This is a genomic window from Rhodococcus sp. MPR-R1B (assembly GCF_058793255.1).
Genome location: NZ_JBXAFO010000006.1, coordinates 229,232 through 286,902, shown reverse-complemented (window position 1 = coordinate 286,902; position 57,671 = coordinate 229,232). Strand labels below are relative to the sequence as shown.

Annotated in this window: 52 protein-coding genes (1 of these 52 cut by a window edge); 27 read left to right on the top strand and 25 right to left on the bottom strand. The window is 63.3% G+C overall.

Annotated features, from left to right (window positions below; genetic code table 11):
* The 4 genes from AC1Q61_RS11735 to AC1Q61_RS11720 form a co-directional block, all read left to right on the top strand.
* Positions 1-729, top strand: partial view of a carbon-nitrogen hydrolase family protein gene (locus AC1Q61_RS11735; RefSeq protein WP_050656184.1) — the 3' portion only. The gene continues 99 nt to the left of window position 1, outside the view; 729 of the gene's 828 nt are visible here — the last part of the coding sequence; the start codon falls outside the window, past its left edge; it ends in the stop codon at positions 727-729.
* A gap of 55 nt (positions 730-784) precedes the next feature.
* A complete protein-coding gene (locus AC1Q61_RS11730; RefSeq protein WP_030536915.1) occupies positions 785-1,411 on the top strand; it encodes a phosphoribosyltransferase in 627 nt (208 codons plus the stop codon).
* Positions 1,412-1,537: 126 nt separating this feature from the next.
* Positions 1,538-2,236 (top strand): DUF8548 family protein, encoded by a 699-nt coding sequence (locus AC1Q61_RS11725; protein WP_030536916.1) that lies wholly within the window; start codon positions 1,538-1,540, stop codon positions 2,234-2,236.
* 139 nt (positions 2,237-2,375) lie between these two features.
* Complete coding sequence (locus tag AC1Q61_RS11720; RefSeq protein WP_042450345.1) at positions 2,376-4,163, top strand: AMP-dependent synthetase/ligase; 1,788 nt, start codon at positions 2,376-2,378, stop codon at positions 4,161-4,163.
* Positions 4,164-4,219: 56 nt separating this feature from the next.
* Here the strand turns inward: AC1Q61_RS11720 and AC1Q61_RS11715 are convergent, their stop codons facing one another.
* The 3 genes from AC1Q61_RS11715 to AC1Q61_RS11705 form a co-directional block, all read right to left on the bottom strand.
* The gene (locus AC1Q61_RS11715; RefSeq protein ID WP_492651267.1) at positions 4,220-5,206 is read right to left on the bottom strand and encodes an NAD-dependent epimerase/dehydratase family protein; all 987 of its coding nucleotides are present in this window, start codon (positions 5,204-5,206) and stop codon (positions 4,220-4,222) included.
* An 87-nt stretch (positions 5,207-5,293) separates the two neighbouring features.
* A complete protein-coding gene (locus tag AC1Q61_RS11710; protein ID WP_215516012.1) occupies positions 5,294-6,664 on the bottom strand; it encodes an FAD-binding oxidoreductase in 1,371 nt (456 codons plus the stop codon).
* Complete coding sequence (locus tag AC1Q61_RS11705) at positions 6,661-7,362, bottom strand: FadR/GntR family transcriptional regulator (RefSeq protein WP_007736157.1); 702 nt, start codon at positions 7,360-7,362, stop codon at positions 6,661-6,663. The genes AC1Q61_RS11710 and AC1Q61_RS11705 overlap by 4 nt, the downstream gene beginning before the upstream one ends.
* A gap of 92 nt (positions 7,363-7,454) precedes the next feature.
* Between AC1Q61_RS11705 and AC1Q61_RS11700 the strand changes: the two genes are divergently transcribed.
* Positions 7,455-8,072 carry a cysteine hydrolase family protein gene (locus AC1Q61_RS11700; protein WP_030536921.1) on the top strand — a complete coding sequence of 206 codons (618 nt, stop codon included), beginning with the start codon at positions 7,455-7,457 and terminating at the stop codon, positions 8,070-8,072.
* Between the two features lie 5 nt (positions 8,073-8,077).
* Here AC1Q61_RS11700 and AC1Q61_RS11695 read toward each other — a convergent pair whose 3' ends face one another.
* Complete coding sequence (locus tag AC1Q61_RS11695; RefSeq protein WP_208690434.1) at positions 8,078-8,719, bottom strand: alpha/beta hydrolase; 642 nt, start codon at positions 8,717-8,719, stop codon at positions 8,078-8,080.
* An 83-nt stretch (positions 8,720-8,802) separates the two neighbouring features.
* Here AC1Q61_RS11695 and AC1Q61_RS11690 point away from each other — a divergent pair, with 83 nt between their 5' ends.
* Positions 8,803-12,246: a TM0106 family RecB-like putative nuclease gene (locus tag AC1Q61_RS11690; RefSeq protein ID WP_042923388.1), complete on the top strand. Its 3,444-nt coding sequence runs from the start codon at positions 8,803-8,805 to the stop codon at positions 12,244-12,246.
* A gap of 46 nt (positions 12,247-12,292) precedes the next feature.
* Here AC1Q61_RS11690 and AC1Q61_RS11685 read toward each other — a convergent pair whose 3' ends face one another.
* Both AC1Q61_RS11685 and AC1Q61_RS11680 read right to left on the bottom strand, forming a co-directional pair.
* Positions 12,293-13,468 (bottom strand): amino acid deaminase/aldolase, encoded by a 1,176-nt coding sequence (locus AC1Q61_RS11685; protein ID WP_003945107.1) that lies wholly within the window; start codon positions 13,466-13,468, stop codon positions 12,293-12,295.
* Between the two features lie 70 nt (positions 13,469-13,538).
* Positions 13,539-14,186 carry a TetR/AcrR family transcriptional regulator gene (locus AC1Q61_RS11680; RefSeq protein ID WP_020908434.1) on the bottom strand — a complete coding sequence of 216 codons (648 nt, stop codon included), beginning with the start codon at positions 14,184-14,186 and terminating at the stop codon, positions 13,539-13,541.
* Positions 14,187-14,264: 78 nt separating this feature from the next.
* Here AC1Q61_RS11680 and AC1Q61_RS11675 point away from each other — a divergent pair, with 78 nt between their 5' ends.
* The gene (locus tag AC1Q61_RS11675) at positions 14,265-15,578 is read left to right on the top strand and encodes a D-arabinono-1,4-lactone oxidase (protein ID WP_003945122.1); all 1,314 of its coding nucleotides are present in this window, start codon (positions 14,265-14,267) and stop codon (positions 15,576-15,578) included.
* A gap of 3 nt (positions 15,579-15,581) precedes the next feature.
* Here AC1Q61_RS11675 and AC1Q61_RS11670 read toward each other — a convergent pair whose 3' ends face one another.
* The 4 genes from AC1Q61_RS11670 to AC1Q61_RS11655 form a co-directional block, all read right to left on the bottom strand.
* On the bottom strand, positions 15,582-16,547 hold the full coding sequence (locus AC1Q61_RS11670; protein WP_003945144.1) for an adenosine deaminase: 966 nt from the start codon (positions 16,545-16,547) through the stop codon (positions 15,582-15,584).
* A 7-nt stretch (positions 16,548-16,554) separates the two neighbouring features.
* Entirely contained in the window at positions 16,555-17,316 is a 762-nt protein-coding gene (locus AC1Q61_RS11665) for a crotonase/enoyl-CoA hydratase family protein (RefSeq protein ID WP_003945127.1), read from the bottom strand.
* Between the two features lie 35 nt (positions 17,317-17,351).
* Positions 17,352-18,545, bottom strand: a complete 1,194-nt coding sequence (locus AC1Q61_RS11660; RefSeq protein WP_007736152.1) for a class I adenylate-forming enzyme family protein — start codon at positions 18,543-18,545, stop codon at positions 17,352-17,354.
* Between the two features lie 93 nt (positions 18,546-18,638).
* Positions 18,639-19,439 carry an enoyl-CoA hydratase/isomerase family protein gene (locus tag AC1Q61_RS11655; RefSeq protein ID WP_007736151.1) on the bottom strand — a complete coding sequence of 267 codons (801 nt, stop codon included), beginning with the start codon at positions 19,437-19,439 and terminating at the stop codon, positions 18,639-18,641.
* Here AC1Q61_RS11655 and AC1Q61_RS11650 point away from each other — a divergent pair.
* Complete coding sequence (locus tag AC1Q61_RS11650) at positions 19,438-20,838, top strand: FAD-binding oxidoreductase (RefSeq protein WP_215516013.1); 1,401 nt, start codon at positions 19,438-19,440, stop codon at positions 20,836-20,838. The genes AC1Q61_RS11655 and AC1Q61_RS11650 overlap by 2 nt on opposite strands.
* Here AC1Q61_RS11650 and AC1Q61_RS11645 read toward each other — a convergent pair.
* Complete coding sequence (locus AC1Q61_RS11645; RefSeq protein WP_003945132.1) at positions 20,798-22,282, bottom strand: DHA2 family efflux MFS transporter permease subunit; 1,485 nt, start codon at positions 22,280-22,282, stop codon at positions 20,798-20,800. The two genes, AC1Q61_RS11650 and AC1Q61_RS11645, sit on opposite strands and share 41 nt — an antisense overlap.
* Positions 22,283-22,284: 2 nt before the next feature.
* Positions 22,285-22,908 carry a PadR family transcriptional regulator gene (locus tag AC1Q61_RS11640; RefSeq protein WP_007736146.1) on the bottom strand — a complete coding sequence of 208 codons (624 nt, stop codon included), beginning with the start codon at positions 22,906-22,908 and terminating at the stop codon, positions 22,285-22,287.
* Between the two features lie 126 nt (positions 22,909-23,034).
* On the opposite strand from AC1Q61_RS11640, the gene AC1Q61_RS11635 reads away from it, so the two are divergent.
* Both AC1Q61_RS11635 and AC1Q61_RS11630 read left to right on the top strand, forming a co-directional pair.
* Positions 23,035-23,724, top strand: a complete 690-nt coding sequence (locus AC1Q61_RS11635; protein ID WP_007736143.1) for a GNAT family N-acetyltransferase — start codon at positions 23,035-23,037, stop codon at positions 23,722-23,724.
* A 23-nt stretch (positions 23,725-23,747) separates the two neighbouring features.
* Positions 23,748-24,782: a glutathione S-transferase family protein gene (locus AC1Q61_RS11630; RefSeq protein WP_042450363.1), complete on the top strand. Its 1,035-nt coding sequence runs from the start codon at positions 23,748-23,750 to the stop codon at positions 24,780-24,782.
* A gap of 11 nt (positions 24,783-24,793) precedes the next feature.
* Here AC1Q61_RS11630 and AC1Q61_RS11625 read toward each other — a convergent pair whose 3' ends face one another.
* On the bottom strand, positions 24,794-25,204 hold the full coding sequence (locus tag AC1Q61_RS11625) for a VOC family protein (RefSeq protein ID WP_042923384.1): 411 nt from the start codon (positions 25,202-25,204) through the stop codon (positions 24,794-24,796).
* A 154-nt stretch (positions 25,205-25,358) separates the two neighbouring features.
* Here AC1Q61_RS11625 and AC1Q61_RS11620 point away from each other — a divergent pair, with 154 nt between their 5' ends.
* From AC1Q61_RS11620 to AC1Q61_RS11600, 5 genes are all read left to right on the top strand, one after another.
* A complete protein-coding gene (locus tag AC1Q61_RS11620; RefSeq protein ID WP_003945111.1) occupies positions 25,359-26,108 on the top strand; it encodes a hypothetical protein in 750 nt (249 codons plus the stop codon).
* A gap of 68 nt (positions 26,109-26,176) precedes the next feature.
* Positions 26,177-27,178 carry an ABC transporter ATP-binding protein gene (locus AC1Q61_RS11615; protein WP_007736138.1) on the top strand — a complete coding sequence of 334 codons (1,002 nt, stop codon included), beginning with the start codon at positions 26,177-26,179 and terminating at the stop codon, positions 27,176-27,178.
* Positions 27,175-27,948 (top strand): ABC transporter permease, encoded by a 774-nt coding sequence (locus AC1Q61_RS11610; RefSeq protein WP_042923381.1) that lies wholly within the window; start codon positions 27,175-27,177, stop codon positions 27,946-27,948. Before AC1Q61_RS11615 ends, AC1Q61_RS11610 begins: the two co-directional genes overlap by 4 nt.
* Before the next feature lie 36 nt (positions 27,949-27,984).
* The gene (locus AC1Q61_RS11605; RefSeq protein ID WP_215516014.1) at positions 27,985-31,794 is read left to right on the top strand and encodes an ABC transporter ATP-binding protein; all 3,810 of its coding nucleotides are present in this window, start codon (positions 27,985-27,987) and stop codon (positions 31,792-31,794) included.
* A 175-nt stretch (positions 31,795-31,969) separates the two neighbouring features.
* Positions 31,970-35,731: a multifunctional oxoglutarate decarboxylase/oxoglutarate dehydrogenase thiamine pyrophosphate-binding subunit/dihydrolipoyllysine-residue succinyltransferase subunit gene (locus AC1Q61_RS11600; RefSeq protein WP_042450368.1), complete on the top strand. Its 3,762-nt coding sequence runs from the start codon at positions 31,970-31,972 to the stop codon at positions 35,729-35,731.
* 72 nt (positions 35,732-35,803) lie between these two features.
* Here AC1Q61_RS11600 and AC1Q61_RS11595 read toward each other — a convergent pair whose 3' ends face one another.
* Positions 35,804-36,433, bottom strand: coding sequence for a TetR/AcrR family transcriptional regulator (locus AC1Q61_RS11595; RefSeq protein WP_007736130.1), 630 nt, complete (start codon positions 36,431-36,433; stop codon positions 35,804-35,806).
* A gap of 71 nt (positions 36,434-36,504) precedes the next feature.
* Between AC1Q61_RS11595 and AC1Q61_RS11590 the strand changes: the two genes are divergently transcribed.
* From AC1Q61_RS11590 to AC1Q61_RS11580, 3 genes are all read left to right on the top strand, one after another.
* Positions 36,505-38,079 (top strand): flavin-containing monooxygenase, encoded by a 1,575-nt coding sequence (locus tag AC1Q61_RS11590; RefSeq protein WP_042450369.1) that lies wholly within the window; start codon positions 36,505-36,507, stop codon positions 38,077-38,079.
* Positions 38,076-38,906 (top strand): SDR family NAD(P)-dependent oxidoreductase, encoded by an 831-nt coding sequence (locus tag AC1Q61_RS11585; protein WP_042450371.1) that lies wholly within the window; start codon positions 38,076-38,078, stop codon positions 38,904-38,906. Before AC1Q61_RS11590 ends, AC1Q61_RS11585 begins: the two co-directional genes overlap by 4 nt.
* Before the next feature lie 63 nt (positions 38,907-38,969).
* Positions 38,970-39,911 (top strand): alpha/beta hydrolase fold domain-containing protein, encoded by a 942-nt coding sequence (locus tag AC1Q61_RS11580; protein WP_007736126.1) that lies wholly within the window; start codon positions 38,970-38,972, stop codon positions 39,909-39,911.
* Here the strand turns inward: AC1Q61_RS11580 and AC1Q61_RS11575 are convergent.
* Complete coding sequence (locus AC1Q61_RS11575; protein ID WP_042923402.1) at positions 39,905-40,789, bottom strand: ABC transporter substrate-binding protein; 885 nt, start codon at positions 40,787-40,789, stop codon at positions 39,905-39,907. The genes AC1Q61_RS11580 and AC1Q61_RS11575 overlap by 7 nt on opposite strands.
* 203 nt (positions 40,790-40,992) lie before the next feature.
* On the opposite strand from AC1Q61_RS11575, the gene AC1Q61_RS11570 reads away from it, so the two are divergent.
* Genes AC1Q61_RS11570 through AC1Q61_RS11555 form a run of 4 tightly spaced genes read left to right on the top strand, consistent with a single transcriptional unit; the run spans position 40,993 to position 44,455 of the window.
* A complete protein-coding gene (locus AC1Q61_RS11570; RefSeq protein WP_003945094.1) occupies positions 40,993-41,931 on the top strand; it encodes an ABC transporter substrate-binding protein in 939 nt (312 codons plus the stop codon).
* Between the two features lie 4 nt (positions 41,932-41,935).
* A complete protein-coding gene (locus tag AC1Q61_RS11565; protein WP_003945084.1) occupies positions 41,936-43,081 on the top strand; it encodes an ABC transporter ATP-binding protein in 1,146 nt (381 codons plus the stop codon).
* Between the two features lie 4 nt (positions 43,082-43,085).
* Complete coding sequence (locus tag AC1Q61_RS11560; RefSeq protein ID WP_007736121.1) at positions 43,086-43,769, top strand: ABC transporter permease; 684 nt, start codon at positions 43,086-43,088, stop codon at positions 43,767-43,769.
* A complete protein-coding gene (locus tag AC1Q61_RS11555; RefSeq protein ID WP_003945081.1) occupies positions 43,766-44,455 on the top strand; it encodes an ABC transporter permease in 690 nt (229 codons plus the stop codon). Before AC1Q61_RS11560 ends, AC1Q61_RS11555 begins: the two co-directional genes overlap by 4 nt.
* A 73-nt stretch (positions 44,456-44,528) precedes the next feature.
* Here the strand turns inward: AC1Q61_RS11555 and AC1Q61_RS11550 are convergent, their stop codons facing one another.
* From AC1Q61_RS11550 to AC1Q61_RS11535, 4 genes are all read right to left on the bottom strand, one after another.
* The gene (locus AC1Q61_RS11550) at positions 44,529-45,722 is read right to left on the bottom strand and encodes an NAD(P)-dependent malic enzyme (protein ID WP_003945072.1); all 1,194 of its coding nucleotides are present in this window, start codon (positions 45,720-45,722) and stop codon (positions 44,529-44,531) included.
* Between the two features lie 378 nt (positions 45,723-46,100).
* On the bottom strand, positions 46,101-46,511 hold the full coding sequence (locus AC1Q61_RS11545; RefSeq protein ID WP_042923379.1) for a hypothetical protein: 411 nt from the start codon (positions 46,509-46,511) through the stop codon (positions 46,101-46,103).
* 3 nt (positions 46,512-46,514) lie between these two features.
* The gene (locus tag AC1Q61_RS11540) at positions 46,515-47,129 is read right to left on the bottom strand and encodes a MarC family protein (RefSeq protein ID WP_164490628.1); all 615 of its coding nucleotides are present in this window, start codon (positions 47,127-47,129) and stop codon (positions 46,515-46,517) included.
* Positions 47,126-47,980 (bottom strand): PHP domain-containing protein, encoded by an 855-nt coding sequence (locus tag AC1Q61_RS11535; RefSeq protein WP_042923377.1) that lies wholly within the window; start codon positions 47,978-47,980, stop codon positions 47,126-47,128. Before AC1Q61_RS11535 ends, AC1Q61_RS11540 begins: the two co-directional genes overlap by 4 nt.
* A 169-nt stretch (positions 47,981-48,149) precedes the next feature.
* Between AC1Q61_RS11535 and AC1Q61_RS11530 the strand changes: the two genes are divergently transcribed.
* Together AC1Q61_RS11530 and AC1Q61_RS11525 are read left to right on the top strand one after the other, a co-directional pair.
* Positions 48,150-49,220, top strand: a complete 1,071-nt coding sequence (locus AC1Q61_RS11530) for a magnesium and cobalt transport protein CorA (protein ID WP_007736118.1) — start codon at positions 48,150-48,152, stop codon at positions 49,218-49,220.
* A gap of 134 nt (positions 49,221-49,354) precedes the next feature.
* The gene (locus AC1Q61_RS11525) at positions 49,355-49,801 is read left to right on the top strand and encodes an SRPBCC family protein (protein WP_007736117.1); all 447 of its coding nucleotides are present in this window, start codon (positions 49,355-49,357) and stop codon (positions 49,799-49,801) included.
* Between the two features lie 25 nt (positions 49,802-49,826).
* On the opposite strand, the gene AC1Q61_RS11520 is transcribed toward AC1Q61_RS11525, so the two are convergent.
* Positions 49,827-50,411, bottom strand: a complete 585-nt coding sequence (locus tag AC1Q61_RS11520) for a suppressor of fused domain protein (protein ID WP_007736116.1) — start codon at positions 50,409-50,411, stop codon at positions 49,827-49,829.
* A gap of 71 nt (positions 50,412-50,482) precedes the next feature.
* Here AC1Q61_RS11520 and AC1Q61_RS11515 point away from each other — a divergent pair, with 71 nt between their 5' ends.
* On the top strand, positions 50,483-51,181 hold the full coding sequence (locus tag AC1Q61_RS11515) for a metallophosphoesterase family protein (RefSeq protein ID WP_042923373.1): 699 nt from the start codon (positions 50,483-50,485) through the stop codon (positions 51,179-51,181).
* A complete protein-coding gene (locus AC1Q61_RS11510) occupies positions 51,171-52,034 on the top strand; it encodes a hypothetical protein (RefSeq protein WP_003945080.1) in 864 nt (287 codons plus the stop codon). The genes AC1Q61_RS11515 and AC1Q61_RS11510 overlap by 11 nt, the downstream gene beginning before the upstream one ends.
* Here AC1Q61_RS11510 and AC1Q61_RS11505 read toward each other — a convergent pair.
* Both AC1Q61_RS11505 and AC1Q61_RS11500 read right to left on the bottom strand, forming a co-directional pair.
* A complete protein-coding gene (locus AC1Q61_RS11505) occupies positions 52,027-53,133 on the bottom strand; it encodes a winged helix DNA-binding domain-containing protein (RefSeq protein WP_042923369.1) in 1,107 nt (368 codons plus the stop codon). The genes AC1Q61_RS11510 and AC1Q61_RS11505 overlap by 8 nt on opposite strands.
* A 10-nt stretch (positions 53,134-53,143) precedes the next feature.
* The gene (locus AC1Q61_RS11500) at positions 53,144-54,409 is read right to left on the bottom strand and encodes a sensor histidine kinase (protein ID WP_215516016.1); all 1,266 of its coding nucleotides are present in this window, start codon (positions 54,407-54,409) and stop codon (positions 53,144-53,146) included.
* A 126-nt stretch (positions 54,410-54,535) separates the two neighbouring features.
* On the opposite strand from AC1Q61_RS11500, the gene AC1Q61_RS11495 reads away from it, so the two are divergent.
* A complete protein-coding gene (locus AC1Q61_RS11495; protein WP_007736112.1) occupies positions 54,536-54,772 on the top strand; it encodes a hypothetical protein in 237 nt (78 codons plus the stop codon).
* Between the two features lie 3 nt (positions 54,773-54,775).
* Here the strand turns inward: AC1Q61_RS11495 and AC1Q61_RS11490 are convergent, their stop codons facing one another.
* From AC1Q61_RS11490 to AC1Q61_RS11480, 3 genes are read right to left on the bottom strand one after another with little or no spacing between them, the layout of a single operon-like run.
* Positions 54,776-55,945, bottom strand: a complete 1,170-nt coding sequence (locus tag AC1Q61_RS11490) for an ABC transporter ATP-binding protein (protein ID WP_003945069.1) — start codon at positions 55,943-55,945, stop codon at positions 54,776-54,778.
* 4 nt (positions 55,946-55,949) lie between these two features.
* Positions 55,950-56,780: a carbohydrate ABC transporter permease gene (locus AC1Q61_RS11485; RefSeq protein WP_003945075.1), complete on the bottom strand. Its 831-nt coding sequence runs from the start codon at positions 56,778-56,780 to the stop codon at positions 55,950-55,952.
* Between the two features lies 1 nt (position 56,781).
* Positions 56,782-57,663, bottom strand: a complete 882-nt coding sequence (locus tag AC1Q61_RS11480) for a carbohydrate ABC transporter permease (RefSeq protein WP_044480569.1) — start codon at positions 57,661-57,663, stop codon at positions 56,782-56,784.
* Between the last annotated feature and the right edge of the window lie 8 nt (positions 57,664-57,671).

The window sequence follows — 57,671 nt, the reverse complement described above, 5'->3', positions numbered from 1 at the left end:
TCACTGGCTTCCGATGCAGCAGCACGCGGCGCGAAAGTTGTCGTGGCGCCGGAATACTCGATGTTCACCGCACCGAAGACGGATGAGCGTTTGATCGAGTCCGCGGAGGACCTGGACGGCGAATTCGGTTCGGCGCTGGCGTCGGTCGCCGCGGAGTTCGGAATCTTCCTCGTGGCAGGAATGAACGAGCGGATCGACGACGTGAGCAGAATCTCCAACACCCTCGTCGCGATGGACCCGAACGGCGAACTGGTGGCGACCTACCGGAAACTGCATCTTTACGACGCTTTCGGTTACCAGGAGTCGGCCGTGATCCGCGCGGGCGAGATCACCGAACCGCAGACTTTCGGGTGCGACGGCCTGACCTTCGGCCTCCAGACCTGCTACGACCTGCGCTTCCCGGAAGTCACCCGGCGCATCGTCGACGTCGGCGCAGACATCTTGCTCCTGCCCGCCCAGTGGGTGCCGGGGCCGCTCAAGGAAGACCACTGGACCACTCTCGTGCGCGCCCGGGCCATCGAGAACACGATGTACATCGCAGCGGCAGATCAGAGCGCGCGCGGCGGCGCGGGTGCCAGCATGATCGTCGACCCGATGGGCGTCGTGATGTGTTCACTTGGCGAGCAGGTCGGGGTCGCCACCGCACTCGTTTCGGCTGCTCGCATCGCCGAGGTACGCGAGAAGAATCCCGCTCTCGCGCTGCGGAGGTTCACAGTCTCGTCGCGGTGACCTGCAGCGAGTAGCGTCGAACTGGTCGGGGTTCGAGCTTCTCGAGGACAACGCAGTGACCCAGTATCGGGATCGATCTTCCGCCGGCAGATTTCTGGCCGGGCGGCTCGAGACCTTGCGTATCGACAAGCCCGTCGTTCTCGGACTCCCGCGCGGCGGAGTTCCGGTCGCAGCCGAGGTGGCTGCGGCACTGAACGCTCCGCTCGACATCGTGGTGGTGCGCAAGCTCGGCAGTCCGTACAACCCGGAACTGGCGATGGGCGCCATCGGTGAGGGCGGCGTGCGGGTCCTCAACCACGACGTCATCGCAGCGGTTCGCGTCTCGAAAAGAGAACTCGTCGCCGTCGAACGCGACGAGCGAACCGAATTGGAACGGCGGGCGCATCTCCTGCGCGAGGGGCGGACCCCGGTTTCCCTCCACGGACGCACTGCGGTGATCGTCGACGACGGAATGGCTACGGGCGCGAGTGCCGCCGTTGCCTGCCGATGCGCGCGCACCGCGGGTGCTGCCGCCGTGATCGTCGCTGTCCCAGTAGCGTCCCCCGAAGCCATGAGAGTGATCGCGTGCTCCGCTGATCGGGTCGTCTGCCCCTTCGTTCCTGCCCTGTTAGGCGGCGTCGGTGCTGCATTCGAGGACTTTCATCAACTCAGCGACGACGAAGTGCTGTCCTTCCTCGCCTGAGTGCACACCTCTCCAGCCTGAGCACAGTCCAAGAGATCTCTGAGAATTTGTGATGTGTGCAACATTTCGCTCCTCGGTGCCGATAGCCCAAATGGAACAAAAAGAATTCGGCTTTCTGGAGGAACCGTGACCATCTCGACCGATACCGTCGACGCCGTCGCAGCTGCGTGCCGTGACCGCCTGGGCGACCCTTCCGCCTGGGTTGCGTCAGACGCTTATCGACAGAGCCTCGCCCTGTGCATCATCGAATCCGTTCAGTCCACGTCGGGTCACAGCGAAGTGACCGTCGTCGATCGCTACCTGGCGTACCGGAAAGCCCGCGAGGACAAACCCGTCACGGATGGCGCACGTGAACTACTCCGCACCTTCGAGGAAGCCGGCAGTTCGGACCAGTGGGCAGGCAAGATCGGCTCGTACAAGCGTCGCTACACGGCGACGGGTGTCCCGATCGAGGCACGGCACATCCAACAGGTCGCCGAGAAACTCCATCACTTGCGGATCAACAGCGTCGAGGACCTGCTGTCGGCCGCCGATTCCGACAACGCTCTCGAAGCCGTTCACCATGCCTGGGTGGACGCGTGCGGAGACGGTTCCGAAGTGACCTGGGCCCACCTGTTGATGTTGGCCGGAATTCCGCACACCGATCTGGGGACCGCTGCCGACACCTTCATCAGCGCGACACTCGGCACCACCGAGTTGCCGGGAGACACCTCGGAGATCCTTGCAGCTACTGCAGAGCAACTCGCAGTGGATCCGGACCGATTGGACTACGCAATTCGGCGGTGGCTGTCCGTGCACGGTCGCACGCTCCAACACGTCGCCTGAGTACCTGTAAACAGGCGGTCACACTAAACTGCAGGTCAGCGCCCGACCAGTTCTACCGAATAGTAACGACAGTGCAAAATGACGACTAATGTGATGCAATGCACATCAGAAATGTCAGTAGTCACTGGAGGGGTCAATAGTGCGCGAGTTCTCAGTTCCACAGTCGTTCTCAATTCCGGAGAACGTATCCATGGCCGACTCCGTGTTCCGTCACGCCGAAGAAGACCCCACATTCGTGCCGTTCAAGAGGCCGTCGAACGGTGGATGGGTCGACGTCACTGCAGCTGAATTCGCGAAGCAGGTCTCCGCAGTTGCCAAGGGCCTGATCGCTTCGGGCGTCGAGCTCGGCGACCGCGTCGCTATCCTGTCCGCGACTCGCTACGAGTGGGTCGTTCTCGACTACGCCATCTGGACTGCCGGCGGATGCACCGTCGCGATCTACGAGACCTCCTCCCCTGATCAGGCGCAGTGGATCCTCGAGGATTCAGCGACGACACTTCTGGTCGTCGAAACGGCCAAGCACGCGGAGACTCACAAGGAAGTCACCGACGGCGCAGAAGCCCTCCGCGAGGTTCTTGTCATCGAGTCGGGTGCGATCGACGAGCTGTCCAGTCGCGGTTCGGCAATCACCGACGAAGAACTGCACACTCGTCGTCACCAGGTCACCGCTGCCTCGCCCGCGACCCTGATCTACACCTCCGGAACCACCGGACGCCCCAAGGGTGTCCAGCTGACGCACTCCAACTTCTACGCCGAGTCCAACGCCTGCCGCCTGGCGATGCCGGAGTCCATGGTCCCCGGCAAGAAGACTCTGATGTTCCTGCCGCTTGCCCACGTATTCGCGCGGGCGATCTCCTTCGGCGCTTTCGACGCCAAGGTCACCGTCGCCCACACGTCGGACCTGACGACGCTGCTCGAGCAGTTCGCCGGCTTCAAGCCCAACTTCATCCTCTCGGTGCCCCGCGTGTTCGAGAAGGTGTACAACTCGGCTCGCCAGAAGGCAGTCGACGGCGGTAAGGGCAGCATCTTCGACAAGGCTGCTGCCACCGCCATCGAATACAGCGAATCCCTCGAAAAGGGTGGCCCCGGACTGGCACTCAAGCTCAAGCACGCGGTATTCGACAAGCTCGTCTACTCGAAGTTGCGCGCAGCTCTGGGTGGCGAGTGCGAGCGTGCAGTCTCCGGTGGCGCAGCCCTCGGCGCGCGCCTCGGCCACTACTTCCGCGGCGTCGGCATCCCGATCTACGAGGGCTACGGACTCACGGAGACCAGCGCCGCAATCACCGTCAACACCTCGAGCGCGCAGCGCGTCGGCACCGTCGGCAAGCCGATCAACGGCCATGCAGCACGGATCGCCGAGGACGGCGAACTCCTCCTGCAGGGCCCGGTCGTGTTCGCCGGCTACTGGCACAACGAGAAGGCCACTGCCGAATCCATCGTCGACGGCTGGTTCCACACCGGCGACCTCGGCTCGATCGACAACGAGGGCTACGTCTCCATCACCGGACGCAAGAAGGAAATCATCGTCACCGCGGGCGGCAAGAACGTCGCACCGGCAGGCCTCGAAGATTCCCTGCGTGCGCACGCTCTGATCAGCCAGTGCCTCGTCGTCGGCGACGGTCAGCCGTTCATCGGTGCACTGATCACCCTCGATCCGGAGACACTGCCCGGTTGGGTCGAGCGCAACGGCCTGCCCGCCGGCACCCCGATTGCCGATCTGGTGAAGAACGCCGACCTGATCGCCGAGATCGACTCGGCCGTTGCCGACGCGAACAAGAAGGTCTCCAACCCCGAGCAGATCAAGAAGTACACGATCCTCGAGGTCGACTTCACCCAGGAGACCGGTGAATTGACGCCGACGCTCAAGCTCAAGCGCAACATCATTCACGAAGCTCACAAGACCAAGATCAGCGACCTGTACGCCTGATCGATCGTCTTTCACGAGTCTGGCCCGGTTCGAATGCGAACCGGGCCAGACTCGTTTCACTGTCCGGCGGAGAGTAGTTCCTTTTCGATCTCGGATGGAAGGCCGTGCACCGCACGATCCTCCCGCTGAGTCGGCAGAGTTTCCCGCTGCATCCACTCCCAGGTATCGCGCACGGTGTCTTCGACGGGCCGGCACCGCAGCCCTGCTTGCCCCGCCTTGGCGGTGTCGGCTTCGAGGAAGCCCGCGAACTCACCCTCCTGCGGCACCCAACACGGAAGTTGTGTCCACGGCTGCGCTCCAGCGGCCGCCAGCCTGTCCTCGTCGATCCACACGAGTTCAGCGTCCGAACCGGTGGCAACCACGCACGCCTGGAGGAGTCCGGAGGTAGTGGTGTGGCCGGACGGGCTGATGACGTCGTATGCCCCGCTGATCCCGGCGGCCAGTCCGGACAGGACAAAGGTTGCGATGTCGCGGGCATCGACGTACTGCAACGGTCTGGCCGGCACTCCGGGAGCAACGACACGTCCGCCCGCCGCGATACGCTGCAGCCACCACGGCAACCGCCCGATGTCCTCGCGCGGGCCGAGGATCAACCCTGCCCTCGCGAGTAACGCGTCCGGGAAGGATTCCAGGACAGCGAGTTCGGCCCCGCGTTTGGCGGACGCGTAATCGCTGTAGTCATCGGAGGTCGCAGATGCGGCCACCACTGGCGAGGTCTCGTCTACGTGCAAGCCCCATTGGTAGACGGATCCACTGGAGATGTATGCGTACCGGTCGACGTGACCGAGTAAGACGCGCGCATTTTCCCCGATCACTCGGGGGCTACCCGACCAGGTGTCGACGACAAGATCCCATCGACGATCACCGAGCGCATCAACCATCGCACGCTGATCGGTGCGATCCGCGAACAGGACCTCCGCTGTAGGTGGTGGCGCTCCGGTGAGCCCACGATGGAGCACTGTCACCTCCCAGCCCCGGACCAAAGCGTCATCGACGAGAGCGTGGCCGAGGAACCGTGTTCCTCCGAGCATCAACAGCTTCATGAGGGCCATCGTCACTTGAAAAGCGTCGTGCGGCAACACGTTCGTCTGGTAGCGCAATTTCCGGCGACTGAGGCACGGACGAACCGCTCAGATACCTCGTCCGGGATTGAGAATGTTCTTCGGATCGAATGCGGCCTTGACTGCAAGCATCATTTCGCGTTCGGTCTGGCCGACCATGTCCGCCATGTACGGCGCTTTGAGAACCCCGATACCGTGTTCACCGCTGATCGTTCCGCCCAACGCCAGTGCGCCGGCAACGATGTCGTCGAAAGCTCCGCGCGCACGATCCTGCGCACCCGATTCGGCAGCGTCGAACACGATGGTCGGGTGGAGATTGCCGTCGGCGGCGTGACCGAAGGTTCCGATCGTGACGCCGTGGCGATCGGCCGCTTCACGAATGCATTCCAACATGGACGGCAACGCCGGCACCGGCACCGCGACGTCGTCGAGAAGTACCGTGCCCAACGCCTCGAGAGCCGGCAAGGCCATGCGGCGCGCGGCGGTGAACTCTTCACCTTCCACCGGATCGTCGGTGTGGAAAACCTCTCGGGCCCCGGCACTTTCGCACGCCGCGGCGCAGTCCGCTGCCTCGGCGGCCGCCGACCTACCGTCGCACTGGATGAGCAGCATCGCCCCGGCCGATTCGTCCAGCCCCATCTTGGTCAGCCGATTGACGGCGCCGATGGTGACGTCGTCCATCAACTCCATCTGACACGGTTCGGCCACTGCCGACACGGCGAGGACGGCATCGATCGCGGACTCCGCGGAATCGAAGAAGGCGACCACAGTGGTCGCGGCAGTGGGCGCCGTACGCAACCGCATCGTGGCTTCGACGATGACCGCGAGAGTGCCCTCCGACCCGACGAGCAGATGTGTCAGGTCCAGCCCCGCAACGTTTTTGCGCGTCAGTGCACCGGTACGGATCACACGCCCGTCGGCGAGTACCGCCGTCAGGGCCGCAACGTGATCACCGGTGACGCCGTACTTGGCGCAACAGATGCCGCCTGCATTTGTCGCCAGATTGCCGCCGATACTCGAGATGGACCGGCTTCCCGGATCCGGTACGTACCAAAGGCCCTGCTGTGCAGCAGCTTCCGCCAGGTCACCGTTGATCACTCCGGGCTCCACCGTGGCGGTGCGCGCGGCAGGATCGATCTCGAGAATGCGATCCATGCCCGCGACGCTCAGGACGATGCATCCGTCGAGCGCATTGGCAGCGCCGGCCAACCCGGTACCCGCCCCTCGTGTCACCACCGGAACGGCGAGTTCGTGGGCCACCGTCATGACCGCAACGACGTCGTCGACCGTCTTCGCCTTGACCAGCGCGGCGGGCCTTCCGGCTGCGGTGAGCAGTGATTGATCCCGGACGTACGCGCCCATTCGGTCGGGATCGGTTGTCGCCCTGTCCCCCACCGCTTTCTGCAAGCGTTCATCCAACAGATCGATACTCGTGGTCATTGTGTTCGTCCTTCGTAGAATCCGCGCACATGGCGCTCGACCAAAACGGCGGCCTCGTCAGCTGCGCCGCGCTCGATCGCGTCAGCGATACCCTCGTGCTCTGCCAACAGTGCGCCGAGCGTGGCCGCCGAGTTCTCGCGCGAGTCGAGTTCACTCAGCAGGTAGCCGGCGATGCTGTCGCGGAGAACCGTCATGACCAACCCGAACGCCTTGTTCCCGCCGGCTCCGGCCAGCGCAACGTGAAAGTCGACATCGGCGTCGTGGAATGCGACCGAGTCGTCGGCAAGGGTTGCGACGCGCATCCGCTCGATCGCATCCCGGGCGCCGTTCGGCACCGCGACGACAGTGCGCAGCGCAGCAGCTTCGAGCAGCACTCGCAATTCGACAAGATCGCCCAATGGAACTGCACCCACCTGCAACGCCGTGCTGAGAGCTGTGGCCGCGGAATCGGCCGTATGCTCGTGCGTCACCCGAGGCCTGGCAGTAGAAGTGGTGTCCGCGCCGGTCAACAATCCCTGCGCTTGCAGAACCCGAAGGGCCTCACGGACCGTCGATCGACCCACCGAGAACGTCTGTGCAAGTTCCTGTTCGGTGGGCAATGCCTCACCGACCGGGAGTGAACCGTCGAGAATGGCAGCGCGGATTCGTCCCGACACGGCAAGGCTGAGCGGCATGCGCGACAACGGAGTCGTATCCATGCCGCGACGCTACCACCCCTTGCCTGCTTGTCTGACAAACTGTTTAATTGAGGAGATTCGTGACCCGGACCACAACAGAGAAGGTGCCGACCATGACCGACAAGCTCGAATTGGATCCCGCGACCACCGCCGTCGTGCTCATCGAGTACCAGAACGACTTCACCACCGAAGGCGGTGTCCTCCACGAGGCCGTCGCACCAGTCATGGAATCGAACGGACTCCTCGCGAACACCGCCGCGCTGGTCGATGCGGCCCGGGCGGCGGGTGTCACCGTGATGCACGCACCGATCACCTTCGCCGAGGGGTACAACGAAATCACGTCGCATCCGTACGGAATCCTCAAGGGCGTCGTCGACGGAAAGGCCTTCGTGAAGGGTTCGTGGGGCGCCGCTATCGTCGACGACCTCACTCCGAAAGACGGCGACATCGTCATCGAGGGCAAGCGTGGACTCGACACTTTTGCCAGCACCAACCTCGATTTCATTCTGCGTAGCAAAGGAATTCGCACGATCCTTCTCGGCGGTTTCCTGACCAACTGCTGCGTCGAATCGACCATGCGCACCGGATACGAGAACGGCTACCGGGTCATCACACTCACCGATTGTGTAGCCGGAACTTCGGTCGCCGAACACGAGAACGCGATCACCTACGACTACCCGATGTTCTCGCATCCCGTCACGTCGAAAGAGGTGCTCGGCGCGCTCTCCTGAGAGGACTACCTGGAATGCGCGAGAAGGAATTCACGGCTGACGTTGGTGACACTGGCGTGAACCTTCTCGTGCAGCAGGTCGTGACCGGCGTCCTCGAACTCGCGCATCTCGACGTTGCGCAGCGTCCGCGCCCAGTCCCGGACGGGATCGACCGGGGCGATCCGGTCGTCGGTACCGTGAACGACCAGGACTGGGATGCCCGCGTCGGAGAGTTCCGCCCACCCGTGTTGCTCGACCGCACTGCGCGGAATGCCGCACAGCACTGCGGAGGCAAAATCGTGATCGCGATGAGCCAGCATCGTCAGCGCCGTCACCGCACCCAAGGAATGGCCCATCACCGCCTGCGGGACTTCGGGCAGTTCCGCCAAAGCGATGTCAGCGAGCGTTGCTGCGTCGGCGGCAAGATCGGAGAGCGGAGCCCCGACTCCCGGATCACCCTCCGACAAACCGTGCCCGGTGTGATCGATCGCCCACACGTCTATCCCCGACGCCGTCATTGCGCCCGCGAAGCGGTGATACTGGCCGCTGTGCTGACCGAGACCGTGCAGAAAGACCAGTGACACCGTGGGCACCGCGCCCCCTGCCGCCGGCCAATGCCGAAAGTGCACCTGACCGGTTCGTCCGTCGAAGAAAGGCATGATCGTCATTCTGCACGCCGCTACCGGTATCCGCGGCTCGTGGGCGATTACTGGTGGGTTGCCTTGTCGGTGAGCGATGGCACAATCGCCCTGTGTTCCTACTCGATGATCAGATCGTCTACAGCGCCAGCGACCTCTCGGCTGCGGCCTCGTGCGAGTTCGCACTGCTGCGGCAACTCGACGCCCGAACCGGTCTGATCGCGGCCGAGGCCGCCGAGGCGGATCCGATGCTCGAGCGGACGTCGAGCCTCGGCGACTCGCACGAGCGCGAACAGCTTCAGAAGTTCATCGATCAGCACGGAGACGGCGTCGTCGTCATGCCGCGACCGGAACACTCACGCGCAGGCCTGACCGCTGCCACGTTGGCCACCGTCGAGGCAGCACGATCGGGCGCGCCAGTCATTTATCAGGGAACCTTTTTCGACGGCCGTTTCCTCGGGTTCTGCGATTTCCTCGTCCGCGAAGGCGACACCTACGCGGTCTACGACAGCAAGCTCTCCCGGCACGCCAAGGTGTCGGCACTTCTACAACTCGCCGCATACGCGGATGCGTTGGAGCGCAATGCAATCGCCGCCTCCGATCAAGTTCATCTACTGCTAGGCGACGGCAGCACGTCGTCGCACGACATCGGAGACATCGCGCCGGTATTCGCGGCACGTAGAGCTGAACTCGAACGAGTCCTCGACGAGCACCGCGCCGAGGGGAAACCGACACAGTGGCTCGACGATCGGTACCTGCGTTGTGGTCGATGCGACACCTGCAGCGTCGAGGTCGAAAGCCATCGAGACCTGCTGCTGGTTGCGGGCGTCCGCGGCAATCAGCGTGAACAGCTGATCGTCTCGGGGATCACGACAATCGACGAACTCGCCGCGAGCACCGGCCCAGTCGAGGGCATCCGCCGGGAAACACTCGACAAACTCCGTGCACAGGCCGCGGTTCAACTACGCCAGGAACTGTCCGGCGACGCCGAATTCGAGGTCTACGAACCCTCGGCGCTCGGCGGACTCCCCATCCCCGACGACGGTGACATCTTCTTCGACTTCGAGGGCGATCCGCTCTGGGCCGAGGACGGGTCCACCGATTGGGGGTTGGAGTATCTGTTCGGTGTGGTCGAAGGGCCTGCGGACGACTACGTGTTCAAGCCGTTCTGGGCACACGATCGCGAGGGCGAGCGCCAGGCGCTCCTCGACTTCCTCGATTACGTCACCGCGCGTCGAGAAGCTCATCCAGGCATGCACATCTACCACTACGCCGCGTACGAGAAATCGGCGCTGTTGCGCTTGGCCGCACGTCACGGTGTCGGCGAGCAGACCGTGGACACGCTGCTCAGCGAGAACGTGCTCGTAGACCTGTACCCGATCGTCCGCGCGTGCCTGCGGATCGGACAACGCTCGTACAGCATCAAGAAACTCGAGCCGCTCTACATGGGTGAGCACGGCCGCGACGGCGACGTGACCAATGCCGCCGCTTCGGTCGTCGCCTATGCCGACTACTGCGAATTGCGCGACGGCGGACAAGCCGACCAGGCCCGGGAACTTCTTCAGGGTATCTCCGACTACAACGAGTACGACTGCGAATCAACCCTGCGCCTGCGTGATTGGCTTGCGGAGCGCGCCGCCGAACACGGCGTCGAACTTCGTGAGCCGACCGGGCAGATCAAGATTCCACTCGAGGAGCTCACCGAATCGGAGATCGCGCTCCGCGAATTCGCAGGACACAAGGCAGGTTCGACGCGTACCCCCGATCAGCAGGCAGCTGCTCTACTGGCCGCAGCGGTCGGATACCACAATCGCGAGCGGAAGCCGTACTGGTGGGCCCACTTCGACCGATTGGTCACACCGATCGAAGACCTGGTGGACATCCGCGACGTCATGGTGGTCGAGCAGTCCGAAATCGAAGCGGACTGGCACAAGAGCACCCCGCGGCAGAAGAAGTTTCGTCGCCACATCCAGTTGACCGGAAGTTTCGGCACCGGAACGTCTTTGAGCCCGGGCAGTGATCTTTTCGCGCTCTACGCAACCCCCTCCCCGGATGCCGTTGCAAGCGAGAACCCCACCCAACGCGGCACCAGCAGCGTCAAGGTCACCGCCGTGGTCAAGGCCGAAGGGCTCGACGTGGTCACCGTCGAAGAACTGCTCGGCGGTGACGAATACCTCGATACCCCAGTCGCGTTGGCACCTGGTCGTCCGATTCCCACGGGACGTATGGAGAAGTCGATCGCCGCTGCCGCAGCCGCCGCCAGCGAGATCCTGCCCGAACTGCCACCCGTCGCAGCGGTCGACATTCTCCGGCGCAGCACCCCGAGGACACGCTCGGGTTCACCGCTCCCTCCCGTCGGGACCGACAACAACTACGCGGAGGCCATCACCGCCGCACTTCTCGACCTCGACGATTCCTACGTGGCAGTACAGGGTCCCCCTGGTACGGGCAAGACCTACACGGGCGCTCGTGTCGTCAAGACACTGATCGAACAACATCAGTGGCGAATCGGAGTGGTGGCACAATCACATTCGGTGGTCGAGAACATGCTCGGCGGCATTCTGAAAGCCGGCGTGGACCCTGCACTGGTCGCGAAGAAGGGCAGCCGGAGCAAGACCGCAGAATGGCAGGACATCGCATCCGAAGAATATGCGGGATTCATCGCCGAGGCCGAAGGCGTCGGCTGTGTCATCGGCGGCACTGCGTGGGACTTCTCGAACACCGATCGTGTTCCAGCGGGCAGCTTGGACTTGCTCGTCGTGGACGAAGCAGGCCAATTCGCGCTGGCGAACACCATTGCCGTCGCGATTTCCGCGCGAAACCTGTTGCTGCTGGGCGATCCGCAGCAGTTGCCGCAGGTGAGCCAAGGCACTCACCCCGAACCGGTCGACGAATCGGCACTCGGTTGGCTCGCCGAGGGACACGGCGCACTGCCACCCGAACTCGGCTACTTCCTCGAGAAAACGTGGCGGATGCACCCGGATCTGTGTGCGCCCGTGTCCGCATTGTCGTACGAGGGCAAGCTGCATTCCCAGGAAACCGTGAGTGCGGCAAGAAAACTCGACGGACTCGCTGCCGGAGTACACACGGTGTTCGTCGATCACCGCGGCAATTCCACCTACTCCCCGGAAGAGTCCCAGGAAATCGTTCGCCAGATCCAGGGCCTTCTCGGTACGCCTTGGACCGACCCGAGCGAGTTCGAGGGAACCAGGCCGCTGGAGCAGTCGGACATTCTCGTAGTCGCGGCGTACAACGCCCAGGTGGGCACCGTCGAGCGCGATCTCACCGAGGCCGGTCTCACGGAGGTCGAGGTCGGGACCGTCGACAAGTTCCAGGGCCGCGAGGCTGCGGTGGCAATCGTGTCGATGGCCGCATCTGCCGTCGAGGACGTCCCGCGAGGGATGTCGTTCCTGCTGTCGCGAAACCGTCTCAATGTTGCTGTCTCACGCGGCAAGTGGTGCGCGATCATCGTTCGATCGCACGCGTTGACGCAGTACATGCCCAGTACGCCTGCGGGATTGGTCGAACTGGGCGCGTTCATGAGGCTGACGAGCTAGCCGAAGCCTGTCTTACCCGAAACACTGCCTTACCCGAAGCACTGCCTTACCCGAAGCACTGCCCTTCGCCGCGATAGGTGGGAACCGAGGTTCGGGTGCCGTCGGCTTCGACCACGTACACGCGGTCGAAGCGCTCGCACAGCTCGCCGGCCTTGGCGTGACGGAACCACACGCGGTCGCCGATCGCGATGTTTCCGGCTTCCTTCCCGGTGACCGGCGTCTGGACTTCGCCGGCACCTTCGTTGCGGAGCAGTTTGAGACCGGCGGGCCAGACCGGTGACGGAACGCGGGTGGCTCCGGCAGGTCCGGACGCGATGTATCCGCCGCCGAACAGGGTCGTGACGGACGGCGTCGGTTTGCGCACTGCCGACAGTGCGAAGAACAGCGCCGGATCGGGGCGGAAGGCGCGGTAGCGGTCGAACAGGGTCGGTACGTACAGTCCGGAGCCTGCTGTTACCTCGGTCACCACAGGATCGGCCGAGCTGACCTCCAGCGACCCCGTACCGCCGCTGTTGACGATCTCGAGTGCACCCACGGCATCGGTGACGGCCGCGACCACAGCGCCTCTTCTGGACGCCAGTTCGCGGGCAGAGGCCTTCTTGACCCAACCGATCGGAGCGCTGGTGTCCGGGAGGCCGGCGATCTGGGCTTCGTAGAACATCACTCCGACGACGGAGAATCCGCGCTGACGAGCACGCGCCGCGAGTGCGGCGACCGCGGCAGGTTCGCGCAGCGGCGAGCGTCGTACGCCTAGATGAATCGGACCGATCCGAAGTGACGCATCGACGTCGAGACACACCCGGACAGGCGCATCTCCCGTCGACGCCGAACGAATGAGGTCCAACTGCGCATCGTCGTCGACCATCAAGGTGATCGATGCGAGAGCGGTGTCGTCGGCAGCGAGATCCGCGATGGCGCCACGATCGGCGGTCGGGTACCCCATCAGGATGTCCCGTGCGCCCAGCCCGACCAGCCACAGAGCCTCGCGCAGTGAGTACGCCATGATTCCGCGGAATCCGCCGGACGCGGTCAGTGTGTCGCCGAGAGTTTCAGCCAGAACCGTCCGACAACGAACCGATTTGCTCGCCACTCGCACCGGGGTTCCACCGGCACGGCGCACCAGGTCGGCTGCATTACTGCGCAGGGTGGTCAGATCCAGAGCAGCCAGAGGCGGGTCGAGTTCTCGCGTGGCAGCAGTGAGTCGATCAAGGGTCCGGGTCACAGATGATCCAATCGTCGCGGCGTGCGACCAGTCAATCACCAATCCTGGACGTATGTCCAGGATGGCAGCTCTACTGAGGCGCGACCACGGCTTTATTGGCGATTACCTGAACCATTTCTCCGAACTCGGCAATAGTCGCGTCGGAGTCACGATCGACCAGCCATCGCAGAACAAGGCCGTCGATCATTGCAAGACTCAGTCGCGCAATCGAACTCAACGGCTCCGTCCACACCGTGCCCGATATCTTGGCGCACTCTTCGAGAAACGACACCGCGAGCTCATCCATTATTCGGTACTGCTCAAATGCAACCGCCCCAGCACGTTCGGCTCCGAGATTGCGACTACGCAGTGCCTGCGCGGTAATTTCGTAGGTCAACAACTGGCGATCCGGGGTTGCCTCGATGGTCGGCCACATTCCGGTCAGGCCGATGTGCAGCAATTCCCTGAGCCCCTGCACGCCACTGAGATCCGGCGCATGGCGGACCTGCGCGAACGCATACTGCATCGACGCACTGAGCTGCAGAATGAGCGTTTCACCCATTGCCGCGATCAGCGCTTCCTTGCTCTCGAAGCAGTAATGAACGACGCCGAGCGATACCCCGGCCTCCTCTGCCACCGCCCTTACCGTCACAGAACTGACACCGCGCTGTTCCGCAATAGACAAGGCGGACTCGACCAATTGTGTGCGGCGTTCGTCCGCCGGGAGCCTGTTCAGCATCCAATGATCGTAGAACGCAAATGACAAAATCTTCGCGCAATACTTGCCTGGACGACCGTCCAAGTACATTATTGCGTAATGGCTTCGGACACTTGGCAGAACTGGGCGGGCACTCAAAGCGCCGCGCCGCGTCGCTTTGCGACGCCGACAAATACCCGTGAACTTTCGTCGTTGGTCGCCGAGGCCGCCTCGCGTGGCCAACGCGTGAAGGCCGTCGGCGCCGGCCACTCGTTCACCGGTGTCGCGGTCACTGACGGTGTCCTCGTCAGCCTGGACAACTTGAGCGGAATCGACTCGATCACACCGACCGACGACGGTGCGCTGGTCACTGTTTTTGCAGGCACTCGCCTTCATGCTCTCAACGACGCCTTGTGGCAACGCGGATATGCGATGGCAAATCTCGGTGACATCGACGTCCAGTCACTGGCCGGCGCGACGTCCACCGGCACGCACGGCACCGGCGCACGATTCGGCGGTATCGCCACACAGATTCGCGGAATCGAGGTCGTTCTCGCCGACGGATCCGTCGTTTCCGCAAGCGCCGACGAAAACGTCGAGTTGTTCGAAGCGGGCCGCCTCGGATTGGGCGCAATCGGCATCATTTCGAAGATCACTCTCGCCTGCGTTCCGCGATTCACACTTCGCGCAATCGAGGAACCCGACACGCTGTCTCACATACTGGACACCCTCGAGGGCGATCGCCTGGGCCTGGATCACTTCGAGTTCTACTGGTTCCCGCACACCGATCGTGTCCTGACGAAGAGCAATACGCGACTCCCCGGAGATACCGAACCCGATCCGGTGGGCAAGGTCCGCGCGTTCGTCGACGACGAACTCCTCTCGAACACACTCTTCGAAGGTGTCAACCGCGTTGCCACCCTGGCACCGGCCGCGATCCCGAGAATCAACAACGTGTCGTCCCGATTGCTCGGCGCCCGCGAGTTCACCGATCGCAGCTACCGGGTATTCGCGTCTTCGCGCCGCGTGAAGTTCAAGGAGATGGAGTACGCGATTCCCCGCGAACACGTCACCGAGACACTTCACGAAATCGATCGCTGGATGAAGAAGTCCGGAACCAACGTAGCTTTCCCCGTCGAAGTACGTTTCGCTGCCGCCGACGACCTCTGGCTCTCCACTGCTCACGGACGCGACACCGCATACATCGCGGTACACCAGTACCACCGCCGACCCGAAACCGAATACTTCGCCGCGGTGGAAGCCATCGCGCGCGCCGTCGACGGCCGGCCGCATTGGGGAAAAATGCACAACCGGACCGTCGACGACCTGCGTCCTACGTACGACCGACTCGACGACTTTGTCGCCGTTCGAGACAAGTACGACGCGAATCGTGTGTTCGACAACGAATACTTGCGTCAGGTACTCGGCGACTGACGGTCAGTGCCGCAGCAGTTCCGCTTTTCGCGCATCGCTCGCAAACGAGGCTTTGATCGAGTTCCGGGCGAGGGTGTCTCGCTCGGCCTCCGTCAGACCCAGGGCTCGGCCCAGTTCGGTGAAATTGTCGTCGACATATCCCCCGAAGTAGGCCGGGTCGTCGGAGTTGACCGTGACGATCAAACCCATCTCGAGCATCGATCGAAGCGGATGATCCGACAGCGAATCGAACACCCGCAGACGAACGTTCGACAACGGGCAGACCGTCAGTGGAATCTCCTCGTCGACCAGACGCTCGATCAGGGCAGGATCCTCGAGTGCCCGGACTCCGTGGTCGATCCGCTCGGCGCCGAGAATGTCGAGCGCCTGCCAGATGTACTCGGGCGGTCCCTCTTCACCGGCGTGAGCCACAACGTGCAAACCCTCGGCACGCGCGCGGGCGAACACGTCCTCGAACAGTGACGGCGGGTTGCCGACCTCCGCGGAGTCGAGTCCGAGCCCGACGATCGGAGCCTGCAGGCGAATTATCTCGGAGAAGATCTCCTCGGCGTCTTTGACGGGCTGATCTCGGAGGATGGCGGCGATTGCCGCGCTGCTGAGCCCGAACTCGCGCTCACTCGATGCCACCGCATCCATGATCCCGTCCAGGACCTCGGTCAGCGGAACACCACGGACCACGTGCGCCTGTGGATTGAAGAAGAACTCGGCATGCGCGACGCCGGCGGCAGCCGCGCGGCGGAAGTACGCTCGCGTCAGGTCGGCAAAATCCTCCGCGGTGCGCAGGACGGCCATGTTGGCGAAGTAGAGATCGAGGAACGACTGCAGATCGGTGAACTCGTACCTCGACTTCAGATCGTCGATGTCCTTGTACGGCAAGTCCATTCGATTGCGCTCGGCAAGTCGGTAAATCTGTTCGGGTTCCAGAGAACCCTCGATGTGCATGTGCAGCTCTGCGACAGGTGTAGCCATGTCGGTGTTACCGCCCCTTCCAGACCGGGGCGCGCTTCTCGGCGAACGCCGTCGCGCCCTCGCGTGCATCTTCGGACGCGAACACCGGCGCCATGACCTGCAACTGCTTCGCGAAAGCTTCGTCGTCGGACCAACCGCCGGCCTTGACGATGATCTCCTTGGTGACCGCAACCGCGAGCGGTCCGTTGCGGGTGATGCGATCAGCCAGCTCCAGCGCGCCTTCGAGCGCCTTACCCGGCTCGGTCAACGTGTTCACGAAGCCGTAGCGGTAGGCCTCCTCGGCTGTGAAACTGTCACCGGTCAGGGCCAGTTCCAATGCCTTCTGGTACGGAATCCGCTTGGGCAGGCGCAACAATCCGCCTCCACCTGCGACCAGCCCTCGCTTGACCTCCGGGATACCGAACTTCGCTTCGGACGACGCGACCACCAGGTCGGTGGCAAGCACGAGTTCCGTGCCGCCTGCCAACGCGAAGCCCTCGACCGCCGAAATGATCGGCTTACGCGGCGGCCCTTCCGTGAATCCGAGACCGCGTCCCGGCACGAGTACGTTCTCGCCGGCCACGAATGCCTTCAGATCCATACCGGCACAGAAGTTTCCGCCGGCCCCTGTCAGCACCGCCAAGGACAGATCGTCGTCCGCATCGAGCTCTTCGACCGCAGCGGCCAATGCGTGACTGACCGCCGAGTTGATGGCGTTACGCGCCTCGGGCCGGTTGATGGTGATGATCAGTGTCCGCCCGCGCCGCTCGGTGAGAACCTCGTCCGCCATGATGTCCCTCTCGTTTGTCGACCACGCTCGCGTGACTACGCGACGTTGCGTTCGACAATACGGACGAAGCCATCGGGGTCGATCTGCGCGGTGTCGTGAGTGCAGAACCACCCCTGGGTGAACCTCGTCGAGGTCGCTTGCGGCGAGTTCCAATACCGACGCGTGACACTCGGTCCACGGCACAGCAACTCACCGAAACCACCTGGAGCATCCGGGCCGTACAACGCCACTTCCATTCCACCGAAAGCGATTCCGACGCTTCCGAGGTGGGTGGGTGCCGACTCGGTTGGCAGAATGAGACCAGCCCCACAGGTCTCGGTTTTGCCCCACCCGATCACATGCCGAGCAGCCGGGAACAGGGTCAGCAGCTTGGCTTCCTGTTCGACCGTGATCGGCGACCCGCTGCAATCGATCCACTGCACCGACCTCGAACCGGCACGCGCCGCCGGCCCGAGGGTGAGCAACCGAGGCTCGAGCAGGTCCTCGGGCCGCCCGGTCACGATGTCGACGGTATGCACACTCTCACGCCAGAAGTCGCCGGCGAGGACCACCGTTCCACCGACCACCAACGTCGCGAGCACGTGCACGAATTGCCGTACCGACTTGAAGTCATTGTCCACCAACAGATTGCGCACACCTTCGACGCCGTAATCGCGCGAGTGCAGAATGCCGACGATGGCGGAGAGCACGTTCTCGTTGCTCAACTCGACGCCCAGCATTTCGCCCGAAGAATCGGCGGTGTACGCGAGGATCGCCATCTCCTCCGGGGCGGCACCGTCGTCGATGAACGGAACACCGTGTGGGAGTTCCCCGTCGAGCACCAACACCGAGCCACTGTCCGCGATGACGAAGTCCGCCGCGTCGTCGCTCAGATGAACACCCACGGAGACTGGAACACCGCCGGCGAGAATGACGCCGAGGCACGCCTCCATCCACCTCACCCCGGCGGCGACGCGAATGGCCACACGGTCACCGATCTCGACGCCTCGCGACTTCAGCCCGCCTGCGACCCGCGACGCCTCGGCCCACAACTCCGCGAAGGTGACCTGCTCGCCGTCGACCTCCTCCACCGCGATGCGTGAGGAGAATCGATGAACGGCGATATCGAGGAGTTCGGACAGCGACGGGTCGAGTTGGCTGTACCGAAGCACCCCGTCACCCGCACGGGTGACACGGGCGTCGGCGAGGAGCTGAGTCGAACACGGGTATTCCACAAGCGTCGACCGCATCGATACCTCCACGTCACTGACAACCCACCGGCCATTCGACTATATGACGTGGATCACAGTTCGTGGAGGTCTCTGGCGATAATCGTCGCAAACTTACTTTCCGGAGTAGACCGCTTTGCCCGGTCCGACCTCGAGGAAACTGCGGACAGCGCCGCGTAGGTCATCGGTGGCGAACAGCGCACCGGACACCCCGGGAGTCACCGAATCCGCGTGGGCGATCCCGCCGGAACGCCAGGCCGCCACGATCTGCTTGGTGGCGTCGTGGGCTCGCGTGGGCCCGTCCGCCAACCGGGCCGCCAGGGCACGCGCCGCAGCATCGACATCGTCGTGAACTGCATTGACGACGCCCCACGAGTGCAGGGTTGCGGCGTCGTAGAGATCGCCGGTCATGACCAACTCCCGAGCCCGTCCGGAACCGGCGCGCTCGGCCAAACGCTGCGGTCCACCCATGGACGGCGTCAGACCGACCACTGTCTCGACCAGTCCGAACTTCGCCTTCGGCGCCGCGAGGATGATGTCGCAGGCCAAGGAGATCTCGAAGGCAGCAGTCAGCGTCAGCCCGTGCGCCGCGTAGATGACCGGGCACGGCAACGCCTCGAGCGGATGGCAGATCTGGGCGAACAGTTCGCGCCACAATTCCGCTCCCTGCTCCGGGTTCAGTCCGTCGAACACATGGACGTCGACGCCGGCCGAGTTGACCTTGCCCTCGGCGCGCAGAAGCACAGCGCGCGGTGGGTTTTCGGTCAGCGCTGCAACATCGGCGATGACGGCGTCGAACATGGCCTGATCGAACAGATTGAGTGGTCCGTGCGCGAACGTCAGGACAGCCACCTCGGCACCACCATCGGTGGTGAAGCGCTCGAGACGGGTGGGATGCGATTCGGGAGCAGTCATGCCGCCACACTGCCACATCGAACCGGCCTACGATCGTCGGGTGGACGGTCTGAGAAATGCACTCGCGGACGTTGTGGGACACCGGTTCGTCGTCGACGACGCCGACGTATTGGCGACCCGTTCCACCGACCAGACAGGGCGCTACAGCGGGCGCGCCAGTGCTCTGGTCCGACCCGGAAATACCGCCGAAGTCTCGGCAGTGCTGAACGTGTGCCGCTCGCGCGGCGTACCGGTCACCGTTCAGGGCGGGCGAACCGGTCTGGTCGCCGGGACGGTGCCCGAGCACGACGACGTCCTGCTCTCCACCGAACGCCTCGAGGCGATCGGCGAAGTCGATGTTGCCGCCGGTCGGATCACCGTCGGTGCGGGAGTGACACTCGCGCAGGTACATTCGGCGGCCGCCGCCGCCGGTTTGAAGTTCGGTGTCGACATAGCCTCGCGGGACACTGCGACGATCGGCGGCATGGTCTCCACCAATGCCGGTGGCCTGCACACGGTTCGATACGGGAACATGGCCGAACAGGTGCTCGGACTCGAGGTGGTGCTCCCCGACGGGACCACGGTGCGTCGGTCACCGAAAGTGTTGTCCGACAATTCCGGATACAACCTGCCCGCACTGTGGGTGGGCAGCGAGGGAACTCTTGGTGTGGTCACGGCAGTCGATCTGAAACTACGACGGGTACCGAGTCACCGGGTCACGACGCTGACCGGTTTCGACCGACTGCAAGACGTCGTGGACGCGGGGCGCACGTTGCGCACTCTCGACGGCGTCGACGCACTGGAGTTGGTGGACGGCCGTGGACTCGAATTGGCCGCACGCCATTTGAACGCCGCGGTGCCGACGGGGCGACCGTGGTACCTGCTCGCCGAGGTGTCCGCGGCCCACGATCCGCTGGAAGACCTGGCCGAGCTGCTCGAACGCATCGACCCACCGCAGACCCCGGCAGTGGCGGTCGACGATCCCGGCTCGACGCGTTTGTGGGCGGCGCGGGAGTGTTTCGCCGAAGTGGTCGGACTGTTCGGTCCCCCACTGAAATTCGACGCGGCGCTGCCGCTGGACTCGCTTGCCACCTTCGCCGAGGACGCCGCGGCGGTGATCGCGAGTCGTGCCCCCGAGGCAATTCCGATCCTCTTCGGACATGTCGCCGAGGGAAACATCCACCTCAACGTCCTGAACTGCCCGAACGCCGACACCGTGTACCGCAGCGTCCTCGAACTGGTTCGCGATCACGGCGGAAACGTCAGTTCCGAGCACGGGGTGGGCTCGCTCAAACGCAACTATCTGGACCTGGCCCTCTCTGCGGAGGACATAGCCACGATGTGGGCGATCAAGCGAGCCCTGGACCCGAGCGACTATCTCAATCGTGCAGTGATGTTTCCCGACGCGCTTCGGCACTGACGGCCATCGCGTCGTCGTGTGCGTCGCCGCGCAGAGGCCGAGCGAAGCACACCGAAGCGACGAAGCCGATGAGCAGCACGCCTGCGGGCAGCCAAATCGACTCCGACATCGCCGTGCTGAACGGTTCACGGACGAACTCGGGTAGGTGACCCACTCCGGCTTCGGAACTGCCGCCGGTCAGACCCTGAGCCGCCAATCGTGCGGTGATCAGTGCTCCGATCGCGGCACTGCCGAGAACCGCACCCACCTGCCGGGTGGTGTTGTAGACGCCGGCGCCGGCGCCGGCCTGCATCGGAGGCAGGTTGTGTGTGGCGGTGGCCGCGAGCGGTGACCAGATGCATGCGTTGGCGAAGCCGATCAGGCCGATCGGCAGGAGCAGTTCCCAGATCGCGACGTCGGGAGACATCACCAGTGCGAGCCAGCCCAGGGCGATCGCGAACAGCAGGAAGCCGGTGCCCGCGATGTAGCGCGGATGCGTCTTGTCGACGAGCTTGCCGATGATCGGCGCAAAAATGCCGGTCAGCACGGCCATCGGAACGAGGAGGAGCGCCGACTGCGTCGGGGAGAGTCCGCGAACTGCCTGGGTGTAGAACATCAGCGGAAGGACCATCGACGTGATCGCGAAGCCCATCGCGGTGATCGCGACGTTGGCGAGCGAGAAGTTGCGGTCCTTGAAGAGTTCGAGTGGGAGCAAGGGCTCGTTCTTGTTGCGCGACTGGTAGAACACGAACACCGCGAGCAACACCACACCGGCGCCGATCAGGCTCCAGACGAATCCGTTCCAGTCGTACGAACTGCCTTCCTGGATTCCGAACACGAGCAGGAACATGCCTGCGGCGCTGAGAATCACGCCGGGGATGTCGAACTTGTGCTCGCTGGTCGGCAACGACGGAACAAGCTTCCACGCGAGGAGGAAGGCGATGACACCGACCGGGACGTTGACGATGAAGATCCATTCCCAGCCGAGATTGTCGACCAACACACCACCGGCAAGCGGACCGACCAGCGTCGCAACACCGGCAACCGCGCCCCACAGGCCCATTGCGGCGCCACGCTTGTTCGGCGCGAACGTGCGTGTGATGACGGCCATCGTCTGAGGCGTCATCATTGCGGCGCCCAGACCCTGGAAAGCTCTTGCCACGATGAGCATCTCGACGCTGCCGGACAGACCACACCACAGTGAAGCGCCGGTGAACAGTACGAGGCCGATCATGTACAGGTTCTTCGGTCCGAACCTGTCACCGAGCCGGCCGGTGACGAGCAGCGGCACCGCGTACGCCAGCAGGTACGCGCTGGTGACCCAGACGACCTTGTTGATGTCGGTGCCGAGGTCCTCCATGATCGCAGGGTTGGCGACAGCGACGATGGTGCTGTCCACCAGAATCATGAAGAACCCGATACACAGCGCCCACAGCGCGTGCCAGGGATTGACCTGCTTTTCCATCTTCAGTCCTTAGGTAGTGCGGACGAGCCTGCGGAGCCGGCCAGCCGGTCGAGAAGTTCTTGTGAGAGCCAGGGCATTTCGCCGCTCTCGATGTCTGTCACCAACGCGCCGATCCACTCTCTTTCGGCGACGGTCAGTGCGTGGGCGTAGTCCGCGCCCACCGTGAAGATTCGTGGTTTTTCCGCCGCCTTCAGCGCTTCGTAGTCGGCCTCGAATTTCGCGATCGTCTTGTCGAGGTGCGCGAGACGAATTCGAAGCATCTGACACGCGGTGGACGCGGAGAGGTTGTGCATTTCGGCGAGCGCGAGCGGCAACCGCGGATACTCCCGCACCGGAACCGCCAACATCTCACGTAGTTGATGCTCGAGGGCCTCACGGCCCCGGGCGGTGATCTCGTACGTCGTCCGTTCGGGCCGGTTGCCCTCACGATCGGTCCCGATCGAAGCCAGAAGTTCCTGCTTCTCCAACCGGGAAACCGTGTGATAGAGCGATCCCGGCTTGATCTTCACCAACTGATCGCCCCGGCGAACCGAGGCCAGTTGATACATCTCGTACGGATGCATCGAACGCTCGGACAGCAGGCCCAGAACGGTGATTCCCAGAGGCGTCAGTGACACGTCACCCATGAGTCCCCCTCCCTGACAAGCCGCAATTGACTATTTCTTGACTATTCCACCTGAAATAGTCCACATGGAATATACGACCTCTGTCCATCTCGATCAACCCGTTCGAATCGGACTAGCCTGTAGCGAGTGGACGAACATCACCTCGACATCATCCGACTCGCTTGGGCACGTGAACTGGGCCTCGGCGACTCGGCACTTCGGCCGGCACACACGGCCCGCGTCGTCGGCGACGACATCCACGTTCTCGATCTGGCAGGCTCAGGTGCGATCGTCGGGCCGCAGTGGTTCATCGAGCGCACCGAGGACATCTCCGTCGACGCCCTGCTGCAACCGGCGCGTCTGCTCGAGATCGCCGGCGATCACGGCGGCAGAATCACCGGCCCCGTCGATCTCGCTTTCCTCGGCGACTACACGGACGCGCCGCCCGACGAGCAACTACTGATTTCCCACGACATCGACGACGCCCTCGCCGTCGCTGCGCTGTGCCCACCCGACGACAGCACCACAGCCGACCTCGGGAACCGGACGCGGTGGTTCACCGCCCTCACCGATTCCGCCGAGGTGCTCGGATGCGCGGCATACTCCGAATTTCAGGGATTCGTGGCAGATCTCACGACCCTGACTGCTCCAGCGCATCGCCGTCACGGAATCGGCTGCGCAGTAACGCTTCTCGCTGCGGAGGACGCTCTCGATTCCGGATTGATCCCGCAGCTACGCACAAGTCGCGGCAGTGCGATCGGAGCGACGCTTCCACGTAAAGCCAAATTCGACGTTCTGGGGGCATACGCTCGGGTACACGTGCACCTGCCCAGTTGACACTCGAACGAGAGGGACCGCAGATGAGTACGGAAGACGGCGCGAGCGAACCGACATTCGTCGAAGAGGGTCGTGAATTCAAACGCGACACCAACTACATCCCGACCCGGATCACCGAGGACGGCCGCGACGGTTACCCCGTCGAACCCGGGCGATACCGGTTGATCGTGGCACGTGCCTGCCCGTGGGCAAACCGCGCCATCATCGTCCGCCGCCTGCTCGGCCTCGAAGACGTACTGTCGATGGGCATCTGCGGTCCGGTTCACGACAAGCGAAGCTGGACTTTCGATCTCGACCCGGGCGGCGTCGATCCCGTACTGAAGATCCCGCGACTGCAGGACGCATACTTCGCCCGAGATCCCCACTACCCCAGGGGAATCACGGTGCCCGCCATGGTGGAGATCGCCACGGGCAAGGTGATCACGAACGACTACCCACAGATCACCCTCGACTTCTCGACGCAATGGAAGAAGTACCACCGCGAAGGCGCACCGGATCTGTACCCGGAGCCTCTGCGAAACGAAATCGACGAAGTGGCCGAGTACGTTTTTCGCGACGTCAACAACGGCGTCTACCGCTGCGGTTTCGCCGGTTCACAGCAGGCGTACGACGAGGCATACGACACGCTGTTCGCTCGCCTCGACTGGCTCACCGAACGTCTTGCCCGGCAACGTTTCCTGGTGGGCGACACCATCACCGAAGCCGATGTGCGCCTGTTCACCACGCTGGCGCGGTTCGATCCCGTCTATCACGGCCACTTCAAGTGCAACAGAAGCAAACTCAGCGAGATGCCGGTGCTGTGGGACTACGCGCGCGATCTGTTCCAAACCCCCGGATTCGGTGACACCATCGACTTCACACAGATCAAAGCGCACTACTACATCGTGCATTCCGAGATCAATCCCTCCGGAATCGTGCCCAAGGGACCGGAATTGACACACTGGCTCGAACCGCACGGACGCGAACAGTTGGGTGGCCGACCGTTCGGGGACGGCACACCACCACATCCGCCCATCCCGTCGGAAGTGGTTCCGGCAGAGCACTGGGCCACCAGGTAGGTCGCGGGGGGCTACTCCCCTGCGTACGTGCCGAAACTCCAGTACACACCTTCGGGATCACGGCAGGTGAACCCCCGCGAACCGTAGTCCTCGTTTCGCAATCCCTGCGTGATCGTGGCGCCCGCCGCGACAGCGCGTTCGTGGAGTGCATCGGCGGCGTCCGCGTCGTCCACGACGATGTACACCGAACCGATTCCAGGGGGCAGGCCGGCGATCGCAGAATCGGTGCGCGGCGAACCCAACATGATGCCGCCACCGCCCGGCCAGTCGAGTTGGGCGTGGTCCACCACGTCTCCCTCTCCGTAGACGGCCTTCTCCACGAAACCGAAGGTGCTCACCAGAAAGTGGATTGCCGCACGGGCGTCGAGGTAGCGCAGCGTCGGCCAGATGGTCGTCGAACGAGATTCCGAAGTGGCGGTCATAACACTCGAACTCCTGCCTGGGAAAACTCACGAAGAAAACCGAGTCTCGTACGAGCCTATGGCCCCGGTGATCACCGCCGCCAGCGAAAACTTCACCTATTCTCGAGATACGGTCCACCTCGCTTCAGAGGAGGACAACTGTGGAGGGGCAGCAATGAGCAAGTCGACGAACAACGACAGCGGGCGTATCGAGAAGGTCCTCGTTTCCGTTCTCGACAACGGAAGCCGCCTGCAAGCGCCCGCAGTGGCCAAATACGTCAACCACGTCCGTAAGGCCCACCCCGACGAGTCACCTGCTCAGATCGTCGAGCGGATGGAGAAGATGTTCATTCTCGCCGTGACCGGAAGCGGCAGTGCCGTCGGCGCCACCGCCGCCGTGCCGGGCGTCGGAACGGTCGCGTCCATCGCTGCCGTCGGTGCGGAATCGGCTTTCTTCCTCGAGGCGTCAGCGCTGCTGACGTTGGCAATTGCGTCAGTGCATGGAATCTCCGTACAGGATCACCAGCAACGACGTGCCCTGGTCCTGGCAGTCGCCCTCGGCGAATCCGGTATGGAGATCGTGCAGAAGGCCACCGGAATCACAGCCAAGAACTGGGGAACGGCAATCACGAGCAAGATTCCCGGACCCACGATGAGGGGAATGAACAGCACCCTCGTGCGGAAATTCGTGACCAAGTACGCCGCCAAGCGCAGCGCACTGATCCTCGGCAAGCTCGTTCCGGCCGGAATCGGTGCGGTCATCGGCGGTGCGGGCAACCGTGCAATCGGCAAGGGCGTCGTCAAGAATGCGCGCGAAGCCTTCGGACCGGCACCGGCCAGGTGGACCGACCACCTGATCGTGATGCCTGCCGACGATGCCGCAGTGCTTCCCCAGACGGAGACACGCCGGGCCATCCGCAGATAGCCGTCCGGGCCGTAGGCTCGCATCACGTATTCGCCGCCGACCCGGGAGCAGCATTGACGAACACCGCAATGGGATCCTTCTCTGCCCCCATCGAGATTCGTGGGTTGACGAAGACGTTCAAGGCGGCGCGCGCGGTCAACGACCTGAGCTTCGACGTTCAGGCGGGCTCGATCACCGGGTTTCTCGGCCCGAACGGTTCGGGCAAGACGACCACGTTGCGGATGCTCCTCGGACTGGTGTCACCGACGTCGGGATCGGCCACGATCAACGGCACCCCGATGCGTTTGCTGCCCAACCCGGCTCGGACCGTCGGCGCAGTACTCGACGTCGGCAGTCTCCATCCGAAACGAACGGCGCTCGGACACCTCGAGATCTACGCGGCCGCTATCGGCATGCCGACTCAGCGCGCGGCGCAGGTGCTGGACATGGTCGGTCTGAGATCGGTCGGAGTCCACAAGACCGGCACCTTCTCGCTCGGGATGCGCCAACGCCTGATCCTTGCCACCGCGATGCTCGGTGATCCCGAGATCCTCGTGCTCGACGAACCCGCGAACGGACTCGACCCCGAGGGCATGGCGTGGCTTCGTCAGTTCCTGCAGACCTTCGCCGGTTCCGGCCGAACGGTTCTGATCTCGAGTCACGCGCTTCGTGAAGTCGAAGCGACCGTCGACAGCGTGGTCATCGTCAGCGCCGGCTCACTCGTCTACCAAGGGACCATGGACGAACTTCGCCGCTCGCAGCGCAGTCGACTGCTCGTCTCGTGTTCCAACCCAGCGCTCCTCGCCACGGCATTGGCCGCTCGCGGAATCATCGACGCCCAGATCACGCAGGACGGACGGCTCGCCGTGGGCGGCACCGACACGTCGGTGCTCCCACCGGTGGCATCCGCCGCCGGTGTCACGATCTTCGGCGTCGCAACCGAAGGCGCAGATCTCGAGCAACTGTTCCTCGCGATGACAACACCGCAGTACGCGGTTCCCCAGGTCGGATACCACCGCCCACCCGGTCCCGGTTCCGGACCGGGCTATTACGGCCCTGCCGCATACGGACCTTCCGGAGGACACCGATGACCACGCTCGTGCGCGCGGAGACACTCAAAGTTCTCACCCTGCGCTACTGGTGGGCACTGGCCATCGCACCGGTCGTCGTGGCCGTGCTGATTGCTGCCTCCACCAGGACGTTCGTCGAAGCCGTGGCCGATTCGGCAGACACCACCTTCGACGTCGATGTCGTGTCCACCGGCGTCAGCCTCGGTGTCTCCAACACGCTTGTCCTGGTGTTCGCGGCTGTCTTCGGAGCACTCACCGCCGGATCCGAATTCGGCTACAAAACTCTCACCACGACGTTCCTCACAGCTCGCGGCCGCGACGGAGTCCTTGGCGCAAAACTTGCCGTCGTCGCGGTATTCGCCGTCGGCTACGCGTTGGCGGTCGAAGTAGTCAGCATCGGCGCGATGTTGCTCTTCGGCCGGGACTTCAGCTTCACCACCGATCTCTTCGCGATCTGCGCCGCAGGCATTCTGGCGTGCGCTCTGTGGGCACTGCTCGGCGCCGGGGTGGCACTGCTCACCGGTTCGTCGATGGCCGGTGCCCTCTCGGTCATCCTGTGGTTCGTCTTCGGTGAATGGATCATCCGCGCAGTACTGCTCGCGATGGATCTCGGCGGGGTCGGGGCCGCGCTTCCGGTGTCGGCCACGATCGGCACGATCGTCAATGCGGCCCCGTCGATCGACGTCGACGCGTTCGCGTCCTGGCCGAGCGGCCCGATGATGCTGGCCGCTTGGGTAGTTCTGTTCTGCGGGCTCGGTTGGCTACGGACCAGGACCCGCGACATCACCTGAAAAAGCTGTCTGGGGCCGGGTCTACCGTGGATCTCGATGAACACGATCAACACGGACAGTCCGGTAGCTGGAGAGGTCGATCGAGCTCCGGGCTGGATCCGCCGCTTGGCCCACGCATGCTGGTTGCACCGAAGAGTTGCGATCGGCGCGCTTCTGGTGACCGTCATCGCTTCGGCGATCGACATCTCGTTTCCTCTTCTGACCCGATATGCGCTCGACGCCGCAAGCCAGGAGAACCCAGGCAAGGTGATCGGGTTCGTCGCGCTGGCGATCGCGCTGCTCGCGGTCGTCCGCTTCGCGTGCCAGTACGGCCGACGGATGCTTGCCGGCCGACTCTCGCTCGATGTTCAACACGACTTGCGGCTCGCCCTGCTCGGCTCGCTGCAACGCCTCGACGGACGCGGGCAGGATCAGATCCGCACAGGCCAGGTGGTATCCCGGTCCATCACCGATTTACAACTCGTCCAGGGTTTGCTCGCGATGGTGCCGATGTCCGCGGGTGCGCTCCTGCAATTCGTGCTCGCGATCGGCATCATGGCGTGGCTCTCGCCGCTGTTGACTCTCGTCGCTGTCGCCGTCATCCCCGCAGTAGGGTTGGTGGTGTTCCTGATGCGACCGATGCTCTTCGCCGCAACATGGTCCGCGCAGCAGCGGGCCGCCGACCTCGCCCAACATGTCGAGGAAACCGTCACGGGCGTGCGCGTCGTCAAGGGATTCGGGCAGGAACAACGAGCCGTCGACCAACTCGAAAAGCACAGCCGCACGTTGTATTCGGAGCGTCTTCGCGCCGCGTGGTTGAACGCGAAATTCGCGCCGACCATGGCCGCCTTGCCCCAGCTCGGGCAGGTGGGAGTGATCGCTCTCGGCGGGTATCTCGCACTGCACGACAAGATCACCGTGGGAACGTTTCTCGCGTTCGCCACCTACATCGTGACGATGACCGGAGTCACCCGAACTCTGTCGTCGGTCATCGTCATGGCGCAGCTGGCGCGCGCCGCTGTCGAGCGTGTCTACGACGTCATCAACGCTCAGCCGGACATCGCCGATCCAGACCATCCGGTGGACCTGCCCGACGGTCCTCTCGGCGTCACCTTCGACGACGTGGCATTCGGATTCGACACCGAACGCGACGTCCTGACCGGGCTGAACCTCCGCATAGAACCGGGCGAGACCGTCGCCGTCGTGGGGCCGGCCGCGTCGGGCAAGACCGCGTTGTCCTTGCTTCTCCCCCGGTTCTACGCCCCGACTTCGGGTGTAGTGACCGTCGATACCGCGGGCGAGACGTTCCCCATCGGCGAACTGCGCACAGAACAGCTTCGTGCCGCCGTCAGCCTGGTCTTCGACGAACCTTTCCTGTTCTCGGACACCATCGCCGCCAACATCGCACTGGGGCGCGAGGACGCCTCCGACGAGGACATCCGCGCCGCAGCTGCACTGGCACAGGCGGACACCTTCATCGAGGCACTCCCGGACGGATACGACACCGTTGTCGGTGAACGAGGTCTGACGCTGTCGGGCGGCCAGCGTCAGCGCATCGCACTTGCCCGAGCCCTCCTCGTCGACCCACGGATCCTGGTCCTCGACGACGCGACCTCCGCAGTCGATGCGGCAACCGAGGCTGCGATCTTCGACGCGTTCCGGGCCAGACGGCGCCAGACCACGCTGATCCTCGCTCACCGGCGGTCCACCCTGACGCTCGCAGACCGGGTCGCGGTTCTCGACGGCGGACGGATCATCGACTCCGGAACCGTGGACGAACTGGAAGCGCGATGTCCGCTCTTTCGTGCCCTGTTCTCCTCGCCGCCGGAACTACCGGCCGAACTCGACGACGTCGACTCCGATGCTTTCGGACGTGACCGCAGCGAGCCCACAGCCGAGCAGTTGTGGCCGCAGGCTCCGGAATCCGAAGCCGACAGCACTACCGCTTCGGCGCAGGGTGCGGGCGGACCGATGGCCGGAGCGCTCAGCGGAATCGCGGTGACTCCGTCCCTGCGGGCAGCAGTCGACGCTCTCCCACCCGCACGTGAAGACCCCGGAATCGCTCCTGAGAGCCTGCGCGAATCGAATCCACAGTTCTCACTCCGACAGATCTTGAGGCCGGTCCGCTGGGTTCTACTGGCGGTTGTCGTGTGCCTTGCCCTGGACTCCGCAGCGGCGATCGCATTTCCCTCCCTCGTCAGATACGCGATCGACCACGGAGTCGTGACCGCGGACAGCAGCACGCTCTGGATAGCGACGGCATTCGGCGCGCTCCTGGTCGCAGCGGACTGGGTCGTCGTGGCGGTCATGACGGTGCTCACGGCCCGAGCCGGTGAACGCGTGCTATTCGGGCTCCGCGTCCGCAGCTATGCACACTTGCAGCGCCTGGGTCTGGACTACTACGAACGGGAATTGTCCGGCCGCATCATGACGCGTATGACCACCGACGTCGACGCGCTCTCGTCGTTCATCCAAACCGGTATGTCGACGGCGATCGTGAGCGTCCTGACCGTCGGCGGAATTTCGATCGCCCTCCTGGCGACCGACGTGACGCTCGGCCTGGTGGCGCTGGCCGTCATCCCACCGCTCGTGGTCGCGACCGTGGTCTTCCGCAAGATCTCCTCGGTTGCCTACAGCCAGTCCCGCGAACGGATCTCGCTCGTCAATGCCGACTTCCAGGAGAACATCGCCGGTCTGCGAGCGGCTCAGGCCTACCGCCGCGAAGAAGGTGCTGCGCGTAGGTTCGCAGAACGCTCCGAGAGCTACCGCCGATCGCGGATGCGGTCGCAGCGAGCCATTTCGATCTACTTCCCTTTCATTTCGTTCCTGTCCGACCTCGCGTTGGCCGCGGTCGTGTTCGTCGGTGCGCACCAGATCGCGAACGGATCGACTTCGCCCGGCGTACTGATCGCTTTCGTGCTCTACCTCGGTCTGCTGTTCGGACCGATTCAGCAACTCTCACAAGTGTTCGATGGTTACCAACAGGCAAACGTCGGATTGCAACGAATCGGCGACCTGCTGCGCACTCGCAGTTCGATCGAGACTGCCGACAGCGAGGATTTGATCGCGATCTCCGGACGACTCGACGGCGCCGTCCATCTCGACGGGGTCGGGTTCCGGTACTCGGGTGCGGACGTCGACGCCCTCTCCGATTTCGATCTGCAAATCCCGCCGGGCACGACCGTCGCTCTGGTCGGCCGAACCGGTGCCGGGAAGTCGACGGTCGTGAAGTTGCTCGCCCGCTTCTACGACCCGACGTCCGGATCGGTCGACGTGGACGGAACCGACATCCGGAACTTCCACCTCTCGCAGTACCGACGTCGCCTCGGCGTGGTCCCACAAGAAGCCCATCTGTTCACCGGCACGGTCGCCGACAACATCGCGTACGGCAGGCCGTCGGCGTCGCACGCGGAGATCGAGGAAGCGGCACGTTCCGTCGGCGCACTGAATTCGATAGCCGACATGCGTGGAGGCATGAATCATCCCGTCGGCGAGCGCGGCCAGGGGCTCTCGGCAGGCCAACGCCAACTGATCGCATTGGCCCGTGCCGAACTCGTCGACCCGGACCTTCTGCTCCTCGACGAGGCGACCGCGACGCTCGATCCCGCGACCGAACGAATGGTGCTCGAAGCAAGTCGGTCGGTCACCCGGAAACGGACTTCCGTCGTCGTAGCTCACCGCCTCGCGACAGCTGCCCGAGCGGACCTCGTTGTCGTAGTTGACCGGGGACGTATCGTTGAATACGGCCCGCACGATGTTCTGCGGTATGCCGGTGGTCACTACTCGGGACTCTGGGATGCATCGCAGGCGCGTGAGGGGAATAATCTGACGTCGAGAACTGTCATCGAAGGCAACCCCGTCGCGTGACAGTCGGCACGGATTTGTACCGCCGAGAGGTAGTGCGCGATCGCAAGATCACGGACTTCCGTGAGACAGCTCACAAATTGTGTGCCGCACAATTGCTCGTCACACGCTCGGGCTAATCTCATGTATATAGGCGCTCTGATCGGGTACCGAAATAGAAACGAGGCGAACACCTGCCGTGAGCAGCAGTTCTACATCCCAATTCGGACAGAACCAGTGGCTGGTTGACGAGATGTACCAACGCTTCCAGGACGATCCGTCGTCCGTGGATCCCAGTTGGCACGAATTCTTGACCGATTACTCGCCGGACTCGGCGAACACGGGAGGTGGAAACGGGACTGCCTCGAACGGCAACGCGGCTGCACCCGCCGCTGTTGTAGCTCCGCCTGCTGCTCCCAAGGCCACGCCTCCCGCCCCCAAGACCGCACCTCCTGCGCCGGCTGCCAAGGCTGCCGCTTCGGCCCCCGCGAAGACGGCAGCGCCCGCCGCCAAGGCCGCCCCGGCCCAGCCCGCAGCAGCCAAGCCCGCGGCCGCTACTGCGAAGCCCGCCCCTGCCGGCGGAGCCGAGGAAACCAAGGTTCTCCGCGGCGCCGCAGCCGCAGTCGTCAAGAACATGTCGCTCTCGCTCGAGATCCCGACTGCAACCAGCGTGCGTGCCATCCCCGCGAAGCTGATGTTCGACAACCGCATCGTCATCAACAACCACCTCGCGCGTACCCGCGGCGGCAAGATCTCGTTCACCCACCTCTTGGGTTACGCGATCGTCCAGGCAGTCAACGCGTTCCCCAACATGAACCGGCACTTCGCCGAAATCGACGGCAAGCCGAACGCGGTCACGCCCGAGCACACCAATCTCGGACTCGCGATCGACCTTCCCGGAAAGGACGGCAACCGCTCACTGGTAGTTGCCGCCATCCGGAACACCGAGTCGATGAACTTCGTCCAGTTCCACGCGGCATACGAGGACATCGTCCGACGCGCCCGTGAAGGCAAGCTCACCGGCGAAGACTTCACCGGCGTCACCATTTCGCTGACCAACCCGGGCGGTATCGGCACGGTTCACTCCGTTCCTCGCCTGATGAAGGGCCAGGGCGCCATCATCGGTGCCGGCGCGATGGAATACCCCGCCGAGTTCCAGGGCGCCAGCGACGAGAAGCTGGCCGAGATGGGCGTCGGCAAGTTGATGACTCTCACCTCGACCTACGATCACCGCATCATCCAGGGTGCCGAGTCGGGCGATTTCCTGCGCACGATCCACAACCTGCTGATCAGCGACGAGTTCTACGACGAGATCTTCCACGCGCTCGGCAACCCGTACGAGCCGGTGCGGTGGCGCAAGGACGTGCCGGAAGGCGCTGTCGACAAGAACACCCGCGTTCTCGAACTGATCGCTGCATACCGTGACCGCGGCCACCTCATGGCCGACACGGACCCGTTGCAGTTCGTCAAGGACAAGTTCCACAGCCACCCCGACCTCGACGTCATCAGCCACGGCCTGACGCTGTGGGATCTGGACCGTGAGTTCAAGGTCGGCGGCTTCCACGGCCAAGAGAAGATGAAGCTGCGCGACGTGTTGAGCGTGCTGCGCGACGCGTACTGCCGCCACGTCGGCGTCGAGTACACGCACATCCTCGAGACGGATCAGCGTCAGTGGATCCAGGACCGCGTCGAGGGCCATCACGCCAAGCCTTCGGTCGCTCAGCAGAAGTACATCCTGAGCAAGCTCAACGCCGCCGAGGCCTTCGAGACGTTCCTGCAGACCAAGTACGTCGGCCAGAAGCGCTTCTCGCTCGAAGGCGCCGAAGCCGTCATCCCGATGATGGACGCCGTGATCGACCAGGCCGCCGAGCACCAGCTCGACGAGGTCGTCATCGGCATGCCGCACCGTGGCCGTCTCAACGTGCTTGCCAACATCGTCGGCAAGCCGTACTCCAAGATCTTCACGGAGTTCGAGGGCAACATGAACCCGGCAGCCGCTCACGGCTCCGGCGACGTGAAGTACCACTTGGGTGCCAGCGGAACGTACATCCAGATGTTCGGTGACAACGACATCGCTGTCTCCTTGACCGCAAACCCGTCGCACCTCGAGGCCGTCGACCCGGTTCTCGAAGGCCTGGTCCGCGCCAAGCAGGACATCCTCGACAAGGGTGAAGAAGGCTTCACCGTCCTGCCGCTCATGCTGCACGGTGACGCTGCATTCGCCGGTCAGGGCGTTGTCGCCGAGACGCTCAACCTCTCGCTGCTTCGCGGTTACCGCACCGGTGGCACCGTGCACATCGTTGTGAACAACCAGGTCGGCTTCACCACCGCTCCGGAACATTCACGCTCGTCCGAGTACTGCACCGACGTCGCGAAGATGATCGCCGCACCGGTCTTCCACGTCAACGGCGACGACCCCGAGGCTTGCGTCTGGGTTGCTCAGCTGGCCGTCGACTTCCGTGAGAAGTTCGGCAAGGACGTTGTCATCGACCTCATCTGCTACCGCCGTCGCGGTCACAACGAGGGCGACGACCCGTCGATGACCCAGCCGGCCATGTACGACGTCATCGACACCAAGCGCAGCGTTCGTAAGAGCTACACCGAGTCCCTTATCGGCCGCGGTGACATCTCGCTCAAGGAAGCCGAAGACGCACTTCGCGACTACCAGGGCCAGCTCGAACGGGTCTTCAACGAGGTCCGTGAACTCGAAAAGTTCCAGCCCGAACCGTCCGAGTCCGTCGAACTCGACCAGACTCCCCCGGCTCGCCTGACCACGGCTGTCGCTCCCGAGGTTCTCGAGCGCATCGGAGACGCGTTCGTCAACGTCCCCGAGGGCTTCACCGTTCACCCGCGCGTCAAGCCGGTTGCCGAGAAGCGCCGCGAGATGGCCCGTGAGGGACATGTCGACTGGGCGTTCGCAGAATTGCTCGCGTTCGGCTCGTTGGCCGAGCAGGGTGCCTTGATCCGCCTCGCGGGTCAGGACTCCAAGCGAGGAACGTTCACGCAGCGTCACTCGGTCCTCATCGACCGCAAGACCGGCAACGAGTACAGCCCGATCGCCAAGATCGCTGCCGACGCCGAAAACGGCGGCAAGTTCATGGTTTACGACTCCGCACTCACCGAGTACGCAGGTCTGGGCTTCGAGTACGGCTACTCGGTCGGTAACCCCGACGCTCTGGTCCTGTGGGAAGCGCAGTTCGGTGACTTCGTCAACGGCGCGCAGACCATCATCGACGAGTTCATCTCTTCGGGTGAGGCCAAGTGGGGTCAGCTCTCCGACGTCGTGCTGCTCCTGCCGCACGGTCACGAGGGTCAGGGTCCGGACCACACCTCCGGTCGCATCGAGCGTTTCCTTCAGCTGTGTGCAGAAGGCTCGATGACCGTTGCGGTTCCGTCGACCCCGGCCAGCTACTTCCACCTGCTGCGTCGCCATCACCTCGACGGCATCCGCCGTCCGCTGGTGGTTTTCACGCCCAAGTCGATGCTGCGTAACAAGGCTGCCGTCAGCAACGTCGAGGACTTCACGACGGGCAAGTTCCGTTCGGTCTTCGAGGAGCCGGCATACGAGAGCGGCGAAAGCGCACGCGAATCGGTCAAGCGGGTTCTGCTGGTCAGCGGCAAGCTGTACTGGGAACTCCTGGCGAAGAAGCACAAGGACGAGCGTGACGACATCGCCATCGTGCGCATGGAGCAGCTCTACCCCGTGCCGAAGCGTCGCCTCAAGGAGACCCTGGACCGTTACCCGAATGCGGATCAGTTCCGTTGGGTCCAGGAAGAGCCCGCAAACCAGGGTGCGTGGCCGTTCCTCGGGCTGGCTCTGCCGGACCTTCTGCCGGAGACCTTGACCGGTATCAAGCGCATCTCGCGTCGTCCGATGTCCGCTCCCTCTTCGGGATCGAGCAAGGTCCACGCGGTGGAGCAGCAGGAGATCTTGGACGAGGCGTTCCTGCCGACCAACTGATCTCAGTAATTTGACAAGGGCCGGGCCCCACATTCCGCAAGGAGTGTGGGGCCCGGCCTTTCTGCGTTCACGTCAATTCGATTGCAGCAGACCCAGATCCGGCCCGGCATCGAAGCCGACGGCGGCCAGTGCCAACGCAGGTAACGACTGAACCGTCAGGTCGATCAGTTCCTCGCGGGTGATGGCGGGCGCTCGGAGCCAACTGATGGTGGCTTCCTCGACAAACGCGATCCAACCGCGAACGGCCAACTCCACCTGAGGTGTTCGAGTCAGGCCGATCTTCGGGAGCTGATCGAGGGTTCTCTTGGCCATGATGTCGCGAGTCTGCTCGAACACCTCACGCATCTGCGGATCCCCGCTGGCGGTCCCCCGGAGCAGCGAGACGTAGGTATTGCGGTTCTCGGTCACGTAGTCGACGTACGACGCCAGCACCGAGCGGAGGGTGAGCATCGGATCGTCCGACTCGCTCGGCTCGGTGCGCTGGAGCATCTGTTCACTGCTGTGTCGGACGATCGCCAGATGGAACTCGCTTTTCGACGCGAAGTAGTGGAACAGAAGCCCCCGCGAGACACCAGCCTGATCGGCGATGTCCTCGACGGAAATCTGTTCGAGCGGCCGTTCGGCCAGCATCCGCGCCCCGAGGTCGATGAGTTGCGCTCGGCGTTGCGCAGGGTCGAGCCGTGTTCGCTTTACTGCGTCCATGCCCAATAGACTACTGAATATTCGTCAATAAGCTATTGACCGTGACTCAATAAAGGCATATCGTTCCCTACATGAGTCTTCCAGTTACAGATACCTCAGCACCTGCCGCGGATACTCGCCACGTCGGCACACTGATCATCGGCAGTGGTTTCGCCGGTCTCGGTGCGGCGATCAAACTGGCACAGGCCGGCATCACGGACTACGTCGTTCTCGAGCGCGGCAACGACGTCGGCGGAACCTGGCGTGACAACAGCTACCCGGGCGCCGCGTGTGACGTGCCGTCGCATTTGTACTCGTACTCTTTTGCACTCAATCCGGAGTGGACGCGCTCCTTCTCCACTCAGCCCGAGATCTACAAGTACATCCAGTCGGTGGCCAACCGCCACAAGGTGCTCGACAAGCACATCTTCGACTGCGACGTTCTCTCCGCACGCTGGGACGAGGCGTCTGCTCGGTGGCACGTCAGCACCAACAAGGGCGAATTCGTCGCAAAGATCGTCGTCTCGGCCGTCGGCGCATTGTGTGAGCCTTCACTTCCGGACATCAAGGGCATCGACGGCTTCAAGGGCGAGATCTTCCACTCCTCGCGTTGGAACCACGACGCCGATCTGACCGGCAAGCGTGTGGCCGTCATCGGAACCGGCGCCTCGGCCATCCAGATCGTGCCGGCCATCGGCAAGAAGGTCTCGCATCTCGACGTGTACCAGCGCACGGCGCCGTGGATCCTGCCCCGCGCAGACCGCGAGTACACCAAGATCGAGCACCTCGCGTTCAAGTACCTCCCCGGCTTCCAGAAGTTGTGCCGCACCGGTATCTACTGGATGCGAGAGACGCAGGTCGTCGGCCTGGCCAAGGCGCCGGTCTTCATGAAGCCGTTGCAGTTCGCCGCCGAGCGTCACCTGAAGGCCCAGATCAAGGACAAGGATCTTCGCAAGAAGGTCATGCCCAACTTCCAGATCGGCTGCAAGCGCATGCTGATCTCGAACAACTACTTCCCCACCCTCGCCCAGGACAATGTCGACCTGGTGACCGAAGGCATCGAGGAGGTCACCGCCAACGGGATCGTCTCGAAGACCGGCATCACCCGTGAGATCGATGCCATCGTCGTGGCGACCGGATTCCACGTCACCGACTCCCCCACCTTCGCGGGAATCTTCGGCAAGGACGGACGCTCGCTCGCCGAGGTCTTCGAAGAGACCGGCATGCAGGGATACAAGGGCGCGGCAGTTGCCAACTTCCCCAACATGTTCTTCCTCGTCGGACCCAACACCGGCCTCGGACATTCGTCGATGGTCTTCATGATCGAGTCGCAGATCAACTACCTGGTCGACGCGATCGCCACCATCGACAAGTACGACATCGGCACCATCGAGGTGCGCAAGGACAAGCAGGACAAGTACAACAAGGACCTGCAGGCAGCTATGTCCAAGAGCGTGTGGAACAACGGCGGTTGCGCCAGCTGGTACATGGACAAGCACGGAAACAACACCACCCTGTGGCCTGGCTTCACCTTCCAGTTCCGCAACGCCACCAAGCATTTCGACCTCGCGGCATACCGCAGCGTCGCCACCTCGGATCTCGGCGCCGTCGGCACCGCGACCACTTCACAGATCGACCTCGACGACGAGAAGGCAGTAGCACAATGAGTGATTTTGCAGGCAAGGTCGTAGTCATCACCGGAGCGGGATCGGGCATCGGTCGCGCACTAGCACTGAACCTGGCCGGCCAGGGCGCCAAGTTGGCGATCTCCGACGTGGACACCATCGGGCTCGCCGAGACAACGCGTCTGGTGGAAGCCATCGGCGCCGAGGTGAAGTCGGACCATCTCGACGTCACCCAGCGCGAAGCGGTTCTCGAGTACGCCGACGCGGTTGTCGCCCACTTCGGCAAGGTCAACCAGATCTACAACAACGCCGGAATCGCCTACCACGGCACTTTCGAGAAGTCCGAATTCAAGGACTTCGAACGTGTCATGGACGTCGACTTCTGGGGAGTTGTCAACGGCACCAAGGCATTCCTCCCCCACGTCATCGCCTCCGGCGACGGGCACGTCGTGAACGTGTCGAGCCTCTTCGGTCTGCTGTCGATGCCGGGTCAGAGCGCATACAACTCGGCCAAGTTCGCCGTTCGCGGTTTCACCGAGTCGCTTCGCCAGGAAATGCTGATCGCCAAGCACCCGGTGAAGGTGACCTGTGTGCACCCGGGCGGAATCAAGACCGCCATCGCACGCAACGCCACCGCAGGCCCGGGTGAAGATCTTGCGGTCTTCTCCGAGTTCTTCGACCGCAAGCTCGCGCGCACCACACCGGAGGACGCCGCCAAGACGATCGTCAACGGTGTTCGGAAGAGCAAGCCGCGAGTTCTCATCGGGATGGACGCAATCGCACTCGACGCCTGGGTTCGCCTCGTAGGATCGGGCTACCAGCGCATCGTCGCGATCGTCGCCGGCCGAATGATGCCCAAGTCCAGCTGAGTTCGTTTCACAGCGCAGTTCGTTTCACAGCGCAGTTCGCACAAAGAGTCAGGAGCCCTGCCGGTGAGCACGTTCACCCTTCCGCTGCCCGTGGTCGCATTCTTGTTGAAGCCGTACTTCCGTCTGGCTTTCAACTCGCGGCTGCCGTATCGGATTCAACGTCTGTTGCTCGAGGCCGGGGCACCGCTACAGCAGGTTCCAGCGGGCGCCGTAGTGCGCCCGCTGGAGCTGGCTTGCCGACCGGCAGAGAAGATCACCGTCGGCGCAACCGAGCGCCCCACCGCAGTTCTCTACCTGCATGGCGGGGCGTACACGCTGGGTTCGCTGTCCACACACCGTTCTCTCGCAGCTCATCTCGCCCGTGAGTCGTCCAGTGCGGTCTTCACCTTGGACTACCGTCTCGCGCCGGAGAATCCGTATCCCGCCGCTCTCGACGACGCGGTCTCAGCCTTCATGCAGTTGGTCACCGAGTTCGACTATTCGGAAGACCGCGTTGCCATCGCCGGCGATTCGGCCGGTGGCGGCCTGGCCGCGGCGACCGCTATCCGTCTGATCGAGCGTCACGGCGTGACCCCCGGCGCGCTTGCACTGATCTCACCGTGGGTCGATCCCGGCGATCGGGGTGCCACCAAAAAGGCCGACCTGGTGGTCAACACAGCGTGGTCCTTCGACGCCGCCGACGCCTACCTTGCCGGAGGCGACCGTACTGATCCTGGCTACGCGCCGATGCACGGCAAGCTCGACGGGTTGCCGCCCACCAGGATTCACGTCGGTTCCGAGGAAGTCCTCTACCCGCAGATCATGACGTTCACCGACAAGCTCTCCGCTGCCGGCGTCGACGTGTCCCTGGTGGAGTACGCGCGACTGTGGCACGTGGCTCACGCACAGGCGTCACTGGTGAAGGAAGCAGCAGACGCCGTTTCCGACCTCGGCCAGTTCATCGCATCGAAACTGATTCGTGCCAAGGATGATTCGAGTTCAGCAGTGGGCTCGAACAGTCACTGACGGGTGTCCCACCAGGTGCGGGCGACTTCCGAGGCTGACGCCTTGCCGGTCCGCACCTGCTCGATCATTGCGGCGAGATCGGTGGTGGACAGTTCACCGGCAACGACGCTGAGCGCCTTGACAGCCGAATCTCCCAGTGCGCCCGCTCGAAAGAGCGGAACGACATTCTGCGCAGCCAGAACGTGATTCGAATCAGCGAGCACTGTGACGGCATCGGATTGTGCCAACGCCGAGAGCGTCGTGGTTCCGAATACTTGTGCACCGGGTACGTCTGCCGGCGTTGCCTGATCGACACCGGCGAAGACACACTCGGCGCCCTCGGCCAACTGTTCCACTGCCCCGTCCTCGACGAATCTCGCGGAGACGAGCGGCGTCGCCGCGGCACACGAAGGAGCAAAGGCTTCTATCGTCTTCGCTCCCAACGACTGTGCGTATCCGTTGTCGAGTGCGAGGACCGCACGATCTTCGGCCATCGCATAGTCGGAGACCGAAAGACCCTCCGGCAGAGAGCGACTCAAGGCTTCGAAGACGTCGTCGGCCTTGCGGGCCGGGGATGAAGGGTCGTAGTGATCGAGCAGCGCGCCGGTGAACTCGGGCACCAAAGTGACTCGCGCTGCGTCCAGAGCCTCGAGTGATTGGTTTCGGCCACCACCCACCGATTCGACGCGAGCCGACAGGCCGGAGGAGGAGAGCACCGTCGAATACACCTCGGCCAACACCGAACTCTCCACCGATGCGTCAGCAGCCACCACGATCTGGTCACGAGACTCCGCTTCGGCACCCTCTACCACCGAATCACCGTTTGCGCATCCGCTGAGAATCGGCAGGACCATCAGTGCTGCAACAACAGTCGAATACTTCGTGCGTGTGCTCTTCACCGAAATCCTCACATCCAATCCCATGGATCGAAAACCGTGCCATGTCGGTACCTATCGTTACACTTGTCGGGCGATGCGCGGTAACCAGTCCTGACGCAGCCACTCGGTGGCGGCGCCGTCGGAGTCACTCGGGTGGCTTCGCCACAAGGGAATGGTTTCCGACGCCCGAAACACGGGACGCCCGAAAAACCGGAAGGACGCTCATGCGCACCTCACGATTTCGTTCCAACCGTTGGCTCGTAGCCGCGGCAACCGTTGTCTCTCTGACTGCACTGACAGCGTGCGGTAGCAGCGACGGTGACTCCAACAGCGATCCCAACGCGATCGTCGTCGGCTCCGCCAACTTCACCGAATCCGAGACGATCGCCAACATCTACGCCGAAGCACTGCGTGTCAACGGGTTCGATGTGTCCACGTCGTTCAACGTCGGCAGCCGCGAGGCGTACATTCCGGCACTCAAGGACGGGTCCATCAGTGTCATTCCGGATTACACGGGAAATCTCCTGCAGTACTTGGATCCCGACAGCACGGCCACCAGCTCCGCTGACGTCCTCGCTGCTCTTCCCGCAGCTCTCGGGTCGGAATTGGCAATTGCGACGCCTGCATCCGCCGAGGACAAGGACGCCGTCGTCGTCACGAAGGAAACCGCTGACAAGTGGAACCTGAAGACGATCGCCGATCTGGCTCCGCATTCCGCCGAGGTCAAGTTCGGTGCTCCGGCCGAGTTCCAGGAACGTCCAGCCGGATTGCCCGGTTTGAAGTCCAATTACGGCCTCGACATCTCGGCAGCCAACTTCGTTCCGATCGCCGACGGCGGTGGACCGGCAACCGTGAAGGCTCTCTCCTCCGGTGACATCACCGCGGCAAACATCTTCACGACGTCGGCCTCCATCCCGGAGAACAACTTCGTGGTTCTCGAAGACCCGAAGAACAATTTCCCGGCTCAGAACGTGGTGCCGGTGCTGCGCGCGTCGAAGTCTTCCGACAAGTTGAAGACAGTCCTCGATGCGGTGTCCGCCAAGCTCACCACCGAAGAGTTGTTGGCACTCAACGTCCAGGTGTCCGGCGACACCAAGACGGAGCCGGCAGCGGCGGCCAAGGCGTGGGTGACGGCGCAGGGCCTCGACAAGCCGGTCTCGTAGTCACGTGATCACCTTCGAGGGCGTCACCAAGCAGTATCCGGACGGCACCACCGCCGTCGACCGTCTCGATCTCACCATCGAGGCCGAGTCGTTCACGGTGTTCGTGGGGCCGTCCGGGTGCGGCAAGACGACGTCGATGCGCATGATCAACCGGATGATCACACCGACGTCGGGCAAGATCTTCGTCGACGGTCGTGACATCGCCCAGACCGACGCGGTGAAACTGCGTCTCGGTATCGGGTACGTCATCCAGAACGCCGGCCTGCTTCCGCACCGCACCGTGATCGACAACGTCGCAACGGTTCCGGTGCTGCGCGGTGAGTCCCGCCGCGCCGCCCGTAAAGCCGCGTTGGGTGTGCTCGAACGAGTCGGTCTGGACATCTCACTTGCCACCCGCTACCCCGGGCAACTCTCGGGTGGACAGCAACAGCGTGTGGGAGTTGCGCGTGCATTGGCGGCCGATCCGCCGATCCTGTTGATGGACGAGCCGTTCAGCGCCGTCGACCCCGTCGTGCGTGAGGATCTGCAGACCGAAATGCTCCGTCTGCAAAGCGAACTGAAGAAGACGATCGTCTTTGTCACCCACGACATCGACGAGGCAGTCAAACTCGGTGATCACATTGCCGTCTTCGGTCCCGGCGGGCGGCTTCAGCAGGTGGCGGCACCTCGCGACGTGTTGGCCGCTCCGGCAACGGATTTTGTCGCCGGATTCGTCGGACGCGATCGCGGCTATCGGGGATTGTCGTTCCGCGCTGCCGACGAGGTTCCGTTGCACCCTGTACGCACGGCCGTCGAGAACGAATTGAAGGCTCTACGTCTCGAATTGGGCGAATGGGTTCTCGTGGTCACGGACAACGGAACTCCGCAGGGATGGATCGACGTGACCGGCGTCGAAGGCCTGCGCTCGGGACGAACCCTTGCTCAGTCGACGTCTGCCGGTGGTTCGCTGTTCTCCCCCGGCGGCGATCTCCGCCAAGCACTCGATGCGGCAATCTCGTCGCCTTCCGGTATCGGCGTTGCCGTCGACGGCGAGGGCGCGGTCATCGGCGGGATCCTCGGTTCCGAAGTCGTGGCGAAATTGGCAGATCAGCGTCGACGCGAGGACGAGGAACGCAACCGCGTCGCCTTCACCGAGGGATTCGGGTCGTAGCGGCATGCGCTGGCTCATCGACAATTTCTCGACGGTCGTGGATTACTCGAAGACCCATCTGTATCTGGCACTGCTTCCTTTGCTGATCGGTCTCCTGATTGCCGTTCCGGTCGGAACAGCGATCCGCAACGTCAGATGGCTGCGCCGAATCACGTTGACCCTGGCGAGCATTGCGTTCACGATTCCGTCGCTCGCGCTGTTCGTCACCATCCCCCAGTTGTTCGGACTCAAGACCCTTGATCCTCTCAACGTCGTGATCGCACTCAGCGTGTATGCGACGGCACTGCTCATCCGGGCAGTACCCGAAGCACTCGACTCGGTGCCGGACAACGTCATCGACGCCTCCACCGCCGTCGGTTTCACACCACTACGACGCGCTCTGACGGTCGAGTTGCCATTGGCGCTGCCGGTGATGATCGCGAACATCAGAGTTATTGCCGTTACCAATATTTCGCTGGTGTCAGTCGGATCTCTGATCGGAATCGGCGGGCTTGGAGTCCTGTTCAAACAAGGCTACGACCGCGACTATCCCGACCAGATCGTTGCGGGCATCATCGCGATCGTCGTGCTGGCACTGGCGCTCGATCTGATCCTGTATCTGATCGGCCGATTCCTGACCCCGTGGACCAGAACGTCGACCTCGTCGAAGGTTCCCGCCGTCCTGTCAGCCGAGGGGGAACCCGTATGAGCATCTTCACCGGGGCCTGGGACTTCATCGTCGATCCCGGAAATTGGAGCGGCGACACCGGAATCGGCACCCGCATCCTCCAGCACCTCTGGTACAGCGTTCTGGCCGTGGCACTTTCGGCTGTGATCGCGGTGCCCATCGGATTACTCATCGGCCATCTGCGTCGCGGTGAGATCGTGGTCGTCAGTCTGGTCAACGCACTGCGGTCACTGCCCACTCTCGGCCTGCTGACCTTCCTCGTTCTTCTCATGGGTCTGGGAGTGATGCCGCCGATTCTCGCCCTCGTCATTCTTGGTATTCCCCCACTACTCGCCGGCACGTACGCCGGAATCGCCAGCGTCGACCGCGGCGTCGTCGAGGCCGCACGGGCGATGGGTATGACCGAACTCCAAGTGCTCTTCCGCGTCGAGATACCCAATGCGCTGCCATTGATTCTCGGCGGACTGCGTAACGCAACACTGCAGGTGATTGCCACGGCAACGGTCGCCGCCTACGTCAACCTCGGCGGCCTCGGCCGGTACATCTTCGACGGTCTCGCACTCTACAAGTACGACCGAGTCGTCGTCGGCGCAATCCTGGTCGCGGTTGTGGCTCTCGTCGTGGACGGCTTACTGGCGCTGGTGGTCTGGGCATCGGTTCCCGGGACCGGCAGGCTGCGCCGAACACCCGACCTCACTCGTCTGTAGCTCTCGGTACACACGAAAAAGCCCCGATCGGAACCTTGTGTGCGGGTTCCGATCGGGGCTTTCGTAGTCCCTCTTAGCTGGTCACGCCCTCAGCATGCGCTGCGGCCGCGACGGCTTCCGCTACTGCGGGTGCCACGCGAGGGTCGAGTGGGCTGGGGACGATTTTGTCCGCCGCCAACTCGTCGCCGACCACCGACAGGATTGCCTCGGCGGCAGCGAGCTTCATACCTTCGGTGATGCGACGGGCGCCGGCGTCGAGCGCGCCCTTGAAGACACCGGGGAAGGCAAGAACGTTGTTGATCTGGTTCGGGAAATCACTACGGCCCGTCGCCACGATCGCCGCGTACTTCGACGCGGTTTCGGGGTGAATCTCCGGGTCCGGGTTGGAGAGTGCGAACACGATCGACTCGGGAGCCATCGAAGCGATGAGCTCCTCGGGGATCTTGCCCGCCGAGACACCGAGGAACACGTCAGCACCTTCGAGAGCCTCGATGGCACCACCATGCAGGTCACGGGGATTGGTGCGGGCCGCGAGTTCTGCCTTCACGTCGTTGAGGTCGCTGCGCTCACCCGAGATGATGCCCTTCGAGTCCAGCACGATGACGTCGCTGATTCCGGCGGCAAGCAGGATGTTCGCGCAGGCAACACCCGCAGCGCCGGCGCCGGAGATGACGACCTTGAGTGTGGTGATGTCGCGGCTCTGGACCTTCACGGCGCCCTTGAGTGCCGCGAGGACCACGATGGCGGTTCCGTGCTGATCGTCGTGCATGACGGGGCAGTCGAGAGCTTCGATGACGCGCTTCTCGATCTCGAAGCAACGCGGCGCCGAGATGTCCTCGAGGTTGACCGCGCCGAAGCTCGGACGCAGTCGGATGAGTGTCTCGACGATCTCGTCGGGATCCTTGGTGTCGAGAACCAGCGGAATGGAGTTCAGTCCGGCAAAGTTCTTGAACAGCGCCGACTTGCCCTCCATGACGGGCAGCGACGCGCGAGGGCCGATGTCGCCGAGTCCGAGAACCGCGGTGCCGTCGCTGACCACGACGACGAGTCGGTTGGTCCACGTGTATCGATCGGCAAGGGTTTCGTCTGCAGCGATGGCGCGGCTCACCTGAGCAACACCCGGCGTGTAGGCGATCGAGAGGGCCCGCTGCGTATCGAGCGGTGCTGTGGTCTCGACCGAGAGCTTGCCACCGACGTGAGCGGCAAAGATTTCTTCGTCGGTCAACTCGACCTTGGGTACGTTGATGGCTTCAGTCACGAGGGACACGATGACACTCCTGATTAGTCCAGCCTCAAGCGGGGCTGGGTTACTGGGAAGTAATCCTTCGGACCGGTGCGAAACTACGTTCACAACGGTCAGAGATCATTTCTTCCGCGAACGACTACTGAGAAGAAGAGCATTCGGCGTGCGCGAGAAAGTGGGCCGCAATACATCCGAAGCGTCATGGTGTGGGGCGGGTGAGCCCTGGCGTATCCATGCAATCTAGGTTTCGGGAGAAATTCTGACGAAACCTGCACTTCGGGGCCGGGCTGTGGCGCCGCCTCGAAGTAACTCCAGTTTGCCACCAGAGTCGGATCACAATCAAATCCTCCAAGCGGTCGGATTCCTCACCACACTCGAACCCGAGCCGTCATCCCCACCGTGTCATCCCCACCACTGCGTCACCAACAACAGCCCCGCCACCACGAGCACGACCACCGATCCGGCAACCGCCGCGATACCCCGCCTGCGGTCGCACCAGATCTGCGCGGCGAGAGCAACCACCGAGGCCGCAATGTGCGCGGTGATCGACGTTGTTCCCGGACCCGGGAATCCGCGGTTGCCGCCCAGATATGCCGAACCGATGATCACGAGTGTCAAGACCACGATTCCGGCCGCCACGGTGCCACTCAGGGCGCGTAGAGCGCGGACCAGCAGCCATTGTCGTTTGTCGGCGGGATAGTCGTAATCGTCTTCGTACTGATAGTCCTGATAGTCCTGATATTCCTGGTACTGGTAGTCGTCCTCGTACCTGTCGTACCTGTCGTTCCGGTCGTACCTGTCGTCGTATGTCATCTCTTACGCTCCCGCGACGAATCCGCGGACTGATTCCGCAATGAGTTGAACCGCGATGGCGGCGAGCAGAAGACCGGCGATGCGTGCCAGCAGACTGATGCCACCCTCGCCCAGTATCCGGATCAGTGCGGTCGAGAAGCGCAGGACCACGAACAGCACGAGGTGGATGGACAGAATCGCCAACGCGATCGCCAGATACGACGCCGCTTCACCGTCGGCCTGGGCGACAAAGACGATGACGGCTGCAATCGCACCGGGACCGGCCATCATCGGCGTTCCCAGAGGAACGAGTGCGACGTTTACGTCGTCGGCTCCCTGCGGACGGTTGGAGGCCTTGCCGGTCAGCAGTTCGAGTGCGATGAGAAGCAGGAGCAATCCGCCGGCGCCCTGCAACGCCGGAATGCCGATGTGGAGGTAGTTGAGGATCGCCTGACCGCCGATGGCAAAGACAGAGATGACCGCCAGGGAGACGGCGGGGGCCTGCCATGCCGCTCGATTGCGATCTTCACGGCTTTTACGTCCGACGAGTGACAAGAACACCGGGATGACTCCGGGCGGGTCCATGATCACGAACAGCGTGATGAACACGGTGAGGTAGAGCGTGGTGTCGAGCATCAGCGCCCCAGTACCTCCACGCCGGTGGCAGCCGAGACGAGTTTGTCGAACTCGGCTTCGTCCGTGAGCTCGTCGCCGAGTCCGATCGTCTTGTTCTCGCCGTGGTAGTCAGAGGATCCGGTGACTGCCAAACCGAGGTCGACAGCCAGGCGGCGCAGGACGTCACGATCGTCGCTGCGATGGTCCGGGTGATCGACTTCGAGACCCCCGAGACCCAAATCGGCCAGATCGCGGATGTGGTCGAGCGCAAGCAATCCGCCGCGCGAACGGGCCCGTCCATGCGCAAGGACGGTCACTCCCCCGGCCGCTGCCACCAGTTCGACGGCGTACTCGAGCGGAGTGTCGTACTTGGGAACGTCGTATCGCCCTCGACTGGACAACAGGTCGGAGAAAGCCTCACTGATGCTCGACACCACTCCCGCTCGCATCAGGGCCGCTGCGACGTGCGGGCGTCCGACGGACGGACCGGCGTCGGCGAGGATCTGATCGGGATCGACGGGCAGACCGTCACGCGCCATCATGGTCGTCATCACCCGGATACGTTCGACGCGTTCGGCGCGCAGTCGCTCACGTTCTTTTGCGAATTCGGGGTGCGTCGGATCGAACAGGTACGCAAGCAGATGTACAGCGACCGGCCAACCACGCTCACCTCGACCTTCGCACGACATCTCCATCCCACGAACCAGGCTGACGCCGGCCGGCAAGGCCTGCGCCGCCTCGGCCCAGCCCGAAGTCGTGTCGTGATCGGTGATGGCGACGACGTCGAGTCCGGCGTCGGCTGCGGCGCGCATGAGGGCAGCCGGGGTGTCGGTGCCGTCCGATGCGTTGGAGTGGGTGTGAAGATCTATTCGCACTGTTCCAGTGTGTCAGCAATCGGCAACTTCATCGCGCTCCGGTGGGCGAGCCGGAAGCTGACGTACGATTACGCCGCAGCGGCAGCGCAATTCGATCAGGTGTCGCTGTAGTGCCGTTCCCCTGCCGTTCCACTGCATTACAGACCGAGAAGGAGCGAGCGTGCCAACCATGCCGTCACTGCCGAATTGGTCGAACGGCAAATCGACGCAAGCCGATGCGCCCAAGATCCCCGTTCCGGCTGCCCGCGCGATCGTCGACTGCGCGGTCTACGTGGACGGCGTGCGGTTGCCGGGCAAGTACACGCACCGCGCTGCGTTGGCCGAGGTTCGTAGTCGCGACAACGCGTTCGTCTGGGTGGGCATGCACGCTCCCGACGAAGGTCAGATGCAAGATGTAGCAGCAACTTTCGGACTCCACGAGCTGATGGTCGAGGATGCCGTCCATGCACACGAGCGCCCGAAACTCGAACGCTACGACGACGTCATGTTCCTGGTGCTGCGCACGGTCGTCTACGTACCGCACGAGTCCGTCGCGACGGCGAGCGAGATCGTCGAAACCGGCGAGATCATGGTGTTCGTCGGCCCCGACTTCGTGGTGACCGTCCGGCACGGGGATCACTCCGAACTGGCAAGCGTGCGCAAGTCACTCGAGCAGAACCCCGAGCGCCTCACCATGGGCCCGTTCGCGGTGTTGCACGCGATCACCGACCACGTCGTCGACAGCTATCTCTCCGTCATCCAACTCGTCGAACAGGACGTCGACAGCATGGAAGAGTTGGTGTTCAACCCGCGGAACACCGTTGCCGTCGAGCACATCTACCTGCTCAAACGTGAAATCGTCGAACTACGACGCTCGGTCACTCCACTCGGATTGCCACTGCTCCAGCTGACCCAGCCCGCGGGCGGCCTCGTCCCGAAGGAGATCCGGCGATACTTCCGTGACGTACGAGATCACCACACGATCGTGGCCGAACGTATCTCGGAATACGACGAGGTGTTGAGTTCGCTGGTCGACGCCGCACTCGCGAAGATCGCGGTGCAGCAAAACACCGACATGCGCAAGATCTCCGCGTGGGTCGCTATCGCCGCCGTGCCGACCGGCGTTGCCGGTATCTACGGGATGAACTTCGAGAACATGCCGGAACTCGGTTACAAGTACGGCTATCAGTCCATCCTGTTCCTCATCGCGTCGGTGTGTGTCGGCTTGTTCTTTCTCTTCCGTCGCAACAACTGGCTGTGAACCTCGCACGCTGACTCCCTGTACTTGCCACCGTCGCAGGCGGACAATGGATATGGGTACGCATTTTCATTCCGTTCCCGAAATCCATTTTGCGACAAGCAAATTCAGATCCAAGGAGAAGTGGAGGAGCAACCATGCCTACAGTCGAGCAATCCGTGGAGATCGCGTTGCCACCCAAGGACGTCTGGGAGTACATCGCCGTCGCCGAGAACTGGCCCAACTGGGAGAATTCGATGGTCGAGTGCAAACAGATCACCGACGGCCCGATGGGCGTGGGAAGCCGCTGGCACGGTGTCTCGCGAATCCTGGGCAAGCGTCTCGAGTGGACATCCGAATTCACCGAGTACGACCCACCGAGATCGTCGAAATCGACGTCCGTCGAAAGTCCGGTCAGCTTCTCGCAGACCACGACCTGCGAAGAAGTCGGTGACGGCACTCGGGTCACCTACCGACTCGACAGCGAAAGCGGCCTGGGAGGAGTATTCGGCAAGATGGCCGACCCGATCGTCACGAAAGCATTTTCACGGACGGTTCGGGTAAGTCTCGAGAACTTGGCGGACATCCTCGTGCACGCCGAATGATCTGACGGACAAAGCGCCAGCGCAGCTAGAGCGAGGCAGCAGAACGGTGCGGATCGCGGATGTCGATCCCCGCCTCGGTCCACGCTTCCCTCAGTGCCTCCGCGCCGCGCAGACGCACCCAGGCGGCTTCGGTACCGGTCAGGGGGACCACACCAAGGAAGCGCACCGGGTCGAACGGCTCCGGCAGCGTCAGGTCTTCGATCCCGCTGTCACCGAGAAGCACCGCCGTGAACGCAGTGTCCTTCCACAGCGGCTCACCCAGGTCCAACAGTGCGTCCTCGAGCAGCACGACCCCTTCGACGGACGGCGCCGCAGCCAGCACCGCGAGCGTCCTGGCCACACCTGACGCCACACCGGTGCCACCGCGCAGCGTGAGTACCAACTCGGCGCGGGGTCCGCGTGTGGGGTCTGCGACCAGTTCGTTGGGGTCGCCCATCGGATGACGCGAGCACCCCAGTGTGACGTAGCGGACCAGGCCGTCGGGTGATTCGAAACGCAGCACGTCCAGCGGTTCGACACCGAGGAACGTCACCGAGGCCGCGGTGGGGTCCGGCCCCTCGATGCTGCTGACGAGATGGGCCCGGACGGAAGATACGACGCTGTCTGACACTCGTCCATCTAAACACCGTGCCCGCGAGGTTCGCAGCGCAGATACCTCGCGGTGGCGGTAGCGTCGTCGAAATGGTCTCCGTTCTCGCTGTCAGCGACGAGACTGTCGAATTCCTGTGGAGCAGTCAGGTTCGTTCACTCGGAGTCGACGTGATCCTGGGCGCGGGCGATCTGCCGTTTGCTTATCTGGAGTACCTGTCTGACCAACTGAATGCGCCTTGCGTGTTCGTTCCCGGGAACCACGACGCCGATCTGTCCGGATATTCGAACAAGAGATCGGGTTGGACGCGGGCCGGGATGCCGGCGCAGTGGCCAGGGCCTACCGGCGCAGTCAACGCCGACGGACGCATCGTGACCGTCGCCGGTCTGCGGATCGCGGGCCTCGGTGGTTCCATCCGATACAACACGGGTCCCAATCAGTGGTCCGAGCGCCAGCAGAGCCGACGCGCTCGCTCGCTCGCCTGGCGAAACGCCTGGCAATCGCGGCTTCCCGGCGGCCGGGCGGGCGTGGATGTGCTGCTCACCCACAGCCCCGCCCGCGGTGTCGGCGACGCCGAGGATCGGCCACATCGAGGGTTCGAATGCTTCACGCCTTTGATTCACAACCTCGATCCGACGGTGATGGTCCACGGACACATCCACCCGCACGGGCGAACCCCTCTCGATCTGGCGGTAGGCCGGACTATCGTGCTCAATACCGTCGGCTTCACGCTGATGGAGATTTCCCCAGGTACTCCGCCGACGATCGTGAGGCGCCGACATGGCTCGTGACACCGGATTTCCCACAGCCGACGCGGAGAACGACTTCGCTCGTCAGCGTCGACGTGCCGACGTTGCCCGTCTGGTCAGTTGGCTACGACGCGAACCCGACGACGTCAACGCGATCCTGCCGTTCGACGAGGTTGTCGCAGCTCTGGGCAAGGTCGGCGAGAAGTCTCTGGGTCTGCAGGTCGTCACCATCGAATCGATCGTCGGAAGTGTCGACCGCACAGGTGATTTCGACAGGTACTTCCGGCCGACGTCAACTCACTCTCGTGCGCGTTGGGAACGGCTTGCCGTGGCGCAACGACGCGGCGAATCGGTGCCACCCGTTCAGTTGTACCGTGTCGGCTCCATGCACTTCGTGATCGACGGACACCACCGAGTGTCCATTGCGTGTGCGATGCACCAGAAGACAATCGACGCGTACGTCACCGAGATCATCACGCGTATCTCGCCGGAAGGCATCACTCAGCGCGCCGATCTGCTCATCAAGGACCATCGCCGACTCTTCCTCACCCGCGTTCCGCTGCAGGGTTCACAACGCGAAGCCGTCCAGGTCACCGACCCGTGGGAGTACGCCGAACTCAGTGAGTGTGTGGAGGCGTGGGGTTTTCGGCTCATGCAGGAGAAGGGTGAGTTCCTCGGCCGAGACACCGTCGCCCGCCGCTGGTTCGGCGAGGAGTTTCTGCCCGTCGTGCGAATGCTGCGGGGTGCCGACATGTTGCCCGAGCACACCGACGCCGAGGCCTACTTGTGGATCGCCCGGGAGCGGTACCGACTGGTGCGGCGTCACATGTGGAACGACGAGATCGTGGCCGAACTACGCGATCGAGCACCGCGAAAGCACAAGCCCGCTACGTAGCGACAGCGAACCGCACCTCTCGGTTCGGGATCTTCGGGTGCATGAATTTCAGCAACGCACGCGCTTCCTTCTCGATGGATGCGAGCGCGGTCTTCGGTTGCTGCGCAAACAGAGTCGCGCCCAATTCGACCGTCTCCTTGTCCGGCGTCACCGTCGCGAATCCCACCACCTTTCCGCGCACCAGGATGGCGGGCTTGATGATGCCGTTGACGGTGAAGACACGAGTTCGGTACTGCTCGTCCATGATTCGCGAGCGGTCGGCGTGCGAGAGCAGGATGTTGTCGAACGGAGCAAGGATTCTGACCGGCGGTGTTCCGGAGGTCGGTCGTGGCGCGTCCGGCAGGTCGAACACCTCGGCCCCTTTCGCGTTGACAAAGGTGATCAAGCCGGGACGTAGCCTCTCGAAGACTTCGGCGAGTCTCGTGAGCCCTGACCACGCTTGGGCATCTTTCACACTCGCGGGCCCGAAGGCCGCCAGATAACGAAGCACCATCGCATCCGGATCCGGCGATGAACTCACTTCCGTGCCAAGCCAATTCTCCAAGGTCGTCAGTGCCGGTACTCCGGATCGTCCCCACAGGCCTCGCGGTGGGACCTGCACCATCGGCAGAAGTCCTCGAACGCCGTGCGCCAGCCCCTCGGCCGCGTGGCCGGGAAAGCGCTCTGCCAGTAACGGTCTCATCTGCATCTGAGTGAGCGGCCCGTCCGCTATCAATTCGCGTCCCACCCGCGCCAGCGCGTCGAGATCCAACCCGGTGAGCGCAGCACGCTGAGTGCTGTTGGTGTGGAGATCGCGTTCCATGATCGTCTGAACCGTGGCCCGGAAGGGACCCGCATCCGCGGCCGAAAGAGCAAAGACCGTGCCCCGCATGGCAACAAGCCGCACCACCTGGCGCTTCTCGACAAGGGTGGAGAGGTCTTCTGCCGCAAAGTTCTTCAGCCGCGCCCACAGCGCCAGGTAGGGCGGGTTCGGCGCCTGGGCCTGCAGACCTGCCAGGTGCTCGATCGCATCCAACGCACTGACCTCGGCCCTCCGCAGCAGGAACTGCCGCGCCAGAGTCGCCAGGTTGAGCTCGCGATCGGTGATCAGTGCAGCCATCGACAACTCCTCAACGATCGTGGTCAGTGGCGGTGACGATCTCGAACGGTATCTCGACTCGCGCGAGGGTTCCGGACTCTTCACCCGGTCCGACCGAGAACGAGCCACCCGCGGCAACCACACGCAGTTCGTGCGAGAGCAGTCCGATGTGGCCGGCGGCCCGTCGTTCGGCAATCCGATCGGCGCTGATCCCCCGGCCGTCGTCCGAGACCACCAGCACCGCACGGTGGTCCAGTCGTGCGAGCTCGATCCGAACATTGTGCGCACCGGCATGTTTGACGACGTTGGCCAGCAGCTCTCGTGCGGCGCCGAACAGGACGTCGTCCGCGGACGTGCGCAGATCGTCGTTCCAGCCCGAAGTGTCGACGTCGACCACTACTCCGCCGCGTCCCTGCGCCGATCGCGCGAGGTCCCCGATTGCGCGGGCAAGACCCACGTGAACAAGGACAGTGGGATGCAACTCCGAGACGGAGGATCTCAACAGCGTTGTCGCTTCACCGAGCGCTTTCCCAGCTCGCGCCAGGGCGACAGGCTCCGCGCTGTCTGCCAATTCGTCGAGATCCATCCGCGCCGCGAGGACGTACTGCAGCGCCCCGTCGTGTAATTGCTCCGACAGTTCCGTGCGCTCACGCTGCTCGAGCCCCATGAGCTCGGCAAGAAGGCTCGTGCGATGCCCGACGAGGTGCCCGATGGTCAGCACGCGTGATCTTTGAATCCGAGTCAGTCCGATTGCGCCCGCGCCTACTCCGGCCAAGGCCATGGTGCTCAGCAGGATCGACGGCCACGGCTCGGAGTTCGAAGTCATCGTTGCCCAACTGGAAACGAAGAACACCCCGATCGTGCAGGCAACGACGCCGACACACACGTCCGTCCGCAGTTGCGTACACGCCAGAACCGGAATGACGAAGAGCCCGTTGCTCAAGATGTCGGCGGTCCAACTCTGCTCGGCCGCGAGACCGGTCAGCAATGTCAGAGTTGCGAGCACGGCAAGGTCGACGAACAAGCCGAGCCAGATCATCGTCACCGGGCCGGTGCCGCCCTTGCGGATCCACAGCGCCACGGCTGCCGACCAGAGGGCATAGGCGCCCAGAATCGCGAAACACCATCCCGCGTCGTTCATCGGCGGGACGAAGATCAGTGTCAGGGCGATGAACAGCACCAGAGCGCCGCGCACCGTCAGTTGGAGGTACGCACCGCGGTAGGCGTGTTCGCGCAAGATCCGCTCGAGGTCCGGGCCGCCGGGCAGGTGCTCGGTTCGTACCGAGGATTCGTTCATCTGTCCTCCTGTGCCGCCCATCCCAGTTCCCTGTGAATGAGCTTCGCACACGAGATTTCACAATCAACCCGCAATACCGTGAATGGCACAGCATTCACCGAACCTCGAAACCACGCAGGAGTGCTCATGATCTCGACCCGAGCAAGCAAGCGCCGCATCGCCACTCGATTTGCCGTCGCCGGCGCCCTGGCAGCGGCGCCGATCGCCGTGGTCGCCGGGACAGCGCAAGCCGCCCCGGCCTCCACCCATCACGAACAATTCGGCCGCCTGGTCCCCCTACCCGAGCCGGCCGACGCAGCGCCCGGCCCCGAACAGGTACCGCTCCCCTGGGGCGCGACGTATTCGGTCACCTTGCCCGGGTAAAGGTCACAGCAGCAGATTGGCTCCCGTACCGCCGTCGAACACTGCGATCTTGGCGGGATCGAACCAGAGATCGACAGACCTGCCCTGGGCCACCGTGGACTCGGACGAGAGCCTGGCAACCAGTTGACCGCCACCAGCGACGGCCGTTCCCGAATCGGCGGCGAGTTCCTCGAGTTCACGAGAGTTGACGGCGGGGCCACCAGCGAGGAAATACGCGTACTTGTCCGAACCCATCGATTCCAGCACGTCGACGTCGACGGTGAACGTCCCGCCGTGCGGCTTCTGCGCTGCATCGACCAGCGCCACGTCCTCGAAATGCTCCGGTCTGATACCGACCACCACGTCCTTGCCCGAACCGCTGCCCGAGATCTTCGACTGCGCCGCCGCGGGCAGGCGAACATCGCCGATCGGAGTGCTCACACCGTCGGCCGTCAACTGTCCGGGGAAGAAGTTCATGGACGGGGACCCGATGAATCCCGCCACGAACAGATTGTTCGGACGATCGTAGAGTTCCTGCGGCGCACCGATCTGTTGCACGATTCCGCCGCGCAGCACGACTACCCGATCGCCGAGCGTCATCGCCTCGGTCTGGTCGTGGGTCACGTAAATCGTTGTCGTACCGAGTCGCTGCTGCAGACGGGCGATCTCCGTCCTCATCTGCACGCGCAGTTTGGCGTCCAGGTTGGAAAGCGGCTCGTCCATGAGAAACGCCTTCGGGCTGCGCACGATTGCGCGTCCCATCGCGACACGCTGACGCTGACCGCCCGACAGGTTCGCCGGTTTGCGATCGAGATGCTGGGTGAGGTCGAGGACCCGCGCAGCGTCGTCGACCTTGGCGTTGATCTCGTCCTTGGACATCTTCGCCAATGTCAGTGGGAAAGCGATGTTCTGACGCACCGTCATGTGCGGATACAGCGCATACGACTGGAACACCATCGCGATGTCGCGGTCCTTGGGGGCGCGTTCGTTGACGCGTTCACCCGCGATCCGCAACTCACCGGTCGAAATGTCTTCCAGCCCGGCAATCATGTTGAGAGTCGTGGATTTTCCACAACCGGACGGGCCCACGAGAATGATGAATTCTCCGTCGGCGATGGTGATGTCGACATCACTGACCGCCTTGGCTCCGTCCGGGTACAGCTTGGTCACCTTGTCCAGCACGATCTCGGCCACAGGCTTATCCCTTCACTGCGCCGGAAGTAAGCCCGGCCACGATACGACGTTGGAAGAACAGAACAAAGATGATGATCGGAATGGTGATGACCATTGCGGCCGCGGCGATGGACCCGGTGGGCTCCTCGAATTGTGAAGCGCCGGTGAAGTTCGCGATGGCCGCAGGGGCGGTGATGGAGCGTTCGGTCGACGTCAACGAGATCGCGAACAACAGATCGTTCCAGCAGAAGATGAAAACCAAGATGCCCGCAGTGACGATGCCGGGCGCGGCCAGTGGAGCCACCACCTTCCGGAACGCCTGCCCCGGCGTCGCGCCGTCCATCTGAGCCGCCTTTTCGAGTTCCCAAGGAATCTCTTTGAAGAACGCCGAGAGCGTGTAGATCGCCAACGGCAACGCAAAGGTGATGTACGGCAGGATGAGTCCGGCCCAGGTGTCGAAGAGTCCGAGCCGTCGTTCGATGTCGAACAGCGGGCTCACCAATGAAATCTGCGGGAACATCGCGATCAGCAGGGCAACAGCCACCAGCAGCTTCTTGCCCGGAAAATCCAGGCGCGCAATCGCGTAAGCAGCCATGGTTCCGATCACCACGGCGATGACCGTCGAGATGAGTCCGATGCCGATGGAGTTGATCAGAGCACTGGTGAAGGCGCTGGTGTCGAAGATTCCTCGGTAGTTGTCCAGGGTCCACTTCTCCGGAATGAACTTGCCGTCCTTGATGGTTCCGGCGGGCTTGAAGGACAGGCTCGCAATCCACAGGACGGGAACCAACGCGTACAGCAAGACCAGAAGGTTGACGACGGACCAGCTGATCTTGAGTCTGGGAGTCACGGTCATGTCAGCGTCCTTCCGTATCGGATCCGGGAGCCGAAGCACCGAAAAGTTTGATGAAGATGAACGCGATCACTGCCACACACACGAAGATCAACACGCTGATCGCGGATCCGATACCCAAGTTGAATGCCTTGAACAGATTGTCGTAACCCAGAATCGACACCGACCCGGTGTCGTTCGCTCCCTTCGTCAGCACGTAGATGTTGTCGAAGATGCGGAACGCGTCGAGTGTGCGGAACAGCAGAGCGACGAGGATGGCGGGCTTCATCAGCGGAAGGATGATGCGTACCAACCGGGTCCACGCACCGGCGCCGTCCACCTGAGCCGCCTTGAGGAGGTCGTCGGGCACGAGCGCCAGGCCGGCGAGCAGGAGCAGCGCCATGAACGGCGTCGTCTTCCACACCTCGGCAAGGACGATGATCGCGAGCGACGGGATCTGGTCGGTGAGCGGCGCACTGCCGTCGGGCAGGAGATTGGCGAGGTAGCCGGTCCCCGGCGTCCACGCGTAGTACCAGCTGTATGCCGCCGCGACGGTGACGATGCCGTACGGGATGAGCACAACGGTGCGGACGAGCCCCTTGCCCACGATCGTTCGGTGCATCACCAGTGCGATGGTCAGTCCGAGAACGAACTCGATGACGACCGAGACAACCGTGATCGACGTCGTCACCGCGAACGCTTGCCACCAGTAACCGTCGGTCAGCACCGACACGTAGTTGTCGAACCACACGAACTTTCGTTGATCCGGGAAGCGCAGGTCGTAGCGCTGCAAACTCAGCCACACGGCGTAGACCACCGGATATGCGGTCACCGCGATCATGAGAATCGCGGCCGGGGCCACCAGCCAGAGACCGAGGCGACGCTCGGCCGCCTTTCCGTCCGACATCTTCGACT

Coding starts and splice junctions, on each gene's coding strand:
- AC1Q61_RS11545 (WP_042923379.1), bottom strand. CDS start 46,511: ATGACATACGACGACAGGTACGACCGGAACGACAGGTACGACAGGTAC.
- AC1Q61_RS11500 (WP_215516016.1), bottom strand. CDS start 54,409: ATGAACGAATCCTCGGTACGAACCGAGCACCTGCCCGGCGGCCCGGAC.
- AC1Q61_RS11665 (WP_003945127.1), bottom strand. CDS start 17,316: ATGGCGGACGAGGTTCTCACCGAGCGGCGCGGGCGGACACTGATCATC.
- AC1Q61_RS11705 (WP_007736157.1), bottom strand. CDS start 7,362: ATGGATACGACTCCGTTGTCGCGCATGCCGCTCAGCCTTGCCGTGTCG.
- AC1Q61_RS11680 (WP_020908434.1), bottom strand. CDS start 14,186: ATGCTGAACAGGCTCCCGGCGGACGAACGCCGCACACAATTGGTCGAG.
- AC1Q61_RS11595 (WP_007736130.1), bottom strand. CDS start 36,433: ATGGACGCAGTAAAGCGAACACGGCTCGACCCTGCGCAACGCCGAGCG.
- AC1Q61_RS11610 (WP_042923381.1), top strand. CDS start 27,175: ATGACCACGCTCGTGCGCGCGGAGACACTCAAAGTTCTCACCCTGCGC.
- AC1Q61_RS11605 (WP_215516014.1), top strand. CDS start 27,985: ATGAACACGATCAACACGGACAGTCCGGTAGCTGGAGAGGTCGATCGA.
- AC1Q61_RS11650 (WP_215516013.1), top strand. CDS start 19,438: ATGCCGCCACACTGCCACATCGAACCGGCCTACGATCGTCGGGTGGAC.
- AC1Q61_RS11640 (WP_007736146.1), bottom strand. CDS start 22,908: ATGGGTGACGTGTCACTGACGCCTCTGGGAATCACCGTTCTGGGCCTG.
- AC1Q61_RS11485 (WP_003945075.1), bottom strand. CDS start 56,780: ATGACCGTGACTCCCAGACTCAAGATCAGCTGGTCCGTCGTCAACCTT.
- AC1Q61_RS11700 (WP_030536921.1), top strand. CDS start 7,455: ATGACCGACAAGCTCGAATTGGATCCCGCGACCACCGCCGTCGTGCTC.
- AC1Q61_RS11590 (WP_042450369.1), top strand. CDS start 36,505: ATGAGTCTTCCAGTTACAGATACCTCAGCACCTGCCGCGGATACTCGC.
- AC1Q61_RS11660 (WP_007736152.1), bottom strand. CDS start 18,545: ATGCGGTCGACGCTTGTGGAATACCCGTGTTCGACTCAGCTCCTCGCC.
- AC1Q61_RS11555 (WP_003945081.1), top strand. CDS start 43,766: ATGAGCATCTTCACCGGGGCCTGGGACTTCATCGTCGATCCCGGAAAT.
- AC1Q61_RS11645 (WP_003945132.1), bottom strand. CDS start 22,282: ATGGAAAAGCAGGTCAATCCCTGGCACGCGCTGTGGGCGCTGTGTATC.
- AC1Q61_RS11480 (WP_044480569.1), bottom strand. CDS start 57,663: ATGTCGGACGGAAAGGCGGCCGAGCGTCGCCTCGGTCTCTGGCTGGTG.
- AC1Q61_RS11675 (WP_003945122.1), top strand. CDS start 14,265: ATGGCTTCGGACACTTGGCAGAACTGGGCGGGCACTCAAAGCGCCGCG.
- AC1Q61_RS11495 (WP_007736112.1), top strand. CDS start 54,536: ATGATCTCGACCCGAGCAAGCAAGCGCCGCATCGCCACTCGATTTGCC.
- AC1Q61_RS11570 (WP_003945094.1), top strand. CDS start 40,993: ATGCGCACCTCACGATTTCGTTCCAACCGTTGGCTCGTAGCCGCGGCA.
- AC1Q61_RS11625 (WP_042923384.1), bottom strand. CDS start 25,204: ATGACCGCCACTTCGGAATCTCGTTCGACGACCATCTGGCCGACGCTG.
- AC1Q61_RS11585 (WP_042450371.1), top strand. CDS start 38,076: ATGAGTGATTTTGCAGGCAAGGTCGTAGTCATCACCGGAGCGGGATCG.
- AC1Q61_RS11620 (WP_003945111.1), top strand. CDS start 25,359: ATGAGCAAGTCGACGAACAACGACAGCGGGCGTATCGAGAAGGTCCTC.
- AC1Q61_RS11510 (WP_003945080.1), top strand. CDS start 51,171: ATGGCTCGTGACACCGGATTTCCCACAGCCGACGCGGAGAACGACTTC.
- AC1Q61_RS11515 (WP_042923373.1), top strand. CDS start 50,483: ATGGTCTCCGTTCTCGCTGTCAGCGACGAGACTGTCGAATTCCTGTGG.
- AC1Q61_RS11695 (WP_208690434.1), bottom strand. CDS start 8,719: ATGACGATCATGCCTTTCTTCGACGGACGAACCGGTCAGGTGCACTTT.
- AC1Q61_RS11525 (WP_007736117.1), top strand. CDS start 49,355: ATGCCTACAGTCGAGCAATCCGTGGAGATCGCGTTGCCACCCAAGGAC.
- AC1Q61_RS11655 (WP_007736151.1), bottom strand. CDS start 19,439: ATGACTGCTCCCGAATCGCATCCCACCCGTCTCGAGCGCTTCACCACC.
- AC1Q61_RS11505 (WP_042923369.1), bottom strand. CDS start 53,133: ATGGCTGCACTGATCACCGATCGCGAGCTCAACCTGGCGACTCTGGCG.
- AC1Q61_RS11710 (WP_215516012.1), bottom strand. CDS start 6,664: ATGACCACGAGTATCGATCTGTTGGATGAACGCTTGCAGAAAGCGGTG.
- AC1Q61_RS11615 (WP_007736138.1), top strand. CDS start 26,177: ATGGGATCCTTCTCTGCCCCCATCGAGATTCGTGGGTTGACGAAGACG.
- AC1Q61_RS11530 (WP_007736118.1), top strand. CDS start 48,150: ATGCCGTCACTGCCGAATTGGTCGAACGGCAAATCGACGCAAGCCGAT.
- AC1Q61_RS11560 (WP_007736121.1), top strand. CDS start 43,086: ATGCGCTGGCTCATCGACAATTTCTCGACGGTCGTGGATTACTCGAAG.
- AC1Q61_RS11715 (WP_492651267.1), bottom strand. CDS start 5,206: ATGAAGCTGTTGATGCTCGGAGGAACACGGTTCCTCGGCCACGCTCTC.
- AC1Q61_RS11670 (WP_003945144.1), bottom strand. CDS start 16,547: ATGGCTACACCTGTCGCAGAGCTGCACATGCACATCGAGGGTTCTCTG.
- AC1Q61_RS11630 (WP_042450363.1), top strand. CDS start 23,748: ATGAGTACGGAAGACGGCGCGAGCGAACCGACATTCGTCGAAGAGGGT.